The 55,709-nt window shown below is 68.9% G+C and carries 57 protein-coding genes and 1 other RNA gene (2 of these 58 cut by a window edge); 27 read left to right on the top strand and 31 right to left on the bottom strand.

All coding sequences use genetic code 11. The features are described from left to right. The 5 genes from ACFYRH_RS11685 to ACFYRH_RS11665 form a co-directional block, all read right to left on the bottom strand. Window positions 1-895, bottom strand: the 5' portion of a protein-coding gene (locus tag ACFYRH_RS11685; protein ID WP_387772067.1) for an ABC transporter permease. 62 nt of this gene lie to the left of the window's left edge; 895 of the gene's 957 nt are visible here — the first part of the coding sequence; its start codon is at window positions 893-895; its stop codon lies beyond the left edge, outside the window. Continuing rightward, window positions 892-2,586, bottom strand: a complete 1,695-nt coding sequence (locus ACFYRH_RS11680) for an ABC transporter substrate-binding protein (protein ID WP_387772064.1) — start codon at window positions 2,584-2,586, stop codon at window positions 892-894. The genes ACFYRH_RS11685 and ACFYRH_RS11680 overlap by 4 nt, the downstream gene beginning before the upstream one ends. Further along, window positions 2,586-4,439 (bottom strand): glycoside hydrolase family 127 protein, encoded by a 1,854-nt coding sequence (locus ACFYRH_RS11675; RefSeq protein WP_387772061.1) that lies wholly within the window; start codon window positions 4,437-4,439, stop codon window positions 2,586-2,588. Before ACFYRH_RS11675 ends, ACFYRH_RS11680 begins: the two co-directional genes overlap by 1 nt. 236 nt (window positions 4,440-4,675) lie before the next feature. Further along, on the bottom strand, window positions 4,676-7,198 hold the full coding sequence (locus ACFYRH_RS11670) for a polynucleotide kinase-phosphatase (protein ID WP_387772058.1): 2,523 nt from the start codon (window positions 7,196-7,198) through the stop codon (window positions 4,676-4,678). Next, a complete protein-coding gene (locus tag ACFYRH_RS11665; RefSeq protein WP_387772055.1) occupies window positions 7,198-8,595 on the bottom strand; it encodes a 3' terminal RNA ribose 2'-O-methyltransferase Hen1 in 1,398 nt (465 codons plus the stop codon). The genes ACFYRH_RS11670 and ACFYRH_RS11665 overlap by 1 nt, the downstream gene beginning before the upstream one ends. Before the next feature lie 219 nt (window positions 8,596-8,814). Between ACFYRH_RS11665 and ACFYRH_RS11660 the strand changes: the two genes are divergently transcribed. Beyond that, window positions 8,815-9,132 carry a hypothetical protein gene (locus ACFYRH_RS11660; protein ID WP_387772052.1) on the top strand — a complete coding sequence of 106 codons (318 nt, stop codon included), beginning with the start codon at window positions 8,815-8,817 and terminating at the stop codon, window positions 9,130-9,132. 19 nt (window positions 9,133-9,151) lie between these two features. Here ACFYRH_RS11660 and folE read toward each other — a convergent pair whose 3' ends face one another. Continuing rightward, window positions 9,152-9,763, bottom strand: coding sequence for a GTP cyclohydrolase I FolE (gene folE, locus ACFYRH_RS11655; RefSeq protein WP_387772049.1), 612 nt, complete (start codon window positions 9,761-9,763; stop codon window positions 9,152-9,154). A gap of 75 nt (window positions 9,764-9,838) precedes the next feature. Here folE and ACFYRH_RS11650 point away from each other — a divergent pair, with 75 nt between their 5' ends. Both ACFYRH_RS11650 and ybaK read left to right on the top strand, forming a co-directional pair. Continuing rightward, window positions 9,839-10,549 carry a helix-turn-helix transcriptional regulator gene (locus ACFYRH_RS11650; protein WP_387772046.1) on the top strand — a complete coding sequence of 237 codons (711 nt, stop codon included), beginning with the start codon at window positions 9,839-9,841 and terminating at the stop codon, window positions 10,547-10,549. Between the two features lie 94 nt (window positions 10,550-10,643). After that, window positions 10,644-11,132 carry a Cys-tRNA(Pro) deacylase gene (gene ybaK / locus ACFYRH_RS11645; RefSeq protein ID WP_387772043.1) on the top strand — a complete coding sequence of 163 codons (489 nt, stop codon included), beginning with the start codon at window positions 10,644-10,646 and terminating at the stop codon, window positions 11,130-11,132. 27 nt (window positions 11,133-11,159) lie between these two features. Here ybaK and ACFYRH_RS11640 read toward each other — a convergent pair whose 3' ends face one another. Further along, the gene (locus ACFYRH_RS11640) at window positions 11,160-11,966 is read right to left on the bottom strand and encodes a helix-turn-helix domain-containing protein (protein WP_387772040.1); all 807 of its coding nucleotides are present in this window, start codon (window positions 11,964-11,966) and stop codon (window positions 11,160-11,162) included. A 116-nt stretch (window positions 11,967-12,082) separates the two neighbouring features. On the opposite strand from ACFYRH_RS11640, the gene ACFYRH_RS11635 reads away from it, so the two are divergent. Beyond that, window positions 12,083-12,532 carry an SRPBCC family protein gene (locus tag ACFYRH_RS11635; RefSeq protein ID WP_387772037.1) on the top strand — a complete coding sequence of 150 codons (450 nt, stop codon included), beginning with the start codon at window positions 12,083-12,085 and terminating at the stop codon, window positions 12,530-12,532. Here the strand turns inward: ACFYRH_RS11635 and ACFYRH_RS11630 are convergent. Then, window positions 12,529-13,614 carry a 3-deoxy-7-phosphoheptulonate synthase gene (locus tag ACFYRH_RS11630; protein WP_387772034.1) on the bottom strand — a complete coding sequence of 362 codons (1,086 nt, stop codon included), beginning with the start codon at window positions 13,612-13,614 and terminating at the stop codon, window positions 12,529-12,531. The genes ACFYRH_RS11635 and ACFYRH_RS11630 overlap by 4 nt on opposite strands. A 313-nt stretch (window positions 13,615-13,927) precedes the next feature. Here ACFYRH_RS11630 and ACFYRH_RS11625 point away from each other — a divergent pair, with 313 nt between their 5' ends. From ACFYRH_RS11625 to ACFYRH_RS11615, 3 genes are all read left to right on the top strand, one after another. Next, on the top strand, window positions 13,928-14,257 hold the full coding sequence (locus tag ACFYRH_RS11625) for a hypothetical protein (RefSeq protein WP_387772031.1): 330 nt from the start codon (window positions 13,928-13,930) through the stop codon (window positions 14,255-14,257). A gap of 9 nt (window positions 14,258-14,266) precedes the next feature. Then, a complete protein-coding gene (locus ACFYRH_RS11620) occupies window positions 14,267-14,815 on the top strand; it encodes a histidine phosphatase family protein (RefSeq protein WP_387772028.1) in 549 nt (182 codons plus the stop codon). Between the two features lie 227 nt (window positions 14,816-15,042). Continuing rightward, complete coding sequence (locus tag ACFYRH_RS11615) at window positions 15,043-15,336, top strand: WhiB family transcriptional regulator (RefSeq protein WP_141862871.1); 294 nt, start codon at window positions 15,043-15,045, stop codon at window positions 15,334-15,336. A gap of 16 nt (window positions 15,337-15,352) precedes the next feature. Here ACFYRH_RS11615 and ACFYRH_RS11610 read toward each other — a convergent pair whose 3' ends face one another. From ACFYRH_RS11610 to ACFYRH_RS11585, 6 genes are read right to left on the bottom strand one after another with little or no spacing between them, the layout of a single operon-like run. Continuing rightward, window positions 15,353-15,742, bottom strand: coding sequence for a PLD nuclease N-terminal domain-containing protein (locus ACFYRH_RS11610; RefSeq protein WP_387772024.1), 390 nt, complete (start codon window positions 15,740-15,742; stop codon window positions 15,353-15,355). A 26-nt stretch (window positions 15,743-15,768) separates the two neighbouring features. Continuing rightward, window positions 15,769-16,644 (bottom strand): ABC transporter permease, encoded by an 876-nt coding sequence (locus ACFYRH_RS11605; protein WP_387772021.1) that lies wholly within the window; start codon window positions 16,642-16,644, stop codon window positions 15,769-15,771. Beyond that, on the bottom strand, window positions 16,631-17,404 hold the full coding sequence (locus ACFYRH_RS11600; protein ID WP_387772018.1) for an ABC transporter ATP-binding protein: 774 nt from the start codon (window positions 17,402-17,404) through the stop codon (window positions 16,631-16,633). The genes ACFYRH_RS11605 and ACFYRH_RS11600 overlap by 14 nt, the downstream gene beginning before the upstream one ends. A gap of 13 nt (window positions 17,405-17,417) precedes the next feature. Further along, window positions 17,418-18,488 (bottom strand): ABC transporter substrate-binding protein, encoded by a 1,071-nt coding sequence (locus ACFYRH_RS11595; RefSeq protein WP_387772015.1) that lies wholly within the window; start codon window positions 18,486-18,488, stop codon window positions 17,418-17,420. Window positions 18,489-18,529: 41 nt separating this feature from the next. Continuing rightward, the gene (locus ACFYRH_RS11590; protein WP_387772012.1) at window positions 18,530-19,432 is read right to left on the bottom strand and encodes a sulfite exporter TauE/SafE family protein; all 903 of its coding nucleotides are present in this window, start codon (window positions 19,430-19,432) and stop codon (window positions 18,530-18,532) included. A 57-nt stretch (window positions 19,433-19,489) separates the two neighbouring features. Continuing rightward, window positions 19,490-19,576 carry a putative leader peptide gene (locus tag ACFYRH_RS11585; RefSeq protein WP_387775242.1) on the bottom strand — a complete coding sequence of 29 codons (87 nt, stop codon included), beginning with the start codon at window positions 19,574-19,576 and terminating at the stop codon, window positions 19,490-19,492. A gap of 154 nt (window positions 19,577-19,730) precedes the next feature. Between ACFYRH_RS11585 and ACFYRH_RS11580 the strand changes: the two genes are divergently transcribed. Next, window positions 19,731-22,319: a family 78 glycoside hydrolase catalytic domain gene (locus ACFYRH_RS11580; protein ID WP_387772009.1), complete on the top strand. Its 2,589-nt coding sequence runs from the start codon at window positions 19,731-19,733 to the stop codon at window positions 22,317-22,319. Here the strand turns inward: ACFYRH_RS11580 and trmB are convergent. Together trmB and ACFYRH_RS11570 are read right to left on the bottom strand one after the other, a co-directional pair. Then, complete coding sequence (gene trmB / locus ACFYRH_RS11575; RefSeq protein WP_387772006.1) at window positions 22,300-23,010, bottom strand: tRNA (guanosine(46)-N7)-methyltransferase TrmB; 711 nt, start codon at window positions 23,008-23,010, stop codon at window positions 22,300-22,302. The genes ACFYRH_RS11580 and trmB overlap by 20 nt on opposite strands. 32 nt (window positions 23,011-23,042) lie before the next feature. Then, a complete protein-coding gene (locus ACFYRH_RS11570; protein WP_387775239.1) occupies window positions 23,043-25,949 on the bottom strand; it encodes a bifunctional [glutamine synthetase] adenylyltransferase/[glutamine synthetase]-adenylyl-L-tyrosine phosphorylase in 2,907 nt (968 codons plus the stop codon). A 208-nt stretch (window positions 25,950-26,157) separates the two neighbouring features. On the opposite strand from ACFYRH_RS11570, the gene ACFYRH_RS11565 reads away from it, so the two are divergent. From ACFYRH_RS11565 to ACFYRH_RS11555, 3 genes are read left to right on the top strand one after another with little or no spacing between them, the layout of a single operon-like run. Beyond that, window positions 26,158-26,661 carry a hypothetical protein gene (locus tag ACFYRH_RS11565; protein ID WP_387772003.1) on the top strand — a complete coding sequence of 168 codons (504 nt, stop codon included), beginning with the start codon at window positions 26,158-26,160 and terminating at the stop codon, window positions 26,659-26,661. 45 nt (window positions 26,662-26,706) lie between these two features. Further along, complete coding sequence (locus tag ACFYRH_RS11560) at window positions 26,707-27,285, top strand: peptidylprolyl isomerase (RefSeq protein ID WP_387772000.1); 579 nt, start codon at window positions 26,707-26,709, stop codon at window positions 27,283-27,285. Window positions 27,286-27,339: 54 nt separating this feature from the next. After that, window positions 27,340-27,630, top strand: coding sequence for a YiaA/YiaB family inner membrane protein (locus tag ACFYRH_RS11555; RefSeq protein ID WP_387771997.1), 291 nt, complete (start codon window positions 27,340-27,342; stop codon window positions 27,628-27,630). 6 nt (window positions 27,631-27,636) lie between these two features. On the opposite strand, the gene ACFYRH_RS11550 is transcribed toward ACFYRH_RS11555, so the two are convergent. Together ACFYRH_RS11550 and glnA are read right to left on the bottom strand one after the other, a co-directional pair. Continuing rightward, complete coding sequence (locus tag ACFYRH_RS11550) at window positions 27,637-28,353, bottom strand: Type 1 glutamine amidotransferase-like domain-containing protein (protein WP_387771994.1); 717 nt, start codon at window positions 28,351-28,353, stop codon at window positions 27,637-27,639. 280 nt (window positions 28,354-28,633) lie between these two features. Beyond that, window positions 28,634-29,974, bottom strand: coding sequence for a type I glutamate--ammonia ligase (glnA, locus tag ACFYRH_RS11545; protein WP_387771991.1), 1,341 nt, complete (start codon window positions 29,972-29,974; stop codon window positions 28,634-28,636). A gap of 116 nt (window positions 29,975-30,090) precedes the next feature. On the opposite strand from glnA, the gene ACFYRH_RS11540 reads away from it, so the two are divergent. Then, window positions 30,091-30,498, top strand: coding sequence for a hypothetical protein (locus ACFYRH_RS11540; protein ID WP_387771988.1), 408 nt, complete (start codon window positions 30,091-30,093; stop codon window positions 30,496-30,498). Here the strand turns inward: ACFYRH_RS11540 and ACFYRH_RS11535 are convergent. Continuing rightward, the gene (locus tag ACFYRH_RS11535) at window positions 30,424-31,347 is read right to left on the bottom strand and encodes a hypothetical protein (protein WP_387771985.1); all 924 of its coding nucleotides are present in this window, start codon (window positions 31,345-31,347) and stop codon (window positions 30,424-30,426) included. The genes ACFYRH_RS11540 and ACFYRH_RS11535 overlap by 75 nt on opposite strands. Beyond that, window positions 31,344-31,823 (bottom strand): hypothetical protein, encoded by a 480-nt coding sequence (locus tag ACFYRH_RS11530; protein ID WP_387771982.1) that lies wholly within the window; start codon window positions 31,821-31,823, stop codon window positions 31,344-31,346. Before ACFYRH_RS11530 ends, ACFYRH_RS11535 begins: the two co-directional genes overlap by 4 nt. A gap of 81 nt (window positions 31,824-31,904) precedes the next feature. On the opposite strand from ACFYRH_RS11530, the gene ACFYRH_RS11525 reads away from it, so the two are divergent. The 6 genes from ACFYRH_RS11525 (at window position 31,905) to ACFYRH_RS11500 (ending at window position 39,844) form a co-directional block, all read left to right on the top strand. Further along, complete coding sequence (locus ACFYRH_RS11525) at window positions 31,905-32,537, top strand: peptidoglycan recognition family protein (protein ID WP_387771979.1); 633 nt, start codon at window positions 31,905-31,907, stop codon at window positions 32,535-32,537. 66 nt (window positions 32,538-32,603) lie between these two features. Further along, window positions 32,604-33,248 (top strand): GNAT family N-acetyltransferase, encoded by a 645-nt coding sequence (locus ACFYRH_RS11520; RefSeq protein WP_387771976.1) that lies wholly within the window; start codon window positions 32,604-32,606, stop codon window positions 33,246-33,248. After that, on the top strand, window positions 33,245-33,766 hold the full coding sequence (locus ACFYRH_RS11515) for an AAA family ATPase (RefSeq protein ID WP_387771973.1): 522 nt from the start codon (window positions 33,245-33,247) through the stop codon (window positions 33,764-33,766). Before ACFYRH_RS11520 ends, ACFYRH_RS11515 begins: the two co-directional genes overlap by 4 nt. Before the next feature lie 52 nt (window positions 33,767-33,818). Continuing rightward, window positions 33,819-35,591: an NAD+ synthase gene (locus ACFYRH_RS11510; protein WP_387771970.1), complete on the top strand. Its 1,773-nt coding sequence runs from the start codon at window positions 33,819-33,821 to the stop codon at window positions 35,589-35,591. Between the two features lie 1,295 nt (window positions 35,592-36,886). Then, window positions 36,887-38,125 carry a 3-methyl-2-oxobutanoate hydroxymethyltransferase gene (gene panB, locus ACFYRH_RS11505; RefSeq protein ID WP_387771967.1) on the top strand — a complete coding sequence of 413 codons (1,239 nt, stop codon included), beginning with the start codon at window positions 36,887-36,889 and terminating at the stop codon, window positions 38,123-38,125. Between the two features lie 117 nt (window positions 38,126-38,242). Beyond that, a complete protein-coding gene (locus tag ACFYRH_RS11500) occupies window positions 38,243-39,844 on the top strand; it encodes an alpha/beta fold hydrolase (RefSeq protein ID WP_387771964.1) in 1,602 nt (533 codons plus the stop codon). Here the strand turns inward: ACFYRH_RS11500 and ACFYRH_RS11495 are convergent. Then, window positions 39,824-40,723 carry an aldo/keto reductase gene (locus ACFYRH_RS11495; RefSeq protein WP_387771961.1) on the bottom strand — a complete coding sequence of 300 codons (900 nt, stop codon included), beginning with the start codon at window positions 40,721-40,723 and terminating at the stop codon, window positions 39,824-39,826. The two genes, ACFYRH_RS11500 and ACFYRH_RS11495, sit on opposite strands and share 21 nt — an antisense overlap. 149 nt (window positions 40,724-40,872) lie before the next feature. Between ACFYRH_RS11495 and ACFYRH_RS11490 the strand changes: the two genes are divergently transcribed. Beyond that, complete coding sequence (locus ACFYRH_RS11490) at window positions 40,873-41,370, top strand: NUDIX hydrolase (protein ID WP_387771958.1); 498 nt, start codon at window positions 40,873-40,875, stop codon at window positions 41,368-41,370. Window position 41,371: 1 nt separating this feature from the next. On the opposite strand, the gene ACFYRH_RS11485 is transcribed toward ACFYRH_RS11490, so the two are convergent. Together ACFYRH_RS11485 and ACFYRH_RS11480 are read right to left on the bottom strand one after the other, a co-directional pair. After that, a complete protein-coding gene (locus tag ACFYRH_RS11485) occupies window positions 41,372-41,548 on the bottom strand; it encodes a hypothetical protein (RefSeq protein WP_387775318.1) in 177 nt (58 codons plus the stop codon). A gap of 63 nt (window positions 41,549-41,611) precedes the next feature. Next, a complete protein-coding gene (locus tag ACFYRH_RS11480) occupies window positions 41,612-42,358 on the bottom strand; it encodes a helical backbone metal receptor (protein ID WP_387771955.1) in 747 nt (248 codons plus the stop codon). A 295-nt stretch (window positions 42,359-42,653) separates the two neighbouring features. Here ACFYRH_RS11480 and ACFYRH_RS11475 point away from each other — a divergent pair, with 295 nt between their 5' ends. Continuing rightward, the gene (locus tag ACFYRH_RS11475) at window positions 42,654-43,346 is read left to right on the top strand and encodes a histone H1-like repetitive region-containing protein (protein ID WP_387771952.1); all 693 of its coding nucleotides are present in this window, start codon (window positions 42,654-42,656) and stop codon (window positions 43,344-43,346) included. 125 nt (window positions 43,347-43,471) lie between these two features. Here the strand turns inward: ACFYRH_RS11475 and ACFYRH_RS11470 are convergent, their stop codons facing one another. After that, complete coding sequence (locus ACFYRH_RS11470) at window positions 43,472-43,660, bottom strand: hypothetical protein (protein ID WP_325041281.1); 189 nt, start codon at window positions 43,658-43,660, stop codon at window positions 43,472-43,474. 53 nt (window positions 43,661-43,713) lie between these two features. Here ACFYRH_RS11470 and map point away from each other — a divergent pair, with 53 nt between their 5' ends. Together map and ACFYRH_RS11460 are read left to right on the top strand one after the other, a co-directional pair. Further along, entirely contained in the window at window positions 43,714-44,562 is an 849-nt protein-coding gene (gene map / locus ACFYRH_RS11465) for a type I methionyl aminopeptidase (protein WP_387771948.1), read from the top strand. Next, on the top strand, window positions 44,559-44,939 hold the full coding sequence (locus ACFYRH_RS11460; RefSeq protein ID WP_387771945.1) for a GNAT family N-acetyltransferase: 381 nt from the start codon (window positions 44,559-44,561) through the stop codon (window positions 44,937-44,939). Before map ends, ACFYRH_RS11460 begins: the two co-directional genes overlap by 4 nt. Before the next feature lie 43 nt (window positions 44,940-44,982). On the opposite strand, the gene ACFYRH_RS11455 is transcribed toward ACFYRH_RS11460, so the two are convergent. From ACFYRH_RS11455 to ACFYRH_RS11445, 3 genes are all read right to left on the bottom strand, one after another. Continuing rightward, window positions 44,983-46,503: a DUF222 domain-containing protein gene (locus ACFYRH_RS11455; RefSeq protein WP_387771942.1), complete on the bottom strand. Its 1,521-nt coding sequence runs from the start codon at window positions 46,501-46,503 to the stop codon at window positions 44,983-44,985. Window positions 46,504-46,591: 88 nt separating this feature from the next. Then, window positions 46,592-47,047 (bottom strand): GNAT family N-acetyltransferase, encoded by a 456-nt coding sequence (locus tag ACFYRH_RS11450; protein WP_387771939.1) that lies wholly within the window; start codon window positions 47,045-47,047, stop codon window positions 46,592-46,594. Then, complete coding sequence (locus ACFYRH_RS11445; RefSeq protein ID WP_387771936.1) at window positions 47,044-48,552, bottom strand: S10 family peptidase; 1,509 nt, start codon at window positions 48,550-48,552, stop codon at window positions 47,044-47,046. Before ACFYRH_RS11445 ends, ACFYRH_RS11450 begins: the two co-directional genes overlap by 4 nt. A 44-nt stretch (window positions 48,553-48,596) precedes the next feature. Here ACFYRH_RS11445 and ACFYRH_RS11440 point away from each other — a divergent pair, with 44 nt between their 5' ends. From ACFYRH_RS11440 to ACFYRH_RS11430, 3 genes are all read left to right on the top strand, one after another. Next, a complete protein-coding gene (locus ACFYRH_RS11440) occupies window positions 48,597-48,965 on the top strand; it encodes a DUF952 domain-containing protein (protein WP_387771933.1) in 369 nt (122 codons plus the stop codon). A gap of 9 nt (window positions 48,966-48,974) precedes the next feature. Next, window positions 48,975-49,374: RNase P RNA component class A (rnpB, locus tag ACFYRH_RS11435), an RNA gene on the top strand. 257 nt (window positions 49,375-49,631) lie between these two features. Beyond that, entirely contained in the window at window positions 49,632-51,242 is a 1,611-nt protein-coding gene (locus ACFYRH_RS11430) for a TROVE domain-containing protein (RefSeq protein WP_387771930.1), read from the top strand. A 5-nt stretch (window positions 51,243-51,247) separates the two neighbouring features. Here ACFYRH_RS11430 and ACFYRH_RS11425 read toward each other — a convergent pair whose 3' ends face one another. Together ACFYRH_RS11425 and ACFYRH_RS11420 are read right to left on the bottom strand one after the other, a co-directional pair. Then, the gene (locus ACFYRH_RS11425; RefSeq protein WP_387771927.1) at window positions 51,248-51,982 is read right to left on the bottom strand and encodes a DUF899 domain-containing protein; all 735 of its coding nucleotides are present in this window, start codon (window positions 51,980-51,982) and stop codon (window positions 51,248-51,250) included. A gap of 69 nt (window positions 51,983-52,051) precedes the next feature. After that, window positions 52,052-52,633, bottom strand: coding sequence for a GNAT family N-acetyltransferase (locus ACFYRH_RS11420; RefSeq protein ID WP_387771924.1), 582 nt, complete (start codon window positions 52,631-52,633; stop codon window positions 52,052-52,054). 84 nt (window positions 52,634-52,717) lie between these two features. Here ACFYRH_RS11420 and ACFYRH_RS11415 point away from each other — a divergent pair, with 84 nt between their 5' ends. Further along, a complete protein-coding gene (locus ACFYRH_RS11415; RefSeq protein ID WP_387771921.1) occupies window positions 52,718-53,863 on the top strand; it encodes an alpha/beta hydrolase family protein in 1,146 nt (381 codons plus the stop codon). On the opposite strand, the gene ACFYRH_RS11410 is transcribed toward ACFYRH_RS11415, so the two are convergent. Then, window positions 53,860-54,345: a GNAT family N-acetyltransferase gene (locus tag ACFYRH_RS11410; RefSeq protein WP_387771918.1), complete on the bottom strand. Its 486-nt coding sequence runs from the start codon at window positions 54,343-54,345 to the stop codon at window positions 53,860-53,862. The two genes, ACFYRH_RS11415 and ACFYRH_RS11410, sit on opposite strands and share 4 nt — an antisense overlap. Before the next feature lie 51 nt (window positions 54,346-54,396). Between ACFYRH_RS11410 and ACFYRH_RS11405 the strand changes: the two genes are divergently transcribed. Then, complete coding sequence (locus ACFYRH_RS11405; protein WP_387771915.1) at window positions 54,397-54,963, top strand: TetR/AcrR family transcriptional regulator; 567 nt, start codon at window positions 54,397-54,399, stop codon at window positions 54,961-54,963. Here ACFYRH_RS11405 and ACFYRH_RS11400 read toward each other — a convergent pair. Further along, window positions 54,952-55,709 carry the 3' portion of an RNB domain-containing ribonuclease gene (locus ACFYRH_RS11400; protein WP_387771912.1) on the bottom strand. 676 nt of this gene lie beyond the right edge of the window, so 758 of the gene's 1,434 nt are visible here — the last part of the coding sequence; its start codon lies beyond the right edge, outside the window; it ends in the stop codon at window positions 54,952-54,954. The two genes, ACFYRH_RS11405 and ACFYRH_RS11400, sit on opposite strands and share 12 nt — an antisense overlap.

Genomic DNA, 55,709 nt, shown 5'->3' with positions numbered 1-55,709 from the left:
AGAGGACGGTGAGGAACAGGAACAGGCCGGGGATCGCGAAGAACATCGGGTCGACCGAGTACCAGCTCACCGAGCTCGCGATCATCTGGCCCCAGGACGCGGTCGGCGGCGAGACGCCGACACCGAGGAACGACAGGCCGGCCTCGGTGCCGATGTAGCCGGGGATCGCGAGCGTCGTCATCACCACGATCGAGCCGCGCAGGTTCGGCAGGATCTCCCGGAACACCACCTGGGAGTCCTTCGCGCCGGACGCCCGCGCCGCCTCGACGAACTCCCGGTTCGCCAGCGTCATCGTCTGGCCGCGGATCACCCGGGCCAGGTACGGCCAGCCGAACGCGCTGATCACGACGACCAGCAGCACCGGCCGGTTCCCGGACGGCAGCGACGACAGGATCGCGATCATGAAGATCAGCGCCGGGAACGCCATCAGGAAGTCCATCAGCCGCGAGATCACCTGGTCGACCCAGCCGCGGTAGAACCCGGCGAGCATGCCGAGCACGACACCGAGGACCCCGGTCAGCAGAGTTGCCGACAGCGAAATCGTGATCGACACGCGCGCGCCGTACACGATCCGGGCGAAGAGGTCGCGGCCGTTCTGCGGCTCGACACCGAACCAGTGCGAGCCGCTGATCCCGCCGAGCGCACCCCGCGGCAGGCCGCCGAGGTCGGAGTTGATCGCGGCGGAGTCGAACTGGTAGGGCCCCCAGCCGCTGAGCTTGGTGATCAGCGGCGCCGCGATCGCCATCAGGACGACGAGCGCGAGGAACAGCACGCACGCGAGCGCACCCTTGTCCCGGGTGATCGTGGTCAGCACCCGCCGGGCCGAGGCGGGCGGCGCCGGTGGCCCGGACGGCACCGCCTCCTCGAGTTCGACGAGCGTCGGTGCAGTTGTCACTTGCCGGCGTCCTTGAGGCCGACCGACACCAGGTCGATGCCGCCGGAGAACCCGTCGTGCAGGTACGCGCCGCCGATGTTGGTACCGACCAGCATCAGCACCTTCTCGTAGAGCAGTGGGACGACCGGCGCGAGCGCCATGATCTGCTTGTCGAGGTCGCCGTACGCCTTGTTCGCGGCGGTCACGTCGGTGAGCTTGGAGATCTCGTCGATCTTCGCGTTCACGCCCGGGTCGTTCAGCTGCGCCAGGTTGGAGTTTCCCTTCGCGGTGATGTTGCGGCCGTCGAACAGCGGCGGCAGGAAGGTCGCGCCGGACGGCCAGTCCGGGCACCACCCGGTGATCGCGGCGTCATGCTGCTGCGAGGTCGTACCGATCACCTCGTAGTACGTGGCGGTGTCGATCGTGTTGATCTTGACCGTGATCTTCAGCGGCGCAAGGGCCTGCTGGATCGCGACCGCCATCGCCTGCATCTTCGGCTGCGCGCGGGTGTCGAGCGTCATCGTGAAGCCTCCTCCGAAGCCGGCTGCGGTCAGCAGCTTGCGGGCGCCCTCGACGTCACCCTTGCCGTCCGGGCTCGGGTACGGGTCGTAGTCCACCCGGCCGGTGATCGTCGGCGGCTGAATGCTGGTGGCGATCTCGGCCAGCGTCGACCCGCCGACCGCGTCACGCACGGTCTGCTTGTTCACCGCCAGGTTGATCGCCTGCCGGACCTTGACGTTGTCCAACGGCTTCTTGGTGGTGTTCAGCCCCATGTACGTCGTGCATCCGCCCAGACCGCTCATCGTGCGCTGCTTGAGCTGCGGCGTCTGGATCCGGGCCACGCTCGCGGCCTGGATCGTACCGGCGATCGCGTCGGCGTCCGTTCCCTGGCCGGCGATCATCCGCTCGTCGATCGTCGCCGGGTCGAGGCCGAACGTCCACTGGAACGCATCCGGATTCGCGGTCCGGACGTCGTCGGTCAACTTGTCCCACTTGTCGTTGCGGACCAGCTTCAGTGACGCACCCGGCTTGTAGTCGGCGAGCTTGTACGGACCGGACGAGATCGGCTTGCTGTCCAGCTGGTTGCCCGCGCCCTGGCCCTTCGGCACCGGGGTGAAGGTGTTCTGCGCGACCACACTGCCGAAGTCCGCGAACGGCTTCTTCAGGTGGAACACGATCGTCTTCGCGTCCGGCGTCTCGATCGTCGACAGATCACCGGACTTGTACGGGCCCTGGTACGTCGCGGGCGCCGCGATCAACTGCTTGGCGTACGGCGAGCCGATGCCGATCTCCGGATCCCAGGCCCGCGAGACGCCCCACTTCACGTCAGCGCTGGTGATCGGCGCACCGTTCTCGAAGAACAGGCCGTCCTTGAGCGTGAACGTCCAGGTCTTGCCACCGTCGGCCGGCTTGCCGGTGTCGGTCGCCAGGTCCGGGACGATCTTGGTGCCGTCCGCGCCCGGCGCGGCGCCCTGCGTGGTCAGCGTGCGATAGATCAACCGGTAGAAGTTGTTCACGCCGCCGTCGAACCCGCGCGCCGGGTCGAGGTGCGAGAACGCCGCGTTCGCGAGCACCTGGAGCGTGCCACCCTGCGCTGCCTTCGCCCCCGGACCGGCCGAGTCACTCTTCGTTCCGGAGGCGTTGCCGCCGCACGCAGTCAGCGCGAGCGCGGCCGACGCCACGAGCCCCACCAGCATCGAAGTTCTCTTCATCAGTTGTCTCTTTCGGTTCGCAGCCACACACGCATGGCCAGGGCCTGACGGTTTCCCCAGAGGAAGTACGGCGTGAGCGTCACGGGTACCTCATGTACGGCGGAGTCCTGGGGTTTATCGGTGATCACTGGGTAGAGCTCGGGAGACGCCGCGGTCGCGACGCCGCCGGTCACCTCCAGGACGACGTGGTCGTCGCGCTGTCGCGCGGTCGCCCGCGCGACGTTGGCCGGCTTCAGCAACAGGTCGTCCACAGGTGCGTTGACATCTTGTTGCTCGACGCAATAAACAAGCGGGCCGCGGGCAACTGCGATCGCACCCCGGGTCGCGTCGAGGTACGGGTGCGACCCGTGCGCCCGCGGAACCATCGGCAGCGTCAGCCGGAGTACGTCGCCGGCCTCGAAGCTTCGTCGGACCTCGGCCCAACCGGGGCCCACCTGTCGTCCGTCGAGGTCGGCGTTCGGACACCAGGCAGGGACACGCAGGGCGATGCCGCGTTCCCCGGTTGGCGCTTCCTCGACCGTGACCAGGATTTCGCCGTCCCACGGGTAGTTCGTGGCGACCGTGACGGTCACGTCGCCGGCGGTGATCCGGGCGTCGGCGTACACACCGACGTACACGGTGTTGTCGCGCTCGATCGCGACGTGGTCCTGGAGTTCGGACATCCAGCGGATGATGTTCGGCGGGCAGCACGGGCAGCCGAACCACGCTCGCCGGAGCAGCTCGCCACCGTCCTCGGCACCGGAACGCTGCTCGTGGTCGGGCCGCCGCTGCAGCGGGTTGTCGTAGAAGAACGCCGTACCGTCGGCGGACAGCCCCACCGCGTAGGCGTTGTACAGCACGGTCTCGTAGACATCGAGGTACGACGCCTTGCCGGTCGCGCGGAACATCCGCCAGGCCCACTGCATCGTCGCGATCGCTGCGCAGGTCTCGGCGTACGCCCGCTCGGACGGCAGCTCGTAGCGGTCGCCGATCGCCTCGTCGGAGTGCCGGCTGCCGAGCCCGCCGGTGAGATACAGCTTGGTGGCGACCATGTCGTCCCACAGCCGCTCGAGCGTGGCCAGCAGGCTCGGATCGCCGGTCTCCAGGTGGACGTCCGCGGCACCGGCGGCGAGGTACGCCATCCGTACGGCGTGGCCGGTGACCGACGGCAGCTCGCGGAACGGCACGTGGTCCTGGAAGTACTCCCCGGGAAAGATCGTGTGCTTGAGCTTCCCCTGCCCGCGGCGGTCGACGAACAACCGCGCCTGGGTGAGGTAGTCGGCGTTGCCGGTTTCTCGATAAAGCTCGACGAGCGCCATCTCGACCTCGGGATGACCGTCGACGACCTCCTCGCCGTGCACGCCGTACCGCCGCACGACCAGGTCCGCGAACCTGCCGGCGACGGTCAGCAGGCGGTCGTCGCCGAGCTGACGCCGAGCTGCGACGGCCGCCTGGATCAGGTGGCCGAGGTTGTACAGCTCGTGTCCCCAGCCGAGATCCGACCAGGGCTGCTTGGGCTGGTCCGGGTCCTGGAAGTACGAGTTCAGGTAGCCGTCGTCCGCCTGCGCCGCGGCGAGCAGCTCGACGACCTCGTCGAAGAACTCCCGCGCCCCGGCCGGCGCGGCCGACTCGTCAGGGCGGGCGATCTCGTAGGCGAGCCCCTCGAGCGTCTTGTAGAGATCCGTGTCCAGGAACGGGTACCGCCCGCGATACGGCCCGACCGACGGATCGGTCAGCCGGCGGAGGTTCTCCAGGTTCCCGGCCTTGCGCAGCTCCGCGATCGCGTGCGGGATCGTCGCCCGCCGGTTCCGCTGCTGCCAGCCATGCAGCAACCCGCCGGTGAGCTGCACGTCGATCTCTGTACCGTGTGACATTGCACAGACCTTAAGTGCAATGTCACACCTTGCCAACCCCTCACGGAAGACGTTTACACGCCGGAAACGAACCACGGCCGCGACAACTCAGTGGCCCCCCTCAGGCGCGATCGTGTGTCGCTCGACGTGGTCAGGCGGTCGTCGTCCGGATGGCGCTGCCCGCGACCATGCTTGCGGTCGGCGTGATCACCGTCCTGGTCCGACGCCGGCGCCGGTGAGTCAGCGGCGTCAGTGAGTCAGAGGCGAGGGTCCACCGGTTCGGACTCGAGGGCGAGGACGGCGAAGACGCACTCGTGGATCCGCCACAGGGGTTCGCCGCGGGCGGCGCGGTCGAGGGCCTCCAGGCCGAGTGCGTACTCGCGAAGCGCCAGCGAGCGTTTGTGGCCGAGGTTCCGGTCGCGCAACCGACTGAAGTTCGCCGGCTCGGTGTAGTCCGGCCCGTAGATCAGCCGCAGGTACTCCTGCCCGCGGACCTTCAGCCCCGGCTGCGCCATCCCCTTCGCCGTGCGGGTCAGGTTGGCGGCCGGCTTGACCACCATGCCCTCTCCCCCGGCGCCGGTGAGCTCTTCCCACCAACCGATCCCGGCATCCCAGGTGTCCGCGTCGACGAACAGCCGCCGGGTCGGCGTGATCAGTTCCGGGCCCGCGGCAACCATCCGGTCCGCGATCCCCAGGTGCCAGGCATGCGGCCGGTCCTGGTACGTCGTGCCCTCGGACGCGAGCACCTGGAACGGCGCCAGCCGCACACCGTCGAGTCCGTCGGTCGGCCAGCAGTACCGCCGGTACGCCTGCGTGAACCGCTCCGCATTGATCATCCGTTGCTCGTTCGTCGCGAGCAGCCGGCCGACATCCAGGCCCGCGGCCTGCGCGGACCGTAGCGCTGCGGTTGCTGCGGGCAACGATGTACGGGCGGCCGCGCCGACGGCGGCGTACTGGTTCCTGAGCAGGTCCTCGGCCTTCGCGCTCCACGGGAGCAGCTCGGTGTCGAGCAGCAGCCAGGACGTGTCCAGCTCCTCGAACACACCTGCCTTCTCGGCCACGGCACGCAGTCGGAGCAGGAGTTCGTCGGTCAGTCCGGCGTCGAAGAACGAGCGTCCCGTCCGGGTATGGATCGCGCCGCGGCCGGCCAGACCGAAGCGCTTCTCGGCGACGTCGTCGTCGCGCGTGAGCAGCACGACCGCGCGCGAGCCCATGTGCTTCTCCTCGCACACCAGCTCGGTGACACCCTGTCCGCGGAACGCCTCGAACGCCTGCCGCGGGTGCTCCAGCAACCCCGGCTCCGGCGAGGTCGCGACCGGGCTCATCGTCGGCGGCAGGTACAGCAGGAACCGCGGGTCGATCGCGAACCGGCTCATCACCTCGAGCGCTGCCCCGGCCTGCTCGGCCCGGACACTCAGCCGCCCGTGCGTCCCGGTCTCGATCACCCGGCGACCGGTGACGTCGGTCAGCTCGAGTACGTCGGGTTCGCGGTCCGGTGCCGTTGCCACGTGCAACGGTTTCGCCGGGGCGTAGTACTCCTCGGCTGCCTGCACCGACACGAGCTCACGCTCCGGGTACCGCAGTGCAGTCAAGGAGCCACCGAACACGCACCCCGTGTCGAGGCAGATCGTGTTGTTGATCCACTCCGGCTCCGGCGTCGGCGTGTGCCCGTAGACGACCGTCGCGCGACCGCGGTAGTCGTTCGCCCACGGGTAGCGCACCGGTAGCCCGAACTCATCGGTCTCCCCGGTCGTCTCGCCGTACAGGCAGAACGAGCGGACGCGGCCACTGGTGCGCCCGTGCATCCGCTCCACCAGGCCGGCGTGCGAGACGACCAGCTTGCCGCCGTCGAAGACGTAGTGCGAGATGAGCCCGTCGATGAAGGCCGCGACCTCCTCCCGGAACCCCTCCGACTCGAGCGCCAACTGCTCGAGCGTCGTCTCCAGACCGTGGCTGATCTTCACGTTCTTGCCGCGGAGCGCGCGCAGCAGCTTGTCCTCGTGGTTGCCCGGGACGCAGTACGCGTGGCCCGCGGCAACCATCCCCATCACCAGCCGGAGTACGCCGGGCGTGTCCGGACCGCGGTCGACCAGGTCACCGACGAAAACCGCCCGCCGGTCCGGGTGCACCGCGTCGACCGGCCGGCCGGCGGCGTCGCGGGTCAGCGTGTACCCGAGCTCGGTGAGCAGCCGCTCCAGCTCGGGACGACACCCGTGGATGTCACCGATCACGTCGAACGGACCGGTCTGGTCGGTCAGGTCGTTGTACAGCCGGGTGCGTTCGATGCTGACGGCATCGATCTCCTCGACGCTGTTCAGCACGTGCACGGTCCGGAAGCCCTCACGCTTGAGGCTGCGCAGACCACGCTTCAGCTGCGACCGTTGCCGGCCCACGACCTTCGCGCCGAACTGCCGGTCGGACCGCTGCTCGTTCCGCTCCACACAGACCCGCTCCGGTGGGTTCAGCACGATCGCGACCGGGAGTACGTCGTACTCGCGGGCCAGGTTCACCAGTTCCTTGCGGGCCTCCGGCTGCACGTTGGTCGCGTCGATCACGGTCAGCCGTCCGGCGGCGAGCCGCTTGCCCGCGATGAAGTGCAGCACCTCGAAGGCGTCCTTCGTCGCGGCCTGGTCGTTCTCGTCGTCGGACACCAGGCCGCGGCAGAAGTCGCTCGAGATCACCTCGGTCGGCAGGAAGTGCCTGCGCGCGAACGTGGACTTCCCGGAACCGCTCGCGCCCACGAGCACCACCAGCGACAGGGCAGGTACGTTGATCGCCATCACGCCTCCTCCCGCCGGAACAGGGCCAGCTGGGTCGGCGCACCGACCTCGGGATCGACCGCGCCGACCGGCCGGAACTCGACCTGATACCCGTACGTCGCCGCCACGTCGCGCGCCCAGCCCTCGAACTCGGCGCGAGTCCACTCGAACCGGTGGTCGGGATGCCGGAACCTGCCGGCGGGCAGCGACGGGAAGCGGACGTTGTACTCGCAGTTCGGCGTGGTCATCACGACGGCGCCCGGGCGCGCGGCCCGGAAGATCGACTGGGCCAGCGCGGGCAGCCGCGGTGGGTCGACGTGTTCGACGACCTCCATCAGCACAACCGCATCCAGGCCGGCGAGCCGCTCGTCGGCGTACGTCACCGAGGACTGCAGGAACTTCAGCCGGTCCCGCTGCCGGTCCGGCAGGTCGTCGTAGTGCAGCCGCCTCTTGGCGGCGACCATCGCCCGTACCGAAACGTCCGTGGCGATCAGCTCGCCGATCATCGGGTCCTTGAGCAGCTCGCCGACGAGGGCACCCTCGCCACAGCCGATGTCCGCGATCCGTCGCGCGCCGAGCTCTCGCAGTACGGCGGCGACAGTGGCGCGCCGCTCGATCGCCAGCGAAACCGTGCCTTCGTCCGGCGATTCCTCGACCAGCTCCTGACCGTCGGCCTCGGCGAGCCGTTCCAGGGCGGCGTCCGAAAGGTAGCGCCGGTGCGCGAGGTAGCGACGGGAGATCAGTTCCTTCTCGGGGTGTTCGGCGAGCCAGCCTTCACCCGCCCGGACGAGCTTGTCCACTTCGTCCGATCCGACCCAATAGTGCTTGGCGTCGTCGAGCACCGGGAGCATCACGTACAGGTGGTTCAGCGCTTCGGCCAGTCGTAGTACGCCGGTGAGGCGCAGGTCGACGTACCGCGAGTCACCCCACGCCGGGATCTCCGGATCGAGCGGCACCGGGCGGGCGTCGACGGTCCACCCGAGCGGCGCGAACAACCGTTGCGCCAGGTCGCCGCCGCCGTTGCACGGCAGCGCCGGGACGTGGATCTCCAGCGGGATCGCCCGCGCCGCGAGCTCCGGCCGGGCGTCGCAGCGGCCGTTCATCGCGGTCCGGAACAGCTTTCCGATGGCCACCGCGAGCAGGCTCGACGCGGCGTACGGGCGGTCGTTGACGTACTGGCCGAGCGTGAATCCTTCGGCGGCCTTGCCGCGACCGGCCTTCACCAGGCCGATCGGGTCGATCTCCAGCAGGACGGCCGCCGTACAGCGTTCCGCGGTCGCCTCGGGGTAGAACACATGGGCCGATCCGCCCGTGACGTCGATCACCTGCGGCCGCGCCGGGTTCTTGTGCAACAGGAACCCGAAGTCGCTCGCCGGGACGCCGACGCCGGCCAGATCGGTACCGAGGGTGAGGAACACCTGCAGTATTCGATCACGGCTCGATCATTGAGACACGCGGTTTGAGGGCTGGCGTGTTCGGGCAGATTCGATCTAGCTTGTTGTGAGAAGATGAGTCGCTACAGACCGTCCTTCCCCGCTGACACTCTGTACACGTCCCCGGTTTGTGGCGAAAGCCCACCCACGTCGCAACGGGGAAAGGATCATGGCAACTCATTCACGCCCCGCGGGGTGTCGCCGGTGAAACCTCAGACCTTCGAACTCGTCCGTTACACCGACATCAGCGGGGTTTCCGGGACCGGTGTCGTCGCCGAAGGATGTGTCTTCACCGACGGTTCGGTCGCGCTCCGCTGGCACGGACCGAATCCGTCGACGGCCGTCTGGCCGGACCTTGACTCCATCGTCGCCGTCCACGGCCACAGCGGTGCCACCGTGGTGCGCTGGCTGGACATCTCCGAGATGGAACCGGTCCCCGGCACCGACCTACTGCCCGGCGAACTGACCCACATCCTGGCGACCGGCCGGCATACCCACGAGCCGACGGCCGCGTCGGCCTGAACCACAGCACCCGCACGCGTCAGGGGGTCAGGCCCGTGAGGGCGAAGAACTCCTGACGCGAGCTGGGGTTGTTCCGGAGTACGCCGTGCAGCGCCGACGTGACCGTCCGCGAACCCATCGCACGGACGCCCCGCAGCGACATGCACTGGTGCTCGGCCTCGATCACGACGCCGACACCCTTCGGGTCCAAGTGGTCCTGCAGCCAATCGGCGACCTGCTTGGTCAGCCGCTCCTGGACCTGGAAGTCGCGGGCGAACAGCTCCACCACCCGGGCCAGCTTCGACAGCCCGAGGATCCGGTCGCCCGGCAGGTACCCGACATGGGCGACGCCCTCGAACGGCAGCAGGTGGTGCTCGCACAGCGACTGCACCGGGATGTCCTTGGCCAGGACGAGTTCGTCGTACCCCTCGTCGTTCGGGAAGGTGGTGAGCTCGAACTCGCGCGGGGTGAGCATCTCGGCGTACGCGTTCGCGACCCGGCGCGGGGTGTCCGCGAGGTGCGTGCTCTGCGGATCCCGCCCGAGGGCGGTCAGCAGGTCCGCGACGGCGCGCTCCGCGGCGGGAAGATCGATCTCCTCCCGGCGGGCGACGATATGGAGGGGGACGGACTCGAGGTCGGCCGAGATCGCCATCTGCACACTCCCTGAGAAATCAACGAACAGCCATCATACTGTTTGTCCAACCGATGTTGTCGATAGAATCATTCCGTGGACATCTCCTGGGACGCGTCTCTTCAGGCGATCGCCGTGCTGGAGGAGCCGACCCGGCGGCGCCTCTACGAGTACGTCGCGGGCGCCCCGGCCGCGGTCAGCCGGGACGACGCCGCGACCGCCCTCGGCATCCCGCGGACCACGGCCGCGTTCCATCTGGACCGGCTGACCGAGGAGGGCCTGCTCGACACCTGCTACGAGCGCCGGACCGGACGCACAGGGCCCGGCGCGGGTCGGCCCGCCAAGCTGTACCACCGCTCCGAGCGCGAGATCGAGATCAGCCTCCCCGAACGCCAGTACGCCGTCGCGGGCCATCTGCTCGCCGCGGCGATCCAGGACGCCGAAACCACTGGCCGCACGCCACGAGAAGCCGTCAACCGCCGGGCAAAGGAGTACGGCGAAACGCTCGCCCGCACCGCCGAAGCCCGCGGAGAGCAACTGGAGCAGGTCCTCGAGGCGCACGGGTTCGAGCCTCGGGTGGAGGGGGGCCGGATCGCGTTGGGGAACTGTCCGTTTCGGCGGTTGGCGAAGGAGCATCCGCAATTGGTCTGCGGGATGAACCTGCATCTGGTCGCCGGCCTGCTGACCGGCCTCGACTCCCCGTTCCGAGCGGAACTCGCCCCCACAGCCGGCCACTGCTGCGTCCGGATCAGCGGACCTGCACCACTCACCAACCCCGCGAACGGCAGCCGGCCGAACGACCGCTGAGCGCGAGGCCCTGCGCGGACGCCCGCTTGGTGAGTGCTGGAGATCCGCCCAGGTCAAGCCGTGCCGTGGCGGTCCCGACAACTAAGCTCGACCCGTGGCGAAGGCTAAGCAGGCGCAGGGCACTCCGGCGACGGTCGCGTTGACGAAGGCGAAGGTCGCGTTCACGACGCACACCTACGAACACGACCCGGCGGCCAAGTCGTACGGGCTGGAGGCCGCCGAGGCGCTCGGGCTGGCGCCGGAGCAGGTGTTCAAGACCCTGCTCGTCGAGGTCGACGGGAAGCTCGCCGTCGGCGTCGTACCGGTCGGGAAGCAGCTCGACCTGAAGGCGATCGCGGCCGCGGCTGGTGGCAAGAAGGCGGTGATGGCCGACCCGGCCGCCGCCGAACGCAGCACCGGGTACGTCGTCGGCGGGATCAGCCCGATCGGCCAGAAGCGCACGTTGCCGACGGTCGTCGACAACACCGCCACCGAGCACCCGACGGTCTACGTCTCGGGCGGCCGGCGCGGTCTCGACATCGGCCTGTCCCCCGACGCGCTGATCTCCGTGACCCGGGCGCGAACGGCGGCCATCGCCCGCTGACAGCCGACGCGCACGCCGGGGCCGGCCTCAGGCGAGCAGTCTGCGTAGCGCGGTCGGAGTGTGTCCGAAGTGTTCGCGCATGGTTCGGCACAGGTGGGCTTGATCGGCGAAGCCGAGGTCGGCAGCGAGCACGGCAAGGCCCGGTTCGCCGCCCTCCAGCCGGTCCAGTGCGCGGGCTACGCGGACTCGGTTGCGGTAGCGGGTGAGCGAGACCCCGAGTTCGCGGGTGAAGGCCCGGCTGAGACGGTAGGGCGAGACGTCCAGCAGTTGAGCAAGCGGAATCAACCCCGTCGCGGCAGGGTGACCATCGCTGATCACGCCGCGGGCGTGCGCTACCAGCGCCCGGTCACCGGCGCCGGCGGGGTCGCCGTCCGGAATGGTCGTGGTCACTACCTGCCGGACGACCTCCGCCACCAGGCCCAGCAGTCCTTCGACCGCCGCGTAGTCGGTGTCAGCGGCGCGAGCGGCGGCCACGAGTTGCCGATGGGCGAGCTCGAGGCTGCCCTGCACGTACACTGACGAGCCGACGAGCCGTGGCGCCTCGCCGGCCAAAGACCGCCAGAGCGCGGATGTCAGGCTGATCGAGGTGCACCTGTCGCCACCAGCGGGATGAGCGAACTGCTCCTCCTCACCGGGCAGGCCGAGGTAGCCGACGGTGTGGTCGAGGTCCGCGCAGACGCCGCGGACGCGCCGGCGGAACCCGCCCTGGCGCACGAACACGAGCCGCACGTCCTCGCGCGGCTCCTCACTCGTCCAGCCGCGATGATCGTCTCGACAGTCCACCGCCGTGACGGTGAAGTCCGGACTGGTAGCGAGGTCGGCGAAGGCGAGCACCTCCGGATGCTATGCGGTGGGTCCGACAGTCCCGCAAGGATCTTCAAGACCGGGGGCCGGCTTCGGTGCAGGCTTGTCGCATCGAACCTCGAGCACAGTGACCACAGGTAGGAGCCATGGCGTCCATCAGCAAAGAAATCGTGATCGAGTCCAGTGCCGAGGAGGTGTGGGAGGTGATCGGCGACTTCACCGGCGGTCCGTCGCGGATGGCGCCGGGATTCGTGCAGGACACCCAGGTCGAGGCCGACTGCCGGATCGTCACCTTCACCGACGGCACTGTGGTCCGGGAACGACGGGTCAGCGTCGACGACGACGCGCGCCGGATCGTCTACACGGTTGTCGACGGCAACGTTCGGCCGGAGCACGACAACGCGTCCATGCAGGTTGTCGCCGACGCCGAGCGGCGGTGCCGACTGGTGTGGATCCGCGACGTGCTGCCCGACGAACTGGCCACGCCGATGGCCGACGCGATGACGCACGGCCTGAGCGTGATCAAACGGACCCTTGGCGACGCCCGCGATCCGCAGGAGGGATCGCGGGCGCGTGATGTCCCCGACCGGACCTAGCTCTGGCCGCGCCGGGCGAGCGTCGCGTCGCGGAGCTTCTCCAGCACCGCGACGGTGGTGTCCCAGCCCATGCAGGCGTCGGTGATCGACTGGCCGTAGGTCAGCTCCCGGGTCGGGTCGAGTTCCTGGCGGCCTTCCTGCAGGAACGACTCCAGCATCACGCCGACGATCGCCTTGTTGCCGGCCGCAACCTGCGCGCCGATCTGCTCGGCGACGACCGGCTGCCGGCGGTGGTCCTTGCGGCTGTTGCCGTGGCTGGCGTCGACGACGACCCGCTCGGGCAGGCCCGCCGTGCGGAGCAGCTCGACGGCACCGGCGACGGACTCCGCGTCGTAGTTCGGGCCGCCGTCCGAGCCACGCAGTACCAGGTGGCAGTCCGGGTTGCCGCGGGTGTGCAGGATCGCAGGGGCGCCGTCGTGGTCGATACCGGTGAAGACGTGCGGTACGGCGGCGGCCTTGATGGCGTCGACCGCGGTGGCGATCGAACCGTCGGGGCGGTTCTTCATCCCGATCGGCATCGACAGACCGGAGGACAACTGGCGGTGCACCTGGCTCTCGACGGTCCGCGCACCGATCGCACCCCACCCGACGGTGTCGGCGATGTACTGCGGGGTGATCGGGTCGAGGAACTCGCAGCCGACCGGGAGACCGAGTTCGGTGACCTGCACGAGGAGCTGCCGGGCGATCCGGAGCCCGCGGTTCACGTCACCGGAGCCGTCCAGGCCGGGGTCGTTGATCAGCCCCTTCCATCCGAGGGTCGAGCGCGGCTTCTCGAAGTACACCCGCATCACGACCAGGAGGCCGTCGGACAGGCGCTCGGCGACCGGCCGGAGGCGTCCGGCGTACTCGAGGGCGGCGTCGGCGTCGTGCACCGAGCACGGACCGACCACGACCACGAGCCGGTCGTCGACGCCGTTCAGTACGTCGGCCACGGCCTGCCGGCCGTCGGCGACGGTCCGGGCCAGGTCGTCACCGAGCGGGAACTCGTCGTGCAGCGCCTGCGGGGTGACCAACGGGACGGTCTTCTCGATCCGTCGGTCGACGACGCGCGTCTGTTCGCTCGGTCGGGGAAGGGTGTTCATGGGGGACCTTTCCGCCGGTCGCCACGAAGCGTCGCAGTCAGCCGGCTGGGAACGAGAAAAGGCAAGGACGGATGTCCTTGCCTTCGTGCCGGCTCTGGTGTCTGCGGTGGGCGTCAGCGATCGGCTGAGTCGCCCGGCACCAAGGCCGGCCACTCAAAAAATCGCCAATAGCTGCGCTTCACGGGACCGACAATAGCACCCAGGAACATCCGCCCCGGAGTAACCATCGGCGGTGTGGGCTCGTTGAGGGCTGCAAGACGGGTCGAGACATCGGGGAGTGCTGCAGGTGGTGAGGCCGCGGACCTTTGAGTTGGTGCGGTACCGGGATCCCAGTGGGGTGTCGGGGACCGGCGTGGTGGCGGAGGGGTGTGAGTTCACCGACGGATCGGTGGCCCTGCGCTGGCGCGGCGACAACCCGGCGACAGCCGTCTGGCCGAACGTCGAGGCGATCCTCGCCGTGCACGGCCACCAGGGCGCGACCGAGATCCGCTGGCTCGACGCGCAGGCCGCGCCGACCGCGCCGCGGGCCGGTCTCGACAACCTCTTCGACGAGCTGCACCAGATCCGCCCGTCCGCGGTCACCGACCCGCTCGCACCGCCCGGTCACCCGCGCGGATGGGCGGCGGCCCGGCATCTCCGGTAGAACATGCCCGTGACGCAGATCTACCTGGTCCGGCACGGTGAGCCGGACTACGCGCCGATCGATTCCCGGGGCTGGCCGGGAATGGCGGCCGACTCCGCCCCCCTCACCGCCGTCGGGATGAAGCAGGCCGAAGACCTTGCCGACCTGCTCGGCGGCATCCGCGCGACGTACCTGGTCAGCTCGCCGTTCACGCGAGCCCTGCACAGCGCCGCGATCATCGGCCACCGGCTGGCCCTCGGCGTGAAGGTCGACCACGACCTGCGCGACTGGCTGCCGGACCACCACGGGCTCTGGCGCGGCGCCGCCGACGTCCGCGCGGCGCAGGCCGAGTTCGAGGCGTACGACGGTGAGTGGCCCGACGGCATGCAGCGCCCGTGGGAGCCGCTCTCGCGGGTTCGCGAGCGGGCCCGCGCGGCCCTCGCCCGGCACACCGCGAGCACCGACGGACCGGTCCTGGCGATCACCCATGCGACCGTGATCCGGGCCTTGACGGGCGAGCGGAACACCGCTCACGGGGCGCACGAGTACTACCGCTACGACCCTTCGAACGGCGCCTGAAGCATCTGCACGTGCAGCTGATCATGCATCGCTGAAGTGACTCATGTCACACATGGTGGTGACGTGAACACGCCTGCCGCCTGAAAACGCCCGATCACGGCCCGCGACGGCCCGCGCTGATAACAAATGGCCCGAACTTCGAGACAACAAGGGTTGAACTACGTAAGAGATGAGCATAGTTTTCACCGAGCGCCCGTCCGCGCTCACGGTGAGTCAAGGAGGTTGCCATGTCGAGAGGGATGCCTCGCCTGCCCCGCCCGCTCATGGATCTGTGGGACTGGCAGTCACAAGCTGCTTGCCGGGACGTCAACCCGGAGCTCTTCTTCTCACCCGAGTCGGAGCGTGGCGTTCGCAAACGCGCTCGCGAGATGGTGGCCAAGTCGCTGTGCGGCACGTGCCCGGTGCAGCCGGAGTGCCGGCAGCACGCCCTGTCCGTCGGTGAGCCCTACGGCGTGTGGGGCGGCACCACGGAGTCGGAGCGCGACAACCCCGTTCTCCCGGAGCACCGCAAGTCGGCCTAGCTGTCTCGAGCCTGCGTCAGGCAGTCCCGTCGTCTTCCGTCGGTGAGTCACCGGAGTCCTTCGGCTTCGGCGTGTCCTCGGGGTCCTCGGGCTCCGGTGGCTTCACGGTGGTGCGCGGGTCCCGGTAGCGGTCCAGGGACTTCAGGAAGTCCGGATCGTCGTCGGGCGCCAGCGGCCGGCTGAGCGGCCGCGCCGAGGGTCGTCGTACGACGGGCTCGGTACGCGCACCCTGGGCCCGTGAGATCAGCAGCCAGATGATCGGGCCCGCGAACGGGACGAACACGATCAGGACGATCCACACCAGCTTGGGCAGGTGCGGCACATCCTCGTCGGGTGTCTGGATGCAGGAGAACAGCGCATACACGGTGAGCACGAGGCTGATCAGGAACGGCAGAAATCGAACCACGTTCCAACAGTACGGTGCGGACCCGATCAGCGGGCGGAGGCGGTGAGTCCCCGCGCGCGCAGCACGCTGTTCTCCAGCGGCCGGAAGACCAGCAGCTCGATGCCGACGCCGACCACGAAGATCAGCACGATCCCGGCAAACACCATCGAGATGTCCGACAGCGACATGCCGTTGTGCAGGAACTGGCCGAGGCCCTCCCCGAGCTCCGGAGAGGTCGCGATCAGTTCGGCCGCCATCAGCGACCGCCAGGAGAACGCCCAGCCCTGCTTGAGCCCGCCCAGGAACCCGGGCAGGGCCGCGGGCAGCAGGATGTACCGGATGCCGCTCAGCCGGCCGGCCCCGAGTGCCTTGCCGACCCGCGGCAGGATCGGCGGCACCTGGTCGAGCCCGGACACCAGCCCGTTCGCGATCGACGGCACCGCGCCGAGCAGCACCACCCAGTAGATCGCCCGGTCGTTCAGCCCGAACCAGAGGATCGCGGCCGGCACCCACGCCACCGACGGCAGGCTCTGCAGCCCCGAGATCAGCGGCCCGATCCCCCGCCGGACCACCTGGACGTTCGCGATCGCGAGCCCCAGCGGTACGGCGATCACCAGCGAGATCGCGAACCCGATGACGGCGCGGTGCACGGACACCCAGAACAGTTCGAGGATCTTGCCCGTGGTCACCAGCTGCCAGATCTGGCTCCACACGTCGATCGGCGCCGGCAGCTTGAACTCGGGCCAGAACGCCGCCGCCCACAATGCCTGCCAGATCGCCACCAGGACGACGATCGCCCCGACGGGCGGGAGGACGCGGGCGGCGATCCGCCGTACCCGCGATCCTTCGGGGGCGAGGACCGGGGTGTCGAGGGCGTCCAGGCCGGCTTCGACCGAACCTTCGTGGACCTCAAGCTGCGGCATGACTGCTGATCACCTTCCGCAGCGCCGTGTTGATCTCGTCCACTGCGTCGGGTGCGTCCTCGACGTCCCACTCGCGCACGACCCGCCCCGGCCGCGACGACAGCAGTACGACGCGTTGCCCGAGCCGCACCGCCTCTCGGACGTCGTGCGTGACGAAGAGGATCGCCGTACCGGTGGCCTCCCAGATGCGAAGCAGCTCGCCCTGCAGCACGTCGCGCGTGATGGCGTCGAGCGCGGAGAACGGCTCGTCCATCAGCAGCAGTGACGGCTTTCCGGCGTCACCGCTGTCGGTCGTGGACGCCAGCGCACGGGCCAGGGCGACACGCTGGCGCATGCCGCCGGAGAGTTCGTGCGGCCGCTTGTCGCCGACGCCGCCGAGCCGCACGAGCTCCAACAGTTCCGCTGCCTTCGCCCGGCGTTGCCCCTTCGGTACGCCGGCCATTCGCAGCGGCAGCTCGACATTTCCGGCAGCCGTCAGCCACGGCATCAGCGCGGCCTCCTGGAAGACGACGGCCGGACGTGAGGAGTTGATCTCGATGCGTCCGCTGGTCGGCCGGTCCAGACCCGCGACCAGGTTCAGCAGCGTCGTCTTGCCGCAGCCGGACGCACCGAGCAGGCAGACGAACTCCCCCGCACCGACCTCGAGGTCGACACCGTCGAGAGCGACAACCGCTGTGCGGCCGGCGCCGAACGCCTTGCCTACTTGATGAAACCGCACCGGGCTGAGTTGGCCGGGCGGCGCGTCCACGATGGCGGTCATGGGGTCTCCTTACTTACTTGGCGTCCAGGCCGGCGGCGTCGACCGTCGGCTTGCCTGCCTTGCCGAGTACCTCGTTGAGCGGCCCCAGGTCCGCGAAGCCGGCCACCGCCGGCGCTTCCTTCGCGATCCCCGCGGTGACCTGGTCCTTGGCCAGCTGCGGGAACGTGGACGCGATCGGGTCCGCGGTGATCTGGATGTGCTCGAAGGCGCGGTCGATGACGGCGGGCTTGAGCGCCTTGCCGGTCGCGGCCTTCAACTGGTCGTTCACCACGGTCTTCGCGTCGGCGGTGTTCGCCGTACTGAAGTCGATCGCCGCGACCAGGCCGGACAGCAGCGCCTTCACCGTCTCCGGGTGCTCCTTCAGGAACTGCGTCCGGACGATCAGGACGGTGGTCGGGAACTTCCCGTCCGGCCACAGCGACGCCTCGTCGAGCAGCACCTTCGCGCCGGCGTCCAGGACCAGCCGCGACGACCACGGTTCGGGCAGCCACGCCGCGTCCACGTCACCCTTCTTGAACGCGTCGAGGGTCTGCGCGTTCTCCAGGTTCGTCACCTTGACCTTGCCGGTCAGGTTCTTCTCGGCGAGCCACTTCTTCAGCGACACGTCCTGGGTGTTGCCGAGCTGCGGCGTGACGACGGTCTTGCCGATCAGGTCCTCGGGCTTGGTGATCGTCGGCTTCACCACGAGCTGCGCGCCGCCGGACGTCGTACCGGCGATCAGCCGGACCGCTTCACCGTTGGACTTCGCGTAGGCGTTGATGGCGGGGCCGGAGCCGATGAAGGACGCGTCCAGCGAGCCGCCGAGCAGTGCGCCGACGGCCTCGGGGCCGGCGTTGAACTTGGTCGGCACCAGCTTGGTGCTGCCGAGCTCCTTGGTGAACAGGCCGTTGCCGAGTCCGACCAGCGCGGCGGCGTGGGTGACGTTCGGGAAGTACCCGAGCCGCAGCTCGGTGGCGGGACCCTTGTCGGTCGATGCAGCGGCGGTGTCGTCGCTGCCCCCGGCGCGCGAGCAGCCCGCGGCGGCGACGGTCAGTGCGACAGCGGCGGCGAGCAGGCGGAACGGACGGATGGCGGAGATACTCACAGGTTTGCCTTTGTCTTGAAGGACTTCGAGGAAGGAGAAGCTCAGGAAACGGGCTCGAGCTCGCGCTCGTCGACGAGCGGCTCCGATGCGGTACGCCGAGCCGCGGTGCGGACGCCGTACGTGACGATCGCGGCCCACCCGAGGACGAGCCCGGCGTAAGCGGCGTACCGCAGGCCCGTGGTGACGTCGAGACCGTTCAGGACCGTGCGGGCGTTGGTCAGGACCAGCACGAGACCGACGCCGACACCCAGCCAACGGGTGGCGAGGCGGGACACCAGCCAGGCGGCCAGCGGCGCGGCGATCACACCGCCGATCAGCAGCGCGGCGACGATGCCGAATGGCAGGTGCTTGCCGCCGAGGCCGAACAGGAAGCCGAGGCTCGCGGCGATCGACACTCCGAACTCGGCGGCGTTCACCGAACCGACCGCGCGCCGCGGCGCCAGCTTGCCGCTGGACAGCAGCGCGGAGTTCGCGACCGGGCCCCAGCCGCCACCACCGGTGGCGTCGATGAAGCCGGCCACCAGACCGAGCGGCCCGAGGAACTTGCCCGCCGGACGGCCCTCGATCACCGCACGGACCTTCCCGGTGCCGAAGCGGACCAGGATGTAGACGCCGAGTAGGAGCAGCAGTCCGGCGACCCACAGCGATGCCGACTCGGTCGACAGGCTGGACAGGAACGTCGCACCGGCGAACGCCCCGACCGCGCCGGGCGCACCGATGAGCGCGACGACGCGCCAGTCGACGTTGCCGAACCGCCAGTGCGACAGGCCGGAAGCCAGCGTGGTGCCGACCTCGGCCAGATGGACCGAGGCGGAGGCGACGGCCGGGCTGATCCCGGTGATCAGCAGGGCGGTACTGGCGGTGACGCCGTACGCCATGCCGAGGGTGCCGTCGACGAGTTGGGCGATCGAGCCCAGCAACGCGATCAGGATGAGACGACGCACAGAACTGCTCCTACGGGTCGGAAGGAGTCGGGCGGTGTCGAGGGAACGACGCCGGGGTCAACAACCCGAGGAGTTCACGCGCAGCAGATCGACGTGCCGGCGCCGCGTGAGGGCGTCTCCGGGCGCGTTCGCGACGATCTGCATAGGACCATGAAAGCGGACAAAGTCGAGCAAGATGCTCAGGTTTCAGCATCTGGACCTGTCAATCACCAACCGAGACCGGCGATCATTTGTGATCATCGTCCGGTTCTGGTCAGAAGGTTGATCGCGCTCGGCGCGCGTACCTAGGGTCCTAACCGTGCTGACACCTCGATCTCTCCAGACCGAGTACGCCGTCCGACCGATCGGCGTCGACATCCCCAAGCCCCGGTTCAGCTGGGTCGCCGACGCCTCCGGGTACGGCGCGACGCAGACGGCGTACCAGATCCTGGTCGCCTCGGCGCCGGAGTTGCTGACGGCCGAGCAGGCCGACGTGTGGGAGTCGGGGAGGATCGACTCGGCGCGGACCTTCGGGATCGAGTACGACGGCCCCGCCGCGGCGCGGACCCGGTACCACTGGACCGTCCGGCTGTGGGACGGCGACGACCAGGCCGGTGAGTGGGCTGCACCGGAATTCTTCGAGACCGGTCTGCTCGAGGAGGGTTTCGGGAGCGCGCAGTGGATCGGCGGCACGACCGACAGCGCTCCCCTGCTGCGCCGCGCGTTCACCGTCGACGGGACCGTTCGGCGCGCGCGGCTCTACTCGAGCGGCCTCGGGTACGCCGACCTGCGACTCAACGGGCACGCGGTGAGTGACGCCGTACTCGACCCTGGTTTCACCGCCTACGACCGCACTGTTCTCTATACGACGCACGACGTGACCGACCTACTGCAGTCCGGCGACAACGTCGTCGGCGCCGAGCTCGGCCGCGGATTCTTCGGCATGACCTCGGTGAACGTCTGGCGCTGGCACGACACGCCGTGGACCGCCGACCCGCGGCTGATCGCTCGCCTGGTCGTCGAGTACGACGACGGTCGCGTGGCCGAGGTGGTCACCGACGAGTCGTGGCGCATCACCGGCGGACCGACGCTGTCCGACTCGCTGTACCTCGGCGAGACGTACGACGCCCGCCGCGCACTCCCCGGCTGGGACGCCGCCGGCTTCGACGACTCGAGCTGGTCACCGGCGAGCCTCGTCGAGGCGCCGCGCGGGACGATGAGGGCTCAGGCGCACGAGCCGATCCGGGTGATCGAGACCGTCGACCCGGTCGAGGTCACCGAGGTGCGACCAGGTGTGTGGATCGCTGACTTCGGGCGGACGGTCGCCGGGTGGACGCGGTTGTCGGTGACGGCCGCGGCCGGGACGACCGTCAGTCTCACCCACGGCGAGACGGTTGCTGACGGCAACGTTGCTGCGTGGAACGTGCATGTTGACGGCGACCGGATCCAGCGCGACGAGTACATCGCGGCCGGCACCGGCGTGGAGACCTGGGAGCCGAAGTTTTCGTACAAGGGCTTCCGGTACGTGCAGATCGAGGGCGCGCCGGCCGACGTCCGGATGCGGGTCGTGAACTCGGACGTCCCGTCGGTGACCCGGTTCAGCTCGACGCAGGCGCCGTACGAACAGTACGAGCGGGCGATGCGGCGGACGATCCTCAGCAACCTGCACGGGATCCCGACGGACACCCCGTACTTCGAGAAGAACGGCTGGACCGGGGACGCGCAGGTCGGGGCGCCGACGATGCTCGCGACCCTCGGCCTCGCGCGGTTCTTCACCAAGTGGCTCGGCGACATCCGCGACAGCCAGGCGGAGTCGGGGCAGCTGCCGGTGATCGTGCCGTCGAGCGGCTGGGGTTTCACCGACCTCTCCCCCGCGACCGAGTGGCCGACCGTCTACCCGTTCCTGCTCCGCGAGATGTACCGCTGGTACGGCGACGAGCGGCTGCTCCGCGAGCACTGGGACGCCCTCACCCGCTACCTCGCCTGGGAACTCGACCGCGTCGAGGACGGACTGTCGGTGAGCGTCCTCGGCGACTGGCTGCCGCCCGGTTTCGGCAGCGGCCCGGCCCCGGAGGACCGGCGCCTGACGGGTACGGCGTACCTCTACCGGGCGCTCGTCGTCGCGGCAGAGATCGGCGATGTGATTGGACAGCCCAACGAGTACCGCAAGGCTGCGCAGGAACTCGCGGACGGGCTGAACCGGGCGTTCCTGGATCGCACCGAAGGCCGCTACCGCACCGAGAAGGACCCGGACTACCGGCAGACGTCCAACGCCGTGCCGCTGGCGTTCGGGATCGTCCCCGAGGACATGGTCGATCGCGTCGCGGCCAATCTCGCCGCGGACGTCGAGGCGCGCGGGTTCCACCTCAACACCGGCTGCCTGGGCGTCGGCGTCCTGCTGCCGGTGCTCACCGAACACGGGTACGGCGACGTGGCGACGAAGGTCGCGCTGCAGCGGACCTTCCCGAGTTGGGGGTACTGGTTCGAGCTCGGCGCGGACACCATGTGGGAGAAGTGGGAGGACGACTCGCGGTCGCGAAACCACTACTTCCAGGGCACGGTCGTGCAGTGGATCTTCGAGAACGTCACGGGCCTGCGGGTGATCGACGCGGGCGCCGAGCGGATCGTGATCCGGCCCGACGCGCGCGCCGAGGTGAACTCGGCGAGCATCCGCACCGAGACGATCCGCGGCCGGGTGTCGGTGTCCTGGAAGCAGAACGGCCGGGTGCTCTCGCTGGAGGTACAGGTCCCGGTCGGTACGATCGCCGAGGTACATGTCCCGTCCGAGGCGGCCGAGCACGTGGAGGCCGTACCGCGATCGTTCGCCGACGCGCCGGCGTACCGGGATGGCTACGCCGTCTACACCGTCGGCGCCGGGCAGTGGGCGTTCACGAGCCGGTCGGCGTGACCTTGCGGTAGATGAGGTCGCGGACCTCGCGACCCTCGGCCTGCGCGCGGGACTCGAACTTGGTGACCGGCCGCCATTCGGGCCGCGGGGCCCAGCCGTCGTACTGGTTCCGCAGCGACGGCTCGGCCTCGCAGACCTCGAGCATCCGGTCCGCGTAGTCCGCCCAGTCCGTTGCCAGGTGCAACGTCCCGCCGGGCTCGAGCCGCGACGTGATCAGCCCGACGAACGGCAGTGTGACCAGCCGGCGCTTGTGGTGCCGCTTCTTCGGCCACGGGTCCGGGAAGTAGATGCGCACGCCGGCCAGCGCGCCGGGAGCGACGTGGTCGCGGAGGAAGTCCAGTGCGTCGCCCTGCAGCAGGCGGACATTGTCGAGGTCGTACTTCTCCACCCACAGCATCAGCTGGCCGAGACCGGCCGGGTAGACCTCGGCGGCGACGTGGTTCACGTCCGGTGCGGCGACGGCGAGCTGGGCGGTCGCCTCACCCATCCCGGAGCCGATCTCCAGCACGGTCGGCGCGCTCCGCCCGAACCACTCGCTCAGGTCCAGCTCACCCGGCGGCAGGTCCTCCTGCGTCCGGCCGAGCTCCGCCCAGCGCGTCGCCCAGACCCGCTTCTGTCCCACCGTCATCCGCACACTGCGCCGGACGGTGCTGAAGACACCCGCCTGCCTGACCTGATCCACAGCTTCCACCAGCAGGAGTGTATTCGGTCGCGCCTGGCGACCTAGTCGTCCCAGAACAGCCGTGCCACTGTGTTGCTCGCGCGGCGGGTGGTGCGCAGGTAGTCGTCGGAGAACCGGCCGGACTCGCCGGGCGGGTAGCCGCAGATGTGCGCGACCGCGGCGAGGTCCCGGGGATCCTGCGGCAACGAGTCGCTCGCCCGGCCGCGGACCAGCATGATCGCGTTCCGGATCCGGCTGGCCAGCTCCCAGGCGGCGCTCAACGTGTCCGCCTCGGTCGGGTCGACGAGGCCGGCGTCCACGCCGGCCCGCAGCGCCGCCAGCGTCCGCGTCGTCTTCAGGCTCGGGACCCGGTGCGCCTCCCGCAACTGGAGGAGCTGGACAGTCCACTCGATGTCGGCCAGACCGCCGCGGCCGAGCTTCGTGTGCGTGCTCGGATCGGCGCCACGGGGCAACCGCTCGGCGTCGACCCGCGCCTTGATCCGCCGGATCTCCCGCACGTCGCGCTCGCTGATCCCGTGCTCCGGATAGCGCAGCGGGTCGATCAGGTCACGGAACGACTGACACAGGTCCGCGTCGCCGCACAACGGGTCCGCCCGCAGGAGCGCCTGCGCCTCCCACACCGCCGACCAGCGCGCGTAGTACTGCGCGTACGACGCCAGCGTCCGGACCAGCGGACCCTGCCGTCCCTCGGGCCGTAGGTCCGCGTCGATCGCGACCGCCGGATCTGCACCGGGCAGCGCCAGCATCCGTCGCAGCTCGGTCGCCGCCTGGGTCGCGAAGTCCGTCGCCTTCTTCTCGTCCGCGCCCGGGAGCGGGTCGTGCACGAACATCACGTCCGCGTCGCTGCCGTACCCGAGTTCGTGCCCACCGAACCGGCCCATCGCGACGATCGACATCCGGGTCGGCTCCGGTTCGCCCTTCGCGACCGCTTTCCGGGCCACCTCGAGCGCCGTCGTCAAGGTCCCGACCGACACCTTGGTGAGCGACTCGCCGACGGTCTCCACGTCCAGCAGACCGGACAGGTCCGCAGCGGCGATCCGGAACAACTCGCGGCGCCGTACCGCACGGATCGCCGCCACCGCGGCCTCCGGCGCATCCTGACGGCGGGCGGCCGCGGACATCTCCGTGACCAGCGCTTCCTGGGTCCGCGGCGTCAGCTCGCGCTCGTCGGCGAGCATCGCGGTCGCCTCCGGTGCGCGTTGCAGGAGATCGACGGCGTACCGGCCGCTGGCCAGCAGGTGTGCGAGTCGCTCGGCCGACGCGCCCTCGTCGCGCAACTGGCGCAGGTACCACGGGGTCGAACCGAGCGCGTCCGAGATCGTGCGGAACGCGAGCAGGCCGGCGTCCGGCGCGGGCGACTCGGCGAACCACCCGAGCATCGCCGGCAGCAACGCCTTCTGGATCGACGACCGCCGCGACACCCCCTCGGACAGGGCCTCGATGTGCCGCAGCGCCGACGCGGGATCGGCGTACCCGAGCGCGGTCAGTCGTTGCTTCGCCGCCTCCGGTGTCAGCCGCACCTCGCCGCCCGGGATCCGCGCGACCGCCGCGAGCAGCGGCCGGTAGAACAGCTTCTCGTGCAGCCGCCGCACCTCGAGCGCGTGCTTCTTCCAGGCCGCGGTGAGGTCGGTGACCGGGTTCTTGGTGAACCCGAGCGACCGGCCGAGCCGCCGCAGGTCCTCCTCGTCGTCCGGCACCTGATGGGTACGGCGCAGGCGGTACAGCTGGATGCGGTGCTCCATCGACCGCAGGAAGCGGTACGCGTCCGCGAGCACGGCGCCGTCGGTGCGGCCGACGTACCCGTTGTAGGTCAGCGCCTCGAGCGCGACCAGCGTCGTACCGCTGCGGACCGATTCGTCGCTGCGGCCGTGCACGAGCTGCAGCAGCTGTACGGCGAACTCGACATCGCGCAGGCCACCGGGACCGAGCTTCAGCTGCCGGTCGACGTCCGCGGCCGGGATGTGGTCGACGACGCGTCGGCGCATCGCCTGGACGTCGGCGACGAAGCCGTCGCGGTCGGCTGCCGACCACGCCAGCTTGCCGACCTTCTCGGCGTACTCGCGACCCAGCACGGCGTCGCCCGCGACCGGGCGGGCCTTCAGCAACGCCTGGAACTCCCAGGTCTTCGCCCAGCGCTGGTAGTACGCCAGGTGACTGTCGAGGGTGCGGACCAGCGGACCGGACTTGCCTTCCGGACGCAATGCCGCGTCGACCGGCCAGAGCGTGCCCTCGCCGGTGTGCGCCGAACAGATCCGCATCGTGGCCGCCGCCAGCTGGGTCGCGGTCTTCAGCGCCGGTGCCTCGGGTTCACCGTCGTGCGGCTCGGCGACGAACAGGACGTCGACATCGCTGACATAGTTCAGTTCCCGGCCACCACATTTGCCCATGGCAATGATCGCGAGGCGGCAGTCGGCCGCGCCGGGGTGCGCTGCGAAGTACTCGTTGCGGGCGATGTGCAGCGCGGTCTCGAGCGCCCCGCCGGCCAGATCGGCGAGCACTGCGGCGACCTCGTCGACCAGCAGGCCCTCGGCCAGGTCCCGGGCGGCCAGCCGGAGCAGCAGCCGCCGGTACTCGACCCGCAGCGCGTCGACCGGGTTCTCCGCGTCCACCGCGCCGGCGAGCTTCAGTGCCACGTCCTCGAGCGACGGCCGGTTGCCGGTCAGCGCCGGGTCGGCCAGGTCGTACCAGTGCCGCGGGTGCACGCACAGATGCCGCCCGAGCGCCTCGCTCGCGCCGAGGACGAAGACCAGCCGGCGGCGGAAGTCGGCGTCCATCTCGAGCGTGCGGGCGAACGCGGCCACGTCGTACCCGTTCTTGTGCAGCGCCTCCGCCATCCCGCACAAGCCGTGCAGCGCGAGATCCGGGTCGGCCGACTCCGACAGCGTGGTGATCAGTTGCTCGGTCGCCATCGGACTGTGCGAGTCCAGCGCGTCGAGCTCCTCGAGCATCCCCGCCGCCCGCTGCGGGTCCGCGAACCCGAGCCGAACCAGGCGTCCCTCCCACGACCCTCTCCGACCCTCTGCCACCCCCGCAGGCTATCCAACCCGCGCCGGGGGCCGGCGACCGGCCGGTGCGTCCCGAAAGTCTCAACTGGATTGCGGGGAATACACGGTGTCGTGTAGCGGATTCGCTCAGTAGTCGGCATGATGGCGTTCCATGGTCATGATGACGGGGTCGCTCGCCGTGCGAGGCACGGTTGTCTGGTTGACACCCCAGCAGGGCGGGCGAGTGTCCGGACCGCCGGAACCGGACTACGACTACGACTACACGGCGACTGCTTACCTTCCACCACGCACTCCGGAGGACGGCCAGGCCGGGATCGCGGTCAGCCGGTTCGCACCCGGCGCCTGGCGAACGCCCGCCGAGGGGATTCTCGTTCCTCCGAAGGGTCATCGGGCGCAGCAGGTGATCCCGGGATGCATCGTGATCATCACCGAAGGCGTCCGTCCGGTCGGGTTGTTCACCGTAGAGGAGGTGCACGCCCTGGCCGCCGACGGTACGCAGGTGCCCGCGACGACACCGGCGCCCGCGTCGGCTCCGGCGCTGGACGAGGTCACGGGCGCGCCGGAGATTCCGCCGTACCGGCACTCGACGGCTGCTGCTCGGTGGGCCTCGCAGCACTCCTCCGACAGCACTCCCGCTGAGCCGCTCAACGTCTGAACACACTCTGTTGCAATCTGCCTACCCAGTGTTACCTTCAGAAGCGTGCGTCACTGGAAACGAGTTGTCGCAGTCCTCGCCGTCGCCGCGGTAGCACTCCTCGTCGAAGGCTGGGTGGCTCGCGCCCAAGCCGCGCCGACGCTGTTCAAGGGCTGCACGTATACGCGGACCGCGGGCGAGCACGGCCAACCGCCGTACTCGCTGGCGCCGACGCTCGGTCTGGTCAAGGTCACGCTCCGCACGAACCGGGGCGACCTCGTGCTGACCCTCGACCGCGCCAACGCGCCGTGTGCGGTGCACAGCTTCACGCACCTCGCGCTGCGGCGGTTCTTCAACCAGACCCCGTGCCCACGCCACACCCGGGCGATCCTCGAGTGCGGCGTGGGCCGGCCTGGCTACCACTTCGCCGCCGAACTCACCGGCCACGAGACCTACCCGCGCGGCACAGTTGCCCTCAGCAACACCCCTGGTCGCGGCAACTCCAGCGCGTTCTTCATCACGCCTGCGGATGCGCCGCTCTCCCCCACGTCGACCGTTCTCGGCCGAGTTACCACGGGGCAACCGGTGCTGGACCGGCTCACCACGTCCGCGCCCGCCACGCTCCTGGAAGTCCTCATCGGCTGAACTTGAGTGGTTCTGCTCATGTGCGCGAGGTGGTGGCGGCCTGAAGATCTCGGCATGACGAAGAAGATCCAGCCCCAGCAAACCGCCGCCTTCTACGCCCAGGCCGTCGCATCCTTCGGCATCTCGATCACGGCGACGTCGATCGCCCTGGTCTACCTACCGGCCCAGCCCTTGGTACGCGCGTTCCTCGCCCTCGGCCTGCTCTACGTCGTCACGTCCACCGTCGTCCTGTGCAAGGTCGTCCGCGACCGCCAGGAAATCACCGACGTCACCAGCCGAGTGGACCAAGCCCGCCTCGACAAACTCCTCCTCACCGAACACGACCCGTTCAGAGTCGACGGCTGACGCCGCTCACTGCAGAGCGCCGAGATACCTGGCAGGCAGGCGCTCCTCGGACACCCCGGCGTCGCCACGGCGTACCGCATAGGCGGCTGCGTCGGGACGGGAGCTGACGACGTCCCTCAGCCGACCGTTCGTGAAGTGCAAGGCCACGCCGTCCTCGGCTGCATAACCTTCCGGGAACCCGGACTCGACCAAGCCGAGGAACGTGTCGCGCCGCAGCGGCTCGCCGTTGTAGTGCGGGCAGGCGCTGCCGGGCAGGAATCCGAGCCCGTCGGCCAAGGGCCCGCAGCCGTTCACGTCGAACGAGTCCGTCACCGACGCTTCGAACCAGCAGTTCATCCCGGCGCTGATCCCGGCCATCACCACACCAGCGCGATAGGCCTTCTCCAGCGCCACGTCGAGCCCGTGCAGACGCCAGATCGCCAGCAGGTTCGCGGTGTTGCCACCACCGACGTACACGACATCCTGTTCCAGCACGAAGGCGTCGAGATCGGCCACCGACCGCTTGAACAGCGACAGCACCGTCGCCTCCGCCCGCTCCGGCCCGAACGCTGCCAGGAACCGGTCGCCGTACCCCTCGGAGTCCCCACTCGCAGTCGGAACAAAACAGACGCGGGGCTTGCGGTCCGTCGGCACCAGCGAGAGCAGGTAGTCGTCGAGCAACGCGTTGTCAGGCTCCATCGAGAACCCGCCACCACCCAACGCGACAACCTGAGAATCAACCACCGAACCTCCCATCGACTCGTGGCAAAAGGCTTGCACCCCGAACCGCGAGTCGTGAAGAACGGCGGGGTTCCTCAGCCAGAATCCACGACTCGCCGGACAAGCATCTCTTCGGGGCCGCGTTCTGCTCCGGGCACTTTGCGGAGTTCACCTCTCAGAGTGCCCGTTGACCCCTCGTATACCGGTGGCGAACCGGCCAGATTAGGGGTTCACCACCGAACTGACACCGCGTTCCCGAGGCGCGGGGCTGGTGGCTACGACCCGAACGTTCCTTGGTGAGGCACTACAGGACGGGGAGGAGTTTGTTGAGTTCGAAGGGGGTTACCTGGCGGCGGTAGTCCTGCCATTCGGCGCGCTTGTTGCGGAGGAAGAAGTCGAAGACGTGTTCGCCGAGGGTTTCGGCGACGAGTTCGCTGTCCTCCATCGCGCTGATGGCTTCGGCGAGGCTGCCGGGGAGCGGCTTGATGCCGAGGGCCTTGCGTTCGCGGGCGGTGAGCGACCAGATGTCCTCCTCGACCTCGGCCGGCAGCTCGTAGCCTTCCTCGATCCCCTTGAGGCCGGCGGCGAGCATCAGCGCGAAGGCGAGGTAAGGGTTGGCCGCCGAGTCCAGTGACCGGAACTCGACGCGACTCGACTGCCCCTTGTGCGGCTTGTACATCGGCACCCGCACCAGGGCGGACCGGTTGTTGTGACCCCACGAGACGAACGACGGCGCCTCGTCGCCGACGGCCAGCCGCTTGTAGGAGTTCACCCACTGGTTGGTGACCGCGGTGATCTCGGCCGCGTGCTGCAGCAGCCCGGCGATGAACGCCCGTCCGGTCTTCGACAGCTGGTACTGCGCCCCGCCCTCGAAGAACGCGTTCCGGTCACCCTCGAACAGCGACATGTGCGTGTGCATCCCGGAGCCCGGCTGGTCCGACAACGGCTTCGGCATGAACGACGCGTAGATGCCCTGCGACAGCGCCACCTCCTTCACCACGACGCGGAACGTCATGATGTTGTCGGCGGTCGACAGTGCGTCGGCGTACCGCAGGTCGATCTCCTGCTGGCCGGGACCGCCCTCGTGGTGGCTGAACTCGACCGAGATCCCCATCGACTCGAGCATCGTGATCGCCTCGCGGCGGAAGTCGTTGCCGATGCCCTGCGGCGTGTGGTCGAAGTACCCCGAGGAGTCGACCGGCTCCGGCGTCGTGCCGGGCGCGCCGGTCAGCGAGCGGAACAGGTAGAACTCGATCTCAGGGTGCGTGTAGAAGGTGAAGCCGAGGTCGGCCGCCTTCGACAGCGTCCGCTTCAGCACGTGCCGCGGGTCGGCGAACGAGGCGGAGCCGTCCGGCATGTTGATGTCGCAGAACATCCGCGCGGTGCCCATGGTCTCGCCGCGCCACGGCAGGATCTGGAACGTCGACGGGTCCGGCTTGGCGAGCATGTCGGCCTCGGTCACCCGGGCGAACCCCTCGATCGCCGAGCCGTCGAACCCGAGGCCCTCCGCGAACGCGCTCTCCAGCTCCGCCGGCGCCACCGCGACCGACTTCAGGAACCCGAGCACGTCGGTGAACCAGAGCCGCACGAAGCGCACATCGCGCTCCTCCAGCGCGCGCAGCACGAATTCCTGCTGCTTGTCCATCCGGTCCACCTCTCACCCGAGTCTTCGGAACTTCTCACAGTGTGCCCCGCCCTTGTTAAGCAGACGTTACGTGCCAGGGCGGACATCGTGGCGATCAGGGCCTAGCGTGTCCCTTTGTGCAGACGATCTTCCACGCCGCCCTGATCGTGGCGGCGGTCCTCTGCCTCAGCGACCTGATCGTCAGTACGGCGCGCTTCGTGCAGTCGCTGCGGCACCGGCGACCGGCCGAGCGGGACGTACTGGGTCGCCGCTGGCTCCCGATCCCCGAACTCGGGTTCGGGATGTGCGCGTTCTGCTGCCCGGGCCTGGTCACGCTCGGGCTGACGCATCACAACGCCGACAACCTGCCGACCCGGCAGATCCTGCTCGCCGCTTTGGTCTTCGGGTACGCCGGTGCCGTGCTGTCCCGCGTCGTCCGGACCCCGGGACCCGGCGGCCGCCGGTTCAAGCTACGCGCCGGCCTGCTGCTCGGCCTGCCGGCCGTGTTCGGCCTGGTCTTCGGCCTCTCGGGCATCGCGGTCTGAGCCCGCCTTCGGCTCCTTGCGGGACCGGTACCAGGGCACGATCCGCTCCAGTGGCGCGAACGCCAGCCAGCAGACCACCGTCGGCAGGAAGTGGATCAGCAGGATCGCGGTGTTCGCGGCGTGGAACCCGATGAAGAAGAGCGCCCCGAGCAACTGCCACCGGCCCTTCAGCCAGAGGATCACCGGCGAGCAGAACTCCCCGATGATGCCGACCCACTGCATCACGTGCAGCACCCACGGATAGTTGAGCAGCCACTCCCCGACCGGGTGCGGCCGCCGGACGATCGCCCAGGTCAGTACGGCGCTCCCGGGCCAGGTCAGCGCCCACCCGGCACTGCGCAGTTTCGCGACCGCGGACAGGAAGTAAGTCGCGATCACGCAGATCTGGATGCACCGGATCGCCCACCCGGCCGCCTCCGAGCGGGTCTGATCGCCGTACGACGAGAGTCCGCGTCGCGCCGGGGCGACGGTCGGCAGTACCCACAGTGCGATGACAAGGGCGAGATGGTCGTGGTCGACCTTGCCGTCACTCATCCCGATCAGCACCCACCACGTGAACGCCGGCGCGACGATCCAGCCCGCGATCCGCGGGAAGTAGTTCGTCGCACCGATCAGGCAGGCGACGATCAGCACGATGTAGAGCGCGGTGGTGTTCGCCACCGTCGGCTTCGGGAGGTCGAGGAGCCGGGCCAGCAGCAACGGCTGGTAGAGCCCGGGGTGCTCGCCCTTGTCGCGGGTGTCGCGGACGAACGCGTGCATGTCGAGGATGACGAACAGGTACAGGATCGTGCGCAACCACGCGATCCGCGCCAGGGCGATCGCCGGGGTGAACCAACTGGCCGCCCTCATCGACGCACCTCCCAGGTCGCCAGCACCTGGGACGTGGGCGGTCCTTCGACCCGGCCCTTCACCAACTGGGTGGTGTCCCGGATGAGTTCGAGCTTCACGTACTTCGGCTTGTCCGGGTGCTTACGCGCCCACCCGTCCGCGACCTGCTGGAGCAGCGCCGGGTCCTTCACGATCTCTCCGGCCCGCGCCTCGATCTCGGCCCGCGCCACCCCGGCACCCTCGATGTTCAGCGGTACGTCGACCGTCGTACCGGCGTCCGTCACCGCACTCACCCGGGTGAAGTCGATCGCGGCGTCGTCCGGCACCGACATCGCGTACTGCGACATCGGCCCGAACGGCCAGGCGTCGTCGGAGGCCCGGACCGATCCGTTGATCAGCAGCACGATCCCGGCGACCGCGACGAGGACCCGCATCCCCTTGCCGACCCGCCCTAGCCGGACGGCCCCCGGCCGCTCACCTTCAGTCACGTCCGCCATTACATCATTCTGGTTTGGTGCGCTTGCCGGTAGGGAATTTTCTCAAGTATGACCGCCCCAGAAAATATCCAACGTGCCCGGGTGTCCCGGCGTACCCTGCTCGGCGCGAGCGCCGGCGGCGTACTGCTCGGGGGACTCGCCCTGCCCACAGCAGCGCAGGCCGCCCCGGCGCCGCGCTGCTACACGCGCACCGAATGGTCGGCGCGCCCGCCCAAGTCCGCCACCCAGGTGATCGGCAAGCCCGACCACATCGTCATCCACCACACCGCGAGCGCGAACGTCACCGACTACTCGCTCGCGGCGGCGTACAAGGTCCAGCACTGGATCCAGGACCTGCACATGGACACCAACGGCTGGATCGACATCGGCAACCAGCTCACGATCAGCCGCGGTGGATACCTGATGGAGGGCCGGAGCAAGTCGTTGTCGGCGATCAACAACGGGCAGAACGTGCTCGGCGCGCAGACCGCCAACCAGAACAGCCACACGATCGGCATCGAGCACGAGGGCATCTACGTCACCGAGGACGTGACCACCCCGCTGTTCGACATGTCCGTCCTGACCTGCGCCTGGCTGTGCACGAAGTACGGGCTCGATCCGCACGTGGCGATCGTCGGGCACCGCGACTACAACACCACACAGTGCCCCGGTGACGTGTTCTACGCGCGGCTGCCGGAGTTGCGCGATCGCGTCGCGGCGGTTCTCTTCGGCTGATACGTGACCTTGCGGATCAGGAACGGTAGTCGGCCCGGTGAACCTTCGTCGCTGTTCGATAGGCGCATGTACGACGAGGTCCTCACGCAATGGCAGCGTGGATGGTCGGCGTCGCGAGGGTGGACCGACTACCAGCAGGTGGACGACGTGATCGTCGTCCGGATCGGTGAACCGCAACGACGGATCGAATACATCGCCACGGAGATGCACGCGGCCGCGGCGGCGCATCTCGCGCTGACCGATTGCAACCCGCCCGGTACGTCGTGGCTCACGATCGCGACCGGCGATCCGGAGCGGGTCGCGGGTGAGCTCGTGCCGCTGGAGTTCGTCCGCACCGAGTGGTTGATGTCGATCGCGCTGTCCGACCAGGCGAGCTCGCCGGTGCCCGCGCCGTACAAACTCGAGATCATCACGGCGCCGTCGATCGTCGACGTCCACGTCTACGGGTACGGCGAACTCGCCGCCACCGGCCGGATGTCGCTACTCCACACCGGCGCGGTCGCCGACATGATCCAGACCGACCCGGCCCACCGCCGCCGCGGCCTCGCCCGCGCCGTCATGACCGCCCTCACCGAAACCGCCATCACCCACGGCGCAACCCGAGCCCACCTGGCCGCCTCCCCCGAAGGCCGCCCCCTCTACGAATCCCTCGGCTGGACGACCGTCACCCCTCTACTAGTCGCCCGCACCGCAACAACCTCAGCACCATGAGCCAGATCATCGCGTTCACCGGACTCCCCGGCACCGGCAAGTCGACACTCGCCGAGGCGTTGGCGACCGAGACCGGCGTACCGGCGTTCGCCGGCGACTGGTTACTCGGTGCCCTCAGACCGCACGGGGTACTGGGCGGGCTCGACCGGCCGACGTTTCTCGCGATGTATTACGACCTGCTCGGGACTTTGATCAAACGTCAGCTGATGCTGGGTCAGTCGGCGATCGTGGACTGTCTGGTGAGCGAGGAAGTCGCGGCGCGGTGGGAGGCGCTTGCCGCGGAGTACGGCAGCCGGTTGTTGATCGTCGAATGTGTTTGCCGTGACGAAGGGGTGCATCGGAGCCGGCTCGAAGGGCGGCGGCGTGGGATCCCCGGGTGGCATGAAGTGGGGTGGGATCACGTGCTGCGGATGCGGAGTGAGTATGCGCAGTTGGAGCGCGAGCGGCTGACGGTGGATGCGATGGACCCCCTGGCCGGGAACGTCGATCGGGTGCGTGAGTTCATTCGGCGTTCGTAAGAGGTTGGTGACGGACGTGGGGTCGGGCCGGTCGAACCAGTAATGTGCTCCCGTGCCTCAGCTTCGGGTAGCTCTTGCTCAGCTCAACGTGACCGTGGGTGATATCGACGGGAACAGCGACAAGATCGTCGCGTGGACCCGGAACGCGGTCGAGCGAGGCGCGCATGTGGTCGCGTTCCCCGAGCTCGGGCTGACCGGCTACCCGGTGGAGGACCTGGCGCTGCGGGCCTCGTTCGTGGACGCGTCGCAGGCCAACATCAAGACCCTCGCGCAGCGGCTCGCCGACGAAGGGCTCGGCGACATCGTGGTGATCTGCGGGTACCTCGACCGGGCCGGCGGTACGGCGATGGGCATCGACCGCCTCGGCCGCCCGAAGGGCTCCCCCACCAACTCCGCCGCCGTCATCCACCAGGGTCGCGTGGTGACGAGTGCCGTCAAGCACCACCTGCCGAACTACGGCGTGTTCGACGAGTTCCGGCACTTCGTCCCCGGCAACACCCTGCAGGTCGTCCGGATCCACGGCATCGACGTCGCCCTGGTGATCTGCGAGGACCTCTGGCAGGACGGCGGGCCGGTCGCGGTCACCCGCGCGGCAGGTGCCGGTCTGCTGATGGTCGTCAACAGCTCGCCGTACGAGGCGAACAAGGACGACGTCCGCGGTGACCTGGTACGCCGCCGCGCCCGCGAGGCCGGCTGCGCGCTCGCGTACGTCAACCTCGTCGGCGGTCAGGACGAGCTGGTCTTCGACGGCGACTCGCTGATCGCCGACGCCGAGGGCACCGTGTTCGCGCGCGCTCCGCAGTTCGAGCAGGGCAGCATGATCGTCGACCTCGACCTCCCTGCCGCGTCAGGTACTCCGTCCGGCATGCACGAAGGCATCGAGATCGTGCACACCGTCCTGCACGAGGACCCGGTCGCGGAGTACGACGCGATGCCGCCGACCGTCGCACCGCGGCTCAGTGACGAGGCCGAGATGTACGGCGCGATCGTCACCGGCCTGCGTGACTACGTCCAGAAGAACGGCTTCAAGTCGGTCCTGCTCGGGCTGTCCGGCGGCATCGACTCCTCGCTGGTCGCCGCGATCGCCTGCGACGCGATCGGCGCCGAGCACGTGTTCGGGATCTCCAACCCGAGCGTCTACTCCAGTGACCACTCCAAGGACGACGCGGCCGAGCTCGCCGCGCGGACCGGCCTGAACTACCGCGTCGTACCGATCCAGCCGATGGTGCAGCCGTTCCTCGACACGCTCGGGCTGACCGGGCTGGCCGAGGAGAACCTGCAGGCCCGGGTCCGCGCCGTGGTCTGGATGGGACTGTCGAACGCCGACGGCCACCTGGTGCTTGCCTGCGGCAACAAATCGGAGCTGTCCGTCGGGTACTCGACGATCTACGGCGACGCGGTCGGCGGGTACGCGCCGTTGAAGGACGTCCCGAAGACCGTCGTCTGGCGGCTCGCGAAGTGGCGGAACGCGGACGCCGAGGAGAAGGGGCAGCAGCCCCCGATCCCGGAGAACTCGATCGCCAAACCCCCGTCGGCCGAGCTTCGCCCGGGGCAGCAGGACACCGACTCGCTGCCGCCGTACGACCTGCTCGACGACATGCTGGACGACTACGTCGAGCAGGACCGCGGCAGCGCCGAACTGGTCGCCGCCGGGTTCGACACCGAGCTGGTCACGAAGGTGATCCAGCTCGTCGACCGAGCGGAGTACAAGCGCCGGCAGTACCCACCGGGCCCGAAGATCACGCACAAGGCCTTCGGACGGGACCGCCGGTTGCCGATCACCAATGCATGGCGTGAGGACGCACGGAAGGCAGCCGAGCACTGAGCGACTCCTGGCGGTACCGCCCATCCCAAGAATCCACGTGGGGTTCCCCCGAGGACCTGCACGACCGCTCCGGCCTGCCCAAGGAGAGTTACCGGGACAGCTACCAGGACAGTTACCGGGAGGATGTGAGCGATCGCTCACCGACAGGCGGTGGCGCTCACCCTCCGCATCGGTGGGACGATGAAGGCATGGTTGACAACTTCACGTCGGCCGGTACCCAGGGTGACGACGAGGAGCTGCCGTCGCCGTACGGGACCGGACCGAAGAACCGGGCAACCGAGGAGCACCGCCGCTCGGACTACGACGATCCCTGGCGCGAGCACGGCTCCGGACTCGGCCTCGACCCGTCACCGTCGCTGCCGAACGCACCCCGCACGTACGAGCGCGGACCGGTGCCGCAGCAGCCGTACGTTCCCAAGCCGCCGTTCCTGCCGAGCGCGCCACCGCCGCCGGGACAGCCGCCGGCGCGGGGTGAGCGGCAGGAGTACTACGGAGAGTCGCGCGAGGACTCGTACGGACAGGGGTATCAGGAACAGAGCCCGCTTCGGCCCAAGGCGCCGGCCCCGCAGCCCGCACCCGGGGCGCAGCCGCCGCAGGGTCGGCCCAGTCCGTTCGGGCCTGGGTCCGGGAGTAACGGTGCACCGAGCGGTCGGCAGCAGGCGCCGGGTCAACCTGGCAGTCAACCGGCTGGTCAGAGTGGTCAGGCCGGTCCGGGTGGTCAGCAGTCGGTAGGTTCGCCGCCTGGTCAGCAGTCACCTGGTCAGCCGCCGCTTCGGCCGCCGGCGCCGCCGCAGTCGAGCAACGGTGTGACGCCACGGCCGCAGCAGTCGTCGAACGGCAGCACCAACTGGGGCAGCCCCGCACCACAGCCCGGTCCCCCAGCGCAGCCCCAGCCCCCCTCGCAGTCGTCGAGCAACGGCCTGAACCACGGCTCGAGCAACGGGTCGAGTAATGGGTCGAGTAATGGGCTGGGTCATGGTGTGAGTAATGGGTTGAGCCCGCAGCAGCCGCCGCGGCCGCCGCAGCGCCTGCAGCCTCCCGAACCCACCCGTGGCCACGACGCAGGACGTGAGCAAGAGCCCGGCCGCGGGCAGGATCCCGTCCGCCGCCACGAGCCAGGCCCGGGCCCTGAGCCCGTCTGGGGCCACGACCCGGCGCGCAACCACGAGCCCCCGCGAGAGCACGACACCTCGCGCGGTCAGGAGCCGACGCGAGCACGCGAGCCCGCTCAGGAAGTGCAGCGGCAGGAAGCTGCGCAGCGACGTCAAGAGATGCAACGGCAAGAGGTTGGGGACGTGTCGGCTGGGCCGGTCGAGTCGCCGACTGTGACGGCCTACCTGCCGGAGATGATTGACGCTCACCAGCAGGAGCAGGCGGGGCGGGACAACGGGTATCCGTCCGACCCGAGCGCTGAGTACGAGAGCAACGCTCCGGTGAGCGAGGAAGCTGGTGCGACGCGGCGCTCGGTGGGTGCCCGTCGGCGCGCGGGTGTGCAGCAGGACGCGCCGAGTCAGGTACAGGCCGAGCAGGTCACCTCACATCGCGCGGCTCGACGGGCCCAAGCATCCGCGAGCCCCACTCCCGACCAAACCGCCGGCACTTCGAGCGCACCGGCCGGACCGAATGCGTCTGCCGCTGGGCCGAGCGCGCCGGTCGCCGGGCAGGCCGCGTCCGCGGGGACTGCCGCTGCGGCGAACGTGCCGGCAGGTGAGGGTGCAGTGAGTGCAGGCCACAAGCGGCCGCGGCGGTATCGGGTGCATCATCTGCGGGACTTCAAGAACCGTGGTGAGAAGTGGGCGATGCTGACGGCGTACGACCAGTACACCGCCGAGATCTTCGACCAGGCCGGGATCCCGGTCCTGCTCGTCGGCGACTCCGCCGCCAACAACGTCTACGGCTACGACACCACCCTTCGAGTCACCGTCGACGAGCTCATCCCACTGGCGCGTGCCGTGGCGAGCGCCGTCGATCGGGCGCTCGTCGTCGCGGACCTCCCGTTCGGTTCGTACCAGGCGTCACCCGAGCAGGCCTTCCACACCGCTGTGCGGTTCATGAAGGAGGCCGGCGTGCACGCGGTGAAGCTCGAAGGTGGGCGCACCGTCGTACCGATGGTGGAGAAGCTGACCCAGTCCGGCATCCCGGTGATGGCGCATATCGGTTTCACGCCGCAGAGTGAGCACAGCATCGGCGGGTACCGCGTCCAGGGCCGTGGTGATCAGGCCGCGGCGCTGATCGACGACGCGGTCGCGCTCGCCGAGGCCGGTGCCTTCTCGGTGGTCCTCGAGATGGTCCCCGGGGACGTGGCCGCCGAGATCACCAAGCGGGTCCCGATCCCGACCATCGGCATCGGCGCCGGTCGCGACACCGACGCCCAGGTGCTGGTCTGGCAGGACATGGCCGGCCTGCGATCCGGCACGATGCCGCGCTTCGTCAAGCAGTACGCCGATCTGCGCGGCATCCTCACCAGTGCGGCAGCGACGTACGCCGCCGAGGTGGCGTCGGGTGCCTTCCCGGGAGACGAACACACCTTCTGACGCGACTCCCCGTACCACCCCGGTAGCTGTCCGAGAACTGTTCCGGCGCAGCGGGCCGACCTCTTGTCCGACCACCATCGCGGGTTCACGATGTTGGCGGCAAAGGGGAGGCCGATCATGATCCGTCGATTCGTTGTTGCCGTGGGGGTTTCGTTCGCGCTGGTGGCCGGGACGCTGAGTACGTTGCCGACCGCGAGCGCCGTACCGGCTCGGTCGCAGCCGGCGAGTTACACGCCGTCTCCGATCAAGTGGGGGGCGTGTACCGCGCCGAGCCTGGTGAAGCGTAAGGCTCAATGTGGGTTCGTCGAAGTGCCACTCGACTACAGCCGGCCGGGTGGGCGGAAGATCCAGCTGGCGGTGTCGCGGATCGTGCACAAGGCCGGCGTCAAACCGCAGGGTCCGATGCTGGTCAACCCAGGTGGACCGGGTGGGTCCGGTCTGACGCTCGCGGTCCTCGGTGAGTTCGTGCCGAACCACGCCGGCGACGCGTACGACTGGATCGGTTTCGACCCGCGCGGGGTGGGCTCGAGCAAGCCGTCGCTGAGCTGCATCCCGGACTACGCCGGGTACAACCGGCCGCCGTACGTCCCCGTGACGCGCGGGATCGAGCGGGCCTGGACGCTACGCTCCAAGGCCTACGCCACGGCGTGTGGCAAGGCCGGTGGCGCGTTGCTCGGGCACCTCACCAGTCTCGACACCGTGCGCGACATGGAGAGCATCCGCAAGGCGCTCGGTGCCTCGCAGATCAACTACTACGGGTTCTCCTACGGCACGTACCTCGGTCAGGTGTACGGCACGCTGTACCCGAACCGCCTGCGTCGCGCCGTCTTCGACGGCGTCGTGAACGCCAAGCGCATCTGGTACCAGGCCAACCTCGACCAGGACTTCGCGTTCAACAAGAGCATCAAGGTGTACTTCGCGTACGTCGCCGCGCACAACTCCACGTGGCACCTCGGCACCACCGAGGCCGCGGTCGAGCGCCTGTACTACGCCGAACTGCACCGGCTCAACGGCCACCCGGCCGGCGGCAAGATCGGACCCGCCGAGTGGACCGACATCTTCACGCAGGCGGCCTACTACGTCTACGGCTGGGTGGACATCTCCAACGCGTTCGCCGCCTGGATCCACAAGCACGACGCGGCCGGGCTGATCGCGCTGTACGGTACGCCGCCGTTCGACGACAACGGCTACGCGATCTATCTCGGCGTGCAATGCACCGACACCCAGTGGCCGACCGATGCGGCGGCCGTACGCCGGGACAACTGGCGGACCTACTTCAAGGCACCGTTCCTGACCTGGTCCAACGCCTGGTTCAACGCACCGTGCCAGTTCTGGCCGGCCAAGGCGAGCCACCCGGTGAAGGTCAACGGCAGCCGGGTCAAGAGCCTCTTGCTGATCAACGAGACGCTGGACGCGGCGACGCCGTACTCCGGTGCTCTGCAGACCCGCAAGACGTTCCCGAACTCGGTTCTGATCGAGGGGGTCGGCGGAACCACGCACGCCGGATCGCTGTCCGGTGTGGCGTGTACCGACGACCGCATCGCGGCGTACCTGCAGACCGGTGCGCTGCCGCCACGACGGCCGGGTAACCGCTCCGACGTCAAGTGCCCGCCGGTTCCTGCTCCGCAGCCGACGAGTTCCGCGGCGGCTGCGAGTTCCGGCAGCGCCAAGGCGGCTGTGCGGCAGGCGCTCAGCCTCTCAAATCCACGGGAGGGCTGAGCGCTCGGTCCAGTACTCCTCGGGCTGCTGGGCGAACTCGCTGAGCGGGCCGTCCACGCGGTACGCGAGGTTGCTGGACAGTTGAGCGGCAGTGGTGGCTCCGCTGAGGACGATGTCGGCCCAAGGCTGAGCCACCGCGGCGCCGATGGCCAACGCGTCGGGAGCGACGCCGTGCTGGTGAGCAAACTCGTTGAACGGGGTCTCACCAGCACGGGCCGTCAGGCGGCCGTTGGCGACCGCTTCCTTGACGACGACGAACCATCCGGCGTCGTGCGCTTCGGCGAGCGCCGGGCCGGCCGACGGGTCGAGGACGTTCCAGGTGGCCTGTACGGCGGAGAACGGCGTACTGCCGGACAGCGCCTTGCGGAGCGTCTCGGCCTGGCGCGGGCCGCTCGTCGACAGACCGACGCGAACACCGGAGCCGGCGAGTTCACGCAGCCGGTCGAGCAAGCGCTTGTCCTCCAGCGCAGGACTGTCGGTGGTGAGGCTGTGCACCAGATAGAAGTCCGGCGGTCCGCCGAGCGCCTGCAGGGTCTCGGGCCACTGCCGTTCGAACGTGTCGAGGCTGTGGTCCTTCACCTCGTGCGTGTCGACGTCGTGCCGCCAGTCGGCGACGTACGTGTAGCCCCACTTGGAGCCGATGGTGAGTTCGGCCCGCCGCTGCGCAGTGATCCATTCGCCGAGGAACTTCTCGGCGAGCCCGTACGAACGCGCGGCGTCGAAGTACCGGACACCGGCCTGCCAGGCCTGCTCCAGCAGTTCGTGGGTCCGCACCCGCAGGTCCTCGACCGCGCGCCCGGCCGGCAGGTCCTCGTCGTGCCCGAGGTTGATGTAACCGGGCCGCCCCACCGCGGCCAGACCGAGACCAATACGTGCCATGCCTTCGATCGTAGATGTCGTCAGCAACCATGTCTGACACCGTCGGACACTGCCGGACACTGCCGGACACCGTCGGACACTGCCAGGCGCTGTGAGACGCGCCGCACGGCTCGACGCGGTGACTGCTCCGTCCCTTAGCGTTTTGTGGTGTGAGCGAATCCCAGTTGCCACCACCAGGAACGGTCCGGCACCGTACGACGGCCCGCGTGCTGCCGGTGCGGCCGGACGGCAAGGTGCTGCTGCTGCACGGCTGGGACCCGCTGAAGCCACAGACGCCGTACTGGTTCACGATCGGTGGTGGCGTCGAAGCCGGCGAGACGATCGCCGAGGCCGCGCGCCGTGAGTTGCGCGAAGAGGTCGGCATCGTGCTGGCAACGGACGCCCTCGGTGCACCGGTCGCGACGAACACGATCGAATTCGAGTGGGGCGGGTGCCGCATCGTCCAGCAGCAGACGTTCTTCGCGGTCGCGGTCGACCGGGTCGACGTGACGTTCGCGAACCAGGAGGAGCTCGAGCAGCAGACCATCAGCGCCCACGGCTGGTGGTACGGCGACGACCTCGAGGCGACCGGTCAGGCCGCGCACGTGACGATCCCCGGTCTGCTCCGTCAGGCCGCCGACGCGATCACGCTGCGCCGGGCCTCCTGAGTCAGCGCGCCCGCGCCTCCTTGAGGACCTTCTTCGGCACCTTCTTGTCCACCTTGTAGTGCTCGCGATCGATCCGCTCGGCGCACCCGGCCTTGGACAGGCGCAGCAGGACCACCGGGCACTTCTTGCACCTCGGCTTGTCCTTGCAGCACTTCTTCTTCGCGGTCATCGACGGCACGCCGCAAGAGTAGGTGAGGCATACCTAACCGTCTAGATGACCCAGCAGGGATCGTGGCGGACGTCACGCCAACTGTCCGGTCAGCAGTTCTCGTGCCTCGACCAGCGACGGGCCGTACCAGGTAAGGTGCCGGCCCGACACCCAGCGCGCGGGTTTCGCGAACGCCTCCGGGCCGTCGTCCGGAGAAAACGCATAAGGCTCGTCCGGCAACACCACGACGTCGTACTCCGGTAACGCATCCGGAGCGAATCGCGGATAACGTTCACCGGATTCTCCGAACACGTTGTCGATGCCGATCCGGGACAGCAGATCACCGGCGAACGTATCCCGTCCCAACGCCATCCACGGCCGCCGCCAGATCGGTATCACGGCCCGCCGCCGCATTCCGTCGTACGGCGAACTCCACACCGCACGTGCTTGCGACAACCACGGCGGCTCGTCGCCGATGATCGCGGACAGCATGCGATCGAGTGAGTCGAGTGATTCCGGCACGGTGGCCGGCGCCGTCACCCAGACCGCGATTCCACTGCGCCGCAACGTGTCGAGATCGACCGCGCGATTCTCTTCGGCGTTCGCGACGACGACGTCCGGTACGAGTTCCCGGATGCGTTCGACATCCGGGTTCTTGGTGCCGCGAACACGCACCACGTCGAGGTCCGCGGGATGCGTACACCAGTCGGTCGCACCAACGATTTTCTCCGGATGCGTGGCCGCGATCGACTCCGTCAACGACGGCACGATGCTCACCACGCGACGTACGTCGGCGGGTAGTTCGACGACGTCGTGGAGGTCGTCGTACACGCTCTTCATCGGCTCTTCGCACCTCGTCTTCGCAGGACGTTGCCGAGGACAACACTCGCCGATCCGGGCAGTTCGCGGGCAGATTGTGCGCGTGTCGCCAAGAAATTCTGAACAGTATCCGGCATGCTCGACCCCCGGCGGAATCCCTTCTGCACAAGGATTTTCGGCATTTGCCCGCCACTTTGCCGCCAGTTCGCCTTAACCTGCGGACGTTTCGGGTGCTTTACGTGGAGCACAACTGTTGTCATCATCATGACGACGAGGAATCCACCGTGGTTTTCCTCAGCCGCACCAAGGAGGCAGAGTGCCAGCCAAGAAGGCAGCCGCAGGGAAGGCGACAGCCAAAAAGGCTTCTCCCGCCAAGAAGACTGTCGCGAAGAAGACCAGCGCCGCGAAGACGACGACCGCGCGCAAGGTCAGCGCAGCAAAGAAGACAGCGACGAAGAAGGTGAGTGCGGCCAAGAAGACCGCCGCTTCGAAGACGGTCGCGAAGAAGGCGCCGGCCAAGAAGGCCACCGCCCGCAAGACCGTCGCGAAGAAGGCTCCCGCCAAGAAGGTCACGGCGAAGAAGACCGTTGCCAAGAAGGCGCCGGCGAAGCGCGCGACCGCGGCCAAGAAGACTGCCGTCAAGAAGACCACGGCCGCCGCCAAGAAGACCACGGCCGCGAAGAAGACCGTCGCCAAGAAGGCACCGGCGAAGCGCGCGACCGCGGCCAAGAAGACTGCCGCCAAGAAGACCACGGCCACGAGGACCGCCGCGAAGCGGACGACGGCCAAGAAGGTCGCGGCGAAGAAGGCACCGGCGAAGACCGCTGCCAAGAAGGCGCCGGCCAAGCGGGTCGCCGCGAAGAAGGCGCCCGCGAAGACCGCCGCCAAGAAGGCGCCCGCGAAGCGCGTCGCCGCGAAGAAGACCGCGGTCCGCAAGACCGCCGCGAAGAAGGCGCCGGCGCGTAAGGCCCCGGCCCGCAAGACGGCGGCCAAGCGGGTGGCTCGCTGATCCCGACGTCCGCGTTCGCGCGACGTCCCGCAGTAACGAATCACGCAGGACCGAATCCCGCCGGACAAACCTGAGGGGCACCACCGATGCCGGTGGTGCCCCTCGGTGCGTTCCGGGAGCCGGACTCAGTCGTCGTCCCACTTCGGGTCGTTGTCCCAGTTCTCGTTGCGTTCCTGGACCTTCTCCAACGCGCGCGCGGCCTCTTCCGGCGAGCTGTACGGCCCGAGCCGGTCGCCGGACTTCGCACCCTGGTACGGCTCGACCTTGCCGGTCTTGGTGTTGAAGTACCACTCGTTGCTGTGATCGTCACTCATCTGGATGACCACCTCCTGGGAGTCTTGTCGCAGCTCACTAGAATGATCTCACCATGTCGATCCTTACTGCTGGCGTCATTTCGCCGCGCCGCGACGTACCTGCATCCATTCCGCGCCCGGAGTACGTCGACAAGCCGGCGCCGACGCCGTTCGACGGGTCGTACGTGACGCCGCCGGAGCTGATCGACAAGATGCGGGTCGCGAGCAAGCTCGCCGCGCAGGCGTTACAGGCCGTCGGTGCGGCCGCGAAGCCGGGTGTGACGACCGACGAGCTGGACGCGGTCGGCCATCAGTACCTGATCGAGCGGGACGCGTACCCCTCGACGCTCGGCTACCGCGGCTACCCGAAGTCGCTGTGTACGTCGGTGAACGAGGTCATCTGCCACGGCATCCCCGACGACCGTCCGCTCGAGGACGGCGACATCGTGAACGTCGACATCACGGCGTACCTGGACGGTGTGCACGGGGACACCAACGCGACGTTCCTGGTCGGTGACGTCGACGAGGAGAGCAAGCTGCTGGTCGAGCGCACGCACGAGGCGTTGATGCGCGGCATCAAGGCGGTCAAGCCCGGGCGCCGGGTGAGCATCATCGGCCGGGTGATCGAGTCGTACGCGAAGCGCTTCGGGTACGGCGTGGTGCGCGACTTCACGGGTCACGGGATCTCGACGTCGTTCCACTCCGGGCTGATCATCCCGCACTACGACGACGAGCGCTTCGACGACCTGATCGAGCCCGGCATGACGTTCACCATCGAGCCGATGCTGACGCTCGGCACCTACGACTACGACCTGTGGGACGACGGCTGGACCGCCACCACCAAGGACAAGTCCCGCACCGCTCAGTTCGAACACACCCTCGTCGTCACCGACACCGGCGCCGAGATCCTCACGCTGCCGTGACCATCACGCAGTACGACCGCGCCCATTTGGCAGGCGTGATCGCACTGTGCGACGCCGAAGGCTGGCCGAGCCTGGTCGCCGACCCCGAGCGCACCCACGCGGTCCTCACCGCGCCCGGCGTCACCAGCGTCATCGCCCTCGACGGGGAATTCGTCACCGGTTTCGCGTATCTGCAGAGCGACGGCCACATCCAGGCCCACCTGTCGATGATGGCGGTGCACCGTTCCTACCGACGCAAGGGCATCGGCCGCGCCCTCCTCGAGTACGCAGCACCCCTCACCGGCGCGCTACGAGTCGACCTCATCACCGACACCGCCGAGGACTTCTACGCCTCCTTCGAACACCGCACCTTCTCAGGCTTCCGCATCTACCCATGACCCCAGCGTCTGACTGGACCGCCCACAGCGTCGCGCCTCTGCATCACCCATAACCGGTAAGACCGCCCGCCCCAGCGATCGACTCAAGATCGTCGGCGAAGTGGGCGGCTTGTTGCATGGTTGATTCGTCGGCGGACCAGCGACTCTCGTGCTGGGCGGAACGTGACTTGGTGCGGCGGCTCACGTGGCCGTTGGGCTCTGATGGGTCTGTGCGAGCACAGGCGTCTGCCTGCGGGGGTTTCGTTGTGGGGAGGAGGGCTGGCAGGGTTGGTCTTGGTTTGGGCGCTGGGTCGGCCCAGGCCGGGCGGGACACCTGGACCTGCCCGTCGGTGATTGTGATGACCCAGTGGCCGGAGTGCAGGGACCGGTGGTGGGACCGGCAGAGGAGCACGAGATTGTGGATCGCGGTTTCGCCGCCGTCGATCCAGGAGCGGAGATGATGTGCGTCGCAGTGCACGGGTGGGGCGCCGCACACCACGCAGCCCTTGTCGCGGACGTTCAGGGCGCGGCGCATCGCCCGTGTCACCAGGCGTTCGCGTCGACCGACGTCAAGTGGCTCGGAGTTAGAGCCGAGCACCAGCGGGATGATGTTCGCGTCGCAGGCCATCCGCCGGATCGCCGCGACAGACAGACCGTCGCCGTACACGAGGTCGCCGCTCGCGTCGGCGGTGGCAGACCGCAGGTCCTCGAAGTCGATGGTGACGGTGATGTTCGCCTTCGCACCGAACCCAGGGACCCAGCCTCCAGTACCGGACGCAGATGACTCATCGGCCGCCCCGCCGCCGGAAATGTTGTCCTCAGAACGAGGTCCGGCGGCAGGTGGCTTGAAGCCGGCGACAGTTGGCTTGAAGCCGGTGTCCATGGCTGCCGCGGCGATCGCCAGTGTGGACGTGAGCGCATCGGCCTGGCGCTTCTCCCGGGACCGTGGGTCGAGCTCACCGTCAACTGTCTTCTGCGGGCGCGCGCCGGCGTGGATGCGGGATCGGAGCAGCTCGGCGTTCTCGTTGGCCAGGTAGCCGCGGAACTTCACGCCGTTCTCCGCAGCGATCAGGGTCAGCGATTCGCGGGCATACGCCGCATTCTCTGCAGGCTCTGGGCCGTCGGTGTCCAAGAGGTCGCAGATCTGCTTCGCGGCCTTGGCAAGCTCGCCCGGGCAGAGGTGTCCTGCGAGGTTGACCAACTGCTCCTCGGCGATATCGAGGTCCGCTACCGGCACTCTGGACCGAACCCGCTCCAACGCGCTGACGATTGCACTTGCCTGCGCCGGACGCAGCCCCCGAGCCTCGTCGGTGAGGGCTGTCGACACAGCGTCGTACTTCGACAGTCTGCGGGCGAGCTCGACATCGCGATGGGCCTCGCGACGGTCGATGCGGTGGCGCATGGCCAGCAGCTCGGCGCTGCCGCGAGCCCCGAGCTCTTTGGCCAATCCGATCTCGTCGACGCGCGCGATCAACTGCAGGCGGTAGGTGAGCAACCGGGCGACGGCAGCATCGACCTGGTCGAGAGCCGGCAGCAGTTCGCTGTCGTTCATCGACCACACCGGCCGCTCGCCCAGAGGTTCCATGCCCGCAACGATAGGCAGGCCCACCGACAGTTCCCAAGCCCGAATCCCCTTATTTTCCAGGAGATTCAGCTATCCACAGATTCAAAAGTCATCCGCTGCGGAAGCCCAGATCCCGATACAGTGTGAGTGCGGCAGCGTTCTCCTCATCGACCCGCAGCGCCACGGTTGTCGCAGCACAGGAAGCCAGCATCAACCGCGCGATCCCCTGCCGCCGATGGGTGCGGGCGGTAAAGAGTTCGATGATGAAAGGACAGTCTGGAGTGTCGGGCCACGGGGCGCGTTCGACGACGAGAAGGGCACCTACCAACTGCTCGCCGGCCCAGGCGAGGCGGCTGAGTGTTGGGGCGAGTACGCCGTAGCCGTTCTCGAAGGTGAGGTTGATGTCGTCCAGGGCGTCCTGCTCCGTGGCCGCGGCGATGCCTGGTTCGTAGGCGTCGAAGTACAGCCGGCCGAGTTCTACCGCATCCGCCGCGGTCGGCGGGCGCAGGGCGACGCCTGGTATGGCGATCGGGCGCGTCGGGCCGGCGTGGCGGATGAGGATCATCGGTTGGAGGCAGTGGTGATGAAGGTTCCTAGGTCTGTGGATTGTTGGCGACGGGAGGGTTCGTGGACGTACATCATGTGGCCGGCTGGGTAGTACTTGGTTTCGATGTTGGCGTTGAGTTCGGACGGGATCTGCAGGCGGGCCAGCGTGTGTTCGGTGGCGAAGTACGGGGTGGCGCCGTCGTAGTGGCCGGAGGCTACGTGGATCTTGAGGTGCGGGTTGACGCGCATCGCCTCGGCGAGCTTGTCGGCGACGGTGATCTGCTGACCCTCGAACTCCTTGAAGGACCAGTTCCGCGCGGCGTCCATGTTGAGGATCTCGTACGGCAGATCGTTCTCGTACCCGAGTTCGACGCGCACGTAGTGATTGAGCGCCGCGGAGTACGGACCGGTGATCGCGTTCATCGACGGGTCCCGCTCCGGCTTCTCCGAGCCGTAGTCCGCGTTCCATCCGGTGAAGCGTCCGTCGAGCCGCCCGACCGTCTGCCGGCGCGAGCGCAGCAGTTCGCCGTAGAACCGCTCGTGCTCGATCCGCAGGTTGACTCGGTCGATGTAGTCCTCGCTCAGCCCGGTCAGCGACGCCAGCCGGGTGACCACCTCGGCGCGGTAGTCCGCCGGGATCCGGTTGCCCTGGGCAAGCGCGTTCGGGTACCGCCCGGCCGCGAACCGTTCCGCGTCCGCGAGCACGTCCTCGAGCGACCGGTCCGGGATCAGGCCGTGGTAGTGCGCGATCGCGGCGTACGTCGGCAGGAACAGCGTGTACGGCAGGTCGTTGCCCGGCGAGAAGTCGAGGGTGCCGAATTCCAGCACCATCGAGATCAGCATGACGCCGTTCAGGTACATCCCGTAGCGCTCCTGCAGGTGCGCGGCGAGCCCCGCGGCGCGCGTCGTACCGTACGACTCGCCGGCCAGGAACTTCGGCGACATCCAGCGCCCGTTCCGCGACGTCCACAGCCGGATCACCTCGCCGACGGACTCCAGGTCGCGGGTGAACCCGTGGTAGTCGGCCGGCTTCTCCCCCTCGGCCGCCCGCGAGAACCCGGTCGACACCGGGTCGATGAACACCACGTCGCTGTACTTCAGCAACGTCTCGGCGTTGTCGACGATCGCGTACGGCGGGGGCGCGAGCTCGCCGACGTCACCGGACACCACGCGGCGCGGACCGAGCAGACCGAGGTGCAGCCAGATGCTCGACGAGCCCGGACCGCCGTTGAACGCGAACGTCACCGGACGGTCCTTGGCTCCGGTCCCGTCCGGGTCGTCCAGCGTGTACGCGGTCAGGAACACCTCGGCCTTCGGCTTCAGTCCGTCGAACTTGCCGTCCGTGACGACCTCCTGGCGGAGCACGATCCGCCCGGTGGTCGCGGTGTACCGCAGCTCCTGCCCGTCGACGGTCACCGTGTGCCGCGTCGTCACCAGGTCGTCGACTGGCGGGGCCGGCTTCGTCTCGGTCGTCGTACCGGCGTCGGTCGTCGCTTCGGGCTCGGCGTGCTCGTCGTTGGCCATGTCGAGCACCTTAATCCACCCGGACACGGGCTAGCGTTGGGTTCATGGCGACGATTCTGCACATCGCGTTCGTGGACCAGTGGGAGGCCGCGGTCGAGGCCGGCTGCTACCGGTGGTCGACCCGCGGGAGGAGCCTCGACGACGGCGCCACGTTCATCCATGCCTCCCGCCCGGAGCAGGTCGCGATGGTGGCGAACTTCGCGTACGACGACGTGGACGAGCCGCTGTGCCTGCTGGTGATCGACACGGAGCGGCTGGTGTCCGCGCTGTGCGACGAGGACCTGGAGGGGACCGGGATCAGCTTCCCGCACATCTACGGTCCGTTGAACCTGGACGCGGTGGTCGAGGTACGCCCGTACCGGCGGGGTGCCGACGGGCTGTGGCCCGAGGTGACCGCCGAGGCCGTATCCTGAGAGACGGAACGGGTCGGTCGGGCGATCGCGTCGTCCTGGCAACAGGGCGCCGAGGAAAGTCCGGACTCCACAGGGCAGCGTGGTGGGTAACGCCCACCCGGGGTAACCCGCGGGACAGTGCCACAGAGAACAGACCGCCAGCGGCTCCGGCGAACCCCGTGGTTCATCGGAGTGCGGGTGAGGGTGAAACGGTGGTGTAAGAGACCACCAGCTCCGCAGGTGACTGCGGAGGCTCGGTAAACCCCACGTGGAGCAAGGCCAAGAAGGGCGGCGGGAGACCACCGTCCGCGCGAGCGTCCGAGGGCTGCCCGCCCGAGCTCGCGGGTAGGCTGCTGGAGGTGCCCGGCAACGGTCACCGTAGATGGATGATCGCCAACCACAGAATCCGGCTTACAGACCGGCCCGTTCCCCCAACTCCGGCACCGCGCAGGCGTAAATCGTTGGTGCCAAGGCGCTTCGGCGTCTTACAGTCGAGTGGAAGACAGACCTGGGTGGGCCGGAGTTGATCGGTTACCACTTTTAATGGGCGGGTCGCAGGTTCGACTCCTGCCGCCGGGTGTGAACCCGACGTAGCTCAGACGGCTAGAGCAGCTAATGCCGGTCGGCGCACCACGTCTACTCAGGCCTGTCTTCAGTCATGCCCGGAAACGTCAGGAGAGAAAGGACATGTCCACAGACCCGCTGGCTCTGATCAGCACTCGGCGGACGCGACAGGACGAGCAGGCCGATCCGCGGCAGCGGATGAACCGCGCCGGTGGGTACACCTTCGTCCAGGACGATCTCGCCCGGCTACACCGGTTCCTCACGCTCGGAACGACCGGAGGCACGTACTACGCCTCCGCACGCGAACTGACGCGGGAGAACGCCGGACTGGTCCTGGAGCTCGCGACGAAGCGCTCGGCCGAGGTCGTGGCCGCCGTACTGGACATCTCCCTCGCCGGTCGCGCGCCGAAGCAGGACCCGGCGCTGTTCGCACTCGCGGCCGCGGCGAAGCTCGGTGACGACGACGGACGGCGCGCCGCGCTGGCCGCCGTACCGCTGGTCGCGCGGACCGGCACGCACCTGTTCCGCTTCGCCGGGTACCTGGAGCAGTTCGGTGGCTGGGGCCGTGGCACGCGACGGGCGATCGGCAACTGGTACGTCGACCCGGATCGCACCGTGGACTCGGTCGCCTACCAGGCGCTCAAGTACCGTCAGCGCAATGGCTGGTCGCACGCGGACCTGCTGCGCCTGTCGCACCCCAAGACGACAGAGCCGGTACGTCGGGAGCTCTTCGACTGGATCCACGGTCGGCCCGCCGACCTGTCCGGACTGCCACTGCTGACCGCCTTCGAGCGGCTCCAGTCCGCGACCGACGTCACCGAGGTGGCCGACGTGATCGCGCTCAACCGTGGGCTGTCGTGGGAGATGGTCCCGGACCGGTTCCTGAACGAGCCGCGGGTCTGGGAATCCCTGCTCGCGAACGGACTCCCGCAGACCGCGCTGCTCCGGCAGCTCCCCCGCCTCACCCGGCTGGGACTGCTCGAGCCGCTCGGTGCCTGGGCGCGGGTCGTTGCGGACCAGCTCGCGGACGCCGCCCGGCTGCGGAAGGCGCGGGTGCATCCGGTCAACGTACTCGTTGCCCAGCGCACCTACTCGTCCGGGCACGGTGTCCGCGGTGGCGGCGAGTGGACGCCGTCGCAGCCCATCGTCGACGCACTCGACGCCGCGTTTTACCTCGCGTACGACGCGGTCGAGCCGACCGGCCGGCGGATGCTGCTCGCGCTGGACGTGTCGGGATCGATGACGGCGCGGGTGTCGGGGCTGCCGATCAGTTGCCGCGAGGCGTCGGCCGCGTTGGCGCTCGTCACGGCCGCGACCGAGTCGTCGTACGACATCGTCGGTTTCACCAGCAAGGGCGACTACCGGAAGCCCGCGCTGACGCCGCTGCCGATCTCTCCGCGGCTGCGGCTCGAGACGGCGATCCGGACGGTGTCGGCACTGCCCTTCGGTGGGACGGACTGCTCGCTGCCGATGCAGTACGCGCTGCAGCGGAAGCTCGCGATCGACACCTTCGTGATCTACACCGACAACGAGACCTGGCACGGGCGGATCCACCCGCACCAGGCCCTGCAGCAGTACCGGCAGCGAATGGGGATCGACGCCCGCCTGGTCGTGGTCGCGATGACCGCGAACGGCAGCACGATCGCCGACCCATCGGATCCCGGCATGCTCGACGTCTCCGGGTTCGACAGCGCGGTCCCCGGCCTGATCGGCGACTTCGCCCGCGGTGCCTGATGTAGCTAGTGACAATGCTCCTCGGCCGGCGGCCCTGGGATGCGGCCCGCGGGCTTCTCCCAGGGTTCCTGCCGGCCGAGGGCGGTCCGGTCCAGCGCCGTAACGGTGAAGGTCATCGCGTCCGGTCCGCGCCCGTACGTGGAGTACGTGTGGAAGACGTCCGTCCCCACGCGCAGGAAGCAGCTCAGACCGTGCAGGTCGAACGGCTGCTCCCCCTGGGTGTGCCCGTTGTTCGGCAGCACGTCCCACTCGGCCTTCGTGCGGTAGTTGTACTCGAACGGCAGCACCGACTCGTCCAGCGTCACGTGGTAGTCGTAGTTGAAGTCGCTCCCGTGCGACGAGTACCACGGGTAGCTCCACCCCCGAGCCGTCCGGTACGCCGCGAGCTTCTCGTACGGCGCCCGCGACACCAGCGCGAACGTGGTGTTCAGCTCGTTCAGCGCCGCCACCGACCCGATCTCGTCGACGAACCCGGTGCAGTTCGGGCATCCCTTCTCCCACTCGGGCTGGAACATGAAGTGGTACACGACCAGCTGGTCACGCCCCTCGAACAACTCCAGCAGACTGGCCGACCCGTCCGCCCCGGCGAACACGTACGGTTTGTCCACGAGCACCATCGGCAGCTCCCGACGCCGGGTGTTGAGCGCGTCGTACTGCTTCGTGAACGCCTTCTCCTCCGCCAGCAACGCCCGGCGGGCTTCCAGCCACTCGTCCCGCGACACGACCTTCGGCAGGCTCATCCAGTCCTCCATGGGTAGATACGATCACCGGCGACGTCGGAGCCACAGGCCGCGATTCGACATGCCGCTTCAGGAGTCGGATCGCAGGCGGCCGTGCAGGTGCCAGTCGTGCCAGCCGTCGGCGTGCTTGATCGCCTGCCGCAGCGTTCCCTCGAGCCGATACCCGGTGCGCTCGGCGACCCGGCAGGACGCGGTATTGGCGGTGGAGTGGTGAATGCTCAGCCGGTTGAACCCGATCACCCGGAAGGCCCACGCCGACAGCGCATCCACCGACCGCGCGGCAACCGCTCGGCCGCGAGCCTCCGGAGCGACCCAATAGGACAGCGAAGCCGATCCCTCGGCGAGCGACACCTCGCGTAGCCCTACCTGCCCGAGTGGCTGGTCGTCCTCGTCGACAACGGCCCAACTCGCAGCGGTTTCGGCGTCCCAGCGATCGACCCACTGCCGGATCCATTCCCCCGCCTCGTCGGGCGTGTCGAGCCGCCGGACGTGCCAGCGCTGGATCTCCGCACCGGCGAACGCATCCATCACCATCTCGGCATCGCTTCCCCGCCAGGGCCGCAGTACCAATCCGTCGCCGGTCGCCAGACGCGGCTGCGAGGCGTCCCGCAGCGTTCCGTGAGGTAAGGCCGGATCCACGAGCAGAGGCATGCGGTGATGCTAGTCGCCTCAGGACGCTGGGCCCGCGTGCGTCGGAGCGGGATTCGACCCGTTGGAGATGAGAAACTCGAGGACATGCGGAGACGGGTGCGTACCGGGATCGTGATCCTGCTCCTGGTCGTCCTGCTCGGCGGCGCCGGGTACGTCGGGTGGGTGCTGGTGCAGCGGTCCGAACCGGTCTCGCTGCCGGAGCCGACCGGCAACTTCCAGGTCGGCCGGCGCACGTTCGAGTGGACGGACACGCCGCGCCGCGACCCGTACACGAACGGCCCGCGCAGACTCGCCGTCTGGCTCTGGTACCCGGTTGCCAAGGACACCACCGGCCGGCACGTCGAGTACGCGCCGGGCCTGTGGAGCGGGCTGCATCTCAAGTCCCCGATCTCGGTGTTCCAGGGTCCGTTCGACACATTGCAGGACCGCGCTCTCGACCGGGTCGCCGTCGCGCCCGGCCGCTTCCCGGTCGTCGTACTGATGCCCGGCATGGGCCTGTCCGCCCCGATGTACGCCGCCCTCGCGGAGGAACTCGCCAGTCACGGCTATCTGGTCGCGGGCGTCACGCCGACGTACAGCGCGAACCTCACGGTGCTCGGCGGGCAGGTCGTGGACAGCAAACCCGAGGCGAACCCGCCGAACCTCGGCGACAGCACCGAGGGCTCGCAACAAGTCGGCGACCACCTCGTCACGATCTGGGCCGCGGATGCGCGGTTCGCCGCCGGCATGGTTGCGAAGCAGCTCCCGAACTCGGTCGAGTCCGGCGTCGGAGCGTCGTACGTCGGCCACTCGTTCGGGGGCGCGGCATCCCTCGAGGCGTGCCGGCTCGACCAGAGCTGCGCGGCAGCCGTGGACCTGGACGGCAGCCAGTTCGGCGACGTGGTGACGAAGGGAGTGAAGGCGCCGATCATGTTGCTCGGCGCCGACGACTCCTGCATCACCAGCGTCTGCGGCCCGGACGCCAAGAACGACGCGGACCGCAATCGTGCGCTCTCGATGCTCAAGGCGAGCAGCGGCACCTCGTGGTGCGCGACGATCCCGGGCAGCCGGCACTTCAACTTCACCGACTACGGCGTCTACTACCTGGCGTACCCGCTGCGCAGGTTCCTGCCGCTCGGCAGCGTCGGCCCCCGGCACGCGCTGACGGTCCAGAACGGCTACGTCACCACGTTCCTCTCGCACGCGATCTACAAGACAGCGACGCCAGGCGCGCCCGCCTGCAAGTCCTAGAAATCCAGTTCGTAGGTCTGCCCCACGAGTTTGTCGCCCCACATCTCGTGGGTCTCGGTCGCCGTCAGCCGGAACCCGCGTGACAGGTAGATATGCCGCGCCGCGACCAGCGGGTCGTTCGTCCACAACACCATCCGCTTGTAACCGGCGCTCCGCGCGAACGCCAGGCACGTGTCCACCAGCTCGGCTCCGAGCTTCAGGCCGCGCGCCGCGGGTGTCACCAGCAGCAACCGCAACTGCGCGGTCGTCTCGTCCGGACCACGCACACAGAAGATGCTGCCGGCCCGCTCACCGTCCACCTCGGCGATCCACGCGGCCTCGCGCTCGTCGTCGTGGTCGGCCGCGTAGGCCGCCACGATCTTCGCGATCAGAGTCTCGTACGCCGCCGCCCATCCGTACTCCGCGGCGTAGATCTCCGCGTGCGACTGGATCACCCAGCCAAGGTCTCCGGGCTGTCCCAGCTTCCTGATCAGTTTCGTCATTCGTCCACCCGATCTACTGACACGACTGTTTCAGTACGCGATACTAGCCCTGTGCCGACCACGAAGGAAGCCATGAAGGACGCGCCGTCCGCCCGCGAACAGGAACTGCTCGAGCGCGCGTACGCCTATTCGCTCACCCACGGGCTGGCCGATCTGTCGCTGCGCCCACTGGCGACCGCGATCGGCTCCAGCCCGCGGGTGCTGCTGTTCCTGTTCGGCAGCAAGGACGGCCTGATCAGGGCACTGCTCGCCCGCGCCCGCGCCGACGAGCTCGAACTGCTCCGCCAGACCGAGCAGCGGTACGACGAACCGCCCGGCCTGACCGTGATCGCGCGCGAACTGTGGACCTGGCTGGCCGCCCCGGAACGCCGGCCGCTGATGACGTTCTGGGTCGAGGCGTACGGTCGCTCACTCGTCGCACCCGACGGGCCGTGGGCGGACTTCGCCCGTTCGACCGTCGACGACTGGCTCGAGCTGCTCAAGGCGAGCGAGCCGGAGCAATCCGAAACCCGGCGTACCGCGGTCCTCGCGATGCTCCGCGGCGCCCTGATCGACCTCCTCGCGACGGGCGACCTGGCCCGAACGACGGCCGCGGTCGAGGAGTACCTAGCCGAGTAGCTCGAAGGCGACGGTGCGCTTGGCGATGTCGGCCTCGACGAGCTTCACGCGGACGGCCTGGCCGAGTGGGAGCGCCGTGCCGGTGACGCGGCCTTCGATCGCGAGCGTGGTGAGGGCGACGATGCCGCGGCCGTTGTCCTTCTCGTCGACGTCGGTGATCACACCGTCGAACTCGGCGCCGATCCGGTCGGCGACCAGCCCGGCCTCGACCATGCTGACGATCGACCGCTCGTAGGCGTGCGCGCGCCGGTCGGCGTCGTCCATGACCTTCGGGATCTCGTCCATCGACTCGCGAACCCAGGCCGGCACCTCGGCACCCGCCGACAACGCGACACAGATCTCGCCCGTCCACCGGTCGACGAGCCGTCGCAGCGGTGCGGTGACATGGGCGTACTCCGCCTTCATCGCGGCATGCAGCGGCTGCTCCGGAACGCTCCCGTCGAAGGCCGTGTACCCGGCGCCGCGGAACAGCACCGTGCAGGCCGCGAGCATCGCCGCGTGCGCCGGCACCTTCGGGTCGAGACCGTGGATGAACTCGGCGTACGTCGTCTCCGCGGGCCAGGCGAGCCCGAGCGCCTTGGCGGTGTTGCCGAGCTTGCGGCGCAGGTCGTCGTGCGACTCCGGCAGCGTGCGCAGGATGCCGATCCTGCCTTTCATCATCAGGTGCGCGGCGGCCATGCCGGTGAGCAGCGAGATCTGCGCGTTCCAGCCCTCGACCGGCAGCGGCGCACGGAACTCCAGGCCCC

The organism is Kribbella sp. NPDC004875 (assembly GCF_042873375.1).
GTDB lineage: Bacteria > Actinomycetota > Actinomycetes > Propionibacteriales > Kribbellaceae > Kribbella.
This window is presented reverse-complemented; position numbering and strand designations above follow the sequence as displayed.

Coding starts and splice junctions, on each gene's coding strand:
- ACFYRH_RS11680 (WP_387772064.1), bottom strand. CDS start 2,586: ATGAAGAGAACTTCGATGCTGGTGGGGCTCGTGGCGTCGGCCGCGCTC.
- ACFYRH_RS11675 (WP_387772061.1), bottom strand. CDS start 4,439: ATGTCACACGGTACAGAGATCGACGTGCAGCTCACCGGCGGGTTGCTG.
- ACFYRH_RS11670 (WP_387772058.1), bottom strand. CDS start 7,198: ATGGCGATCAACGTACCTGCCCTGTCGCTGGTGGTGCTCGTGGGCGCG.
- folE (WP_387772049.1), bottom strand. CDS start 9,763: ATGGCGATCTCGGCCGACCTCGAGTCCGTCCCCCTCCATATCGTCGCC.
- ACFYRH_RS11635 (WP_387772037.1), top strand. CDS start 12,083: ATGGCGTCCATCAGCAAAGAAATCGTGATCGAGTCCAGTGCCGAGGAG.
- ACFYRH_RS11630 (WP_387772034.1), bottom strand. CDS start 13,614: ATGAACACCCTTCCCCGACCGAGCGAACAGACGCGCGTCGTCGACCGA.
- ACFYRH_RS11615 (WP_141862871.1), top strand. CDS start 15,043: ATGTCGAGAGGGATGCCTCGCCTGCCCCGCCCGCTCATGGATCTGTGG.
- ACFYRH_RS11605 (WP_387772021.1), bottom strand. CDS start 16,644: ATGCCGCAGCTTGAGGTCCACGAAGGTTCGGTCGAAGCCGGCCTGGAC.
- ACFYRH_RS11600 (WP_387772018.1), bottom strand. CDS start 17,404: ATGACCGCCATCGTGGACGCGCCGCCCGGCCAACTCAGCCCGGTGCGG.
- ACFYRH_RS11585 (WP_387775242.1), bottom strand. CDS start 19,576: ATGCAGATCGTCGCGAACGCGCCCGGAGACGCCCTCACGCGGCGCCGG.
- ACFYRH_RS11570 (WP_387775239.1), bottom strand. CDS start 25,949: ATGCTCGAGGAGCTCGACGCGCTGGACTCGCACAGTCCGATGGCGACC.
- ACFYRH_RS11565 (WP_387772003.1), top strand. CDS start 26,158: ATGGTCATGATGACGGGGTCGCTCGCCGTGCGAGGCACGGTTGTCTGG.
- ACFYRH_RS11555 (WP_387771997.1), top strand. CDS start 27,340: ATGACGAAGAAGATCCAGCCCCAGCAAACCGCCGCCTTCTACGCCCAG.
- glnA (WP_387771991.1), bottom strand. CDS start 29,974: ATGGACAAGCAGCAGGAATTCGTGCTGCGCGCGCTGGAGGAGCGCGAT.
- ACFYRH_RS11535 (WP_387771985.1), bottom strand. CDS start 31,347: ATGAGGGCGGCCAGTTGGTTCACCCCGGCGATCGCCCTGGCGCGGATC.
- ACFYRH_RS11530 (WP_387771982.1), bottom strand. CDS start 31,823: ATGGCGGACGTGACTGAAGGTGAGCGGCCGGGGGCCGTCCGGCTAGGG.
- ACFYRH_RS11520 (WP_387771976.1), top strand. CDS start 32,604: ATGTACGACGAGGTCCTCACGCAATGGCAGCGTGGATGGTCGGCGTCG.
- ACFYRH_RS11515 (WP_387771973.1), top strand. CDS start 33,245: ATGAGCCAGATCATCGCGTTCACCGGACTCCCCGGCACCGGCAAGTCG.
- ACFYRH_RS11500 (WP_387771964.1), top strand. CDS start 38,243: ATGATCCGTCGATTCGTTGTTGCCGTGGGGGTTTCGTTCGCGCTGGTG.
- ACFYRH_RS11495 (WP_387771961.1), bottom strand. CDS start 40,723: ATGGCACGTATTGGTCTCGGTCTGGCCGCGGTGGGGCGGCCCGGTTAC.
- ACFYRH_RS11480 (WP_387771955.1), bottom strand. CDS start 42,358: ATGAAGAGCGTGTACGACGACCTCCACGACGTCGTCGAACTACCCGCC.
- ACFYRH_RS11470 (WP_325041281.1), bottom strand. CDS start 43,660: ATGAGTGACGATCACAGCAACGAGTGGTACTTCAACACCAAGACCGGC.
- map (WP_387771948.1), top strand. CDS start 43,714: ATGTCGATCCTTACTGCTGGCGTCATTTCGCCGCGCCGCGACGTACCT.
- ACFYRH_RS11455 (WP_387771942.1), bottom strand. CDS start 46,503: ATGGAACCTCTGGGCGAGCGGCCGGTGTGGTCGATGAACGACAGCGAA.
- ACFYRH_RS11450 (WP_387771939.1), bottom strand. CDS start 47,047: ATGATCCTCATCCGCCACGCCGGCCCGACGCGCCCGATCGCCATACCA.
- ACFYRH_RS11445 (WP_387771936.1), bottom strand. CDS start 48,552: ATGGCCAACGACGAGCACGCCGAGCCCGAAGCGACGACCGACGCCGGT.
- ACFYRH_RS11440 (WP_387771933.1), top strand. CDS start 48,597: ATGGCGACGATTCTGCACATCGCGTTCGTGGACCAGTGGGAGGCCGCG.
- ACFYRH_RS11430 (WP_387771930.1), top strand. CDS start 49,632: ATGTCCACAGACCCGCTGGCTCTGATCAGCACTCGGCGGACGCGACAG.
- ACFYRH_RS11425 (WP_387771927.1), bottom strand. CDS start 51,982: ATGAGCCTGCCGAAGGTCGTGTCGCGGGACGAGTGGCTGGAAGCCCGC.
- ACFYRH_RS11420 (WP_387771924.1), bottom strand. CDS start 52,633: ATGCCTCTGCTCGTGGATCCGGCCTTACCTCACGGAACGCTGCGGGAC.
- ACFYRH_RS11415 (WP_387771921.1), top strand. CDS start 52,718: ATGCGGAGACGGGTGCGTACCGGGATCGTGATCCTGCTCCTGGTCGTC.
- ACFYRH_RS11410 (WP_387771918.1), bottom strand. CDS start 54,345: ATGACGAAACTGATCAGGAAGCTGGGACAGCCCGGAGACCTTGGCTGG.